The sequence below is a fragment of the Endobacterium panacihumi genome (genome assembly GCF_050847465.1).
Classification (GTDB): domain Bacteria; phylum Pseudomonadota; class Alphaproteobacteria; order Rhizobiales; family Rhizobiaceae; genus Neorhizobium; species Neorhizobium panacihumi.
The window spans coordinates 115344-173014 of record NZ_JBOZRA010000009.1 but is presented as its reverse complement, the minus strand read 5'-3'; the positions used below and the strand labels follow the sequence as shown (position 1 = coordinate 173014).

The 57671-nt window shown below is 55.9% G+C and carries 52 protein-coding genes (2 of these 52 cut by a window edge); 26 read left to right on the top strand and 26 right to left on the bottom strand.

What is annotated here, in order from left to right; genetic code table 11:
• The 10 genes from trpB to ACRQ1B_RS26860 all read right to left on the bottom strand — a co-directional run.
• A protein-coding gene (gene trpB / locus ACRQ1B_RS26905) for a tryptophan synthase subunit beta (RefSeq protein ID WP_432297225.1) crosses the window boundary here: on the bottom strand, window positions 1-931 show its 5' portion. It extends 290 nt beyond the left edge of the window; 931 of the gene's 1221 nt are visible here — the first part of the coding sequence; it begins with the start codon at window positions 929-931; its stop codon lies beyond the left edge, outside the window.
• 3 nt (window positions 932-934) lie between these two features.
• Complete coding sequence (locus tag ACRQ1B_RS26900) at window positions 935-1606, bottom strand: phosphoribosylanthranilate isomerase (protein ID WP_432297223.1); 672 nt, start codon at window positions 1604-1606, stop codon at window positions 935-937.
• Window positions 1607-1672: 66 nt separating this feature from the next.
• A complete protein-coding gene (locus ACRQ1B_RS26895) occupies window positions 1673-2434 on the bottom strand; it encodes a M48 family metallopeptidase (protein ID WP_432297221.1) in 762 nt (253 codons plus the stop codon).
• Between the two features lie 80 nt (window positions 2435-2514).
• Window positions 2515-2937 carry a DUF2852 domain-containing protein gene (locus ACRQ1B_RS26890; RefSeq protein WP_432297220.1) on the bottom strand — a complete coding sequence of 141 codons (423 nt, stop codon included), beginning with the start codon at window positions 2935-2937 and terminating at the stop codon, window positions 2515-2517.
• Between the two features lie 126 nt (window positions 2938-3063).
• A complete protein-coding gene (locus ACRQ1B_RS26885; RefSeq protein ID WP_432297218.1) occupies window positions 3064-4344 on the bottom strand; it encodes a polyhydroxyalkanoate depolymerase in 1281 nt (426 codons plus the stop codon).
• Between the two features lie 227 nt (window positions 4345-4571).
• Window positions 4572-7007 (bottom strand): DNA topoisomerase (ATP-hydrolyzing) subunit B, encoded by a 2436-nt coding sequence (gene gyrB / locus ACRQ1B_RS26880; RefSeq protein WP_432297217.1) that lies wholly within the window; start codon window positions 7005-7007, stop codon window positions 4572-4574.
• Window positions 7008-7143: 136 nt separating this feature from the next.
• Entirely contained in the window at window positions 7144-7509 is a 366-nt protein-coding gene (locus ACRQ1B_RS26875; protein WP_432297215.1) for a helix-turn-helix domain-containing protein, read from the bottom strand.
• Window positions 7506-8078: a Smr/MutS family protein gene (locus ACRQ1B_RS26870; RefSeq protein WP_432297213.1), complete on the bottom strand. Its 573-nt coding sequence runs from the start codon at window positions 8076-8078 to the stop codon at window positions 7506-7508. The genes ACRQ1B_RS26875 and ACRQ1B_RS26870 overlap by 4 nt, the downstream gene beginning before the upstream one ends.
• Entirely contained in the window at window positions 8075-9190 is a 1116-nt protein-coding gene (gene mltA, locus ACRQ1B_RS26865; RefSeq protein WP_432297212.1) for a murein transglycosylase A, read from the bottom strand. The genes ACRQ1B_RS26870 and mltA overlap by 4 nt, the downstream gene beginning before the upstream one ends.
• Window positions 9187-9885, bottom strand: a complete 699-nt coding sequence (locus ACRQ1B_RS26860) for a Tim44/TimA family putative adaptor protein (RefSeq protein ID WP_432297211.1) — start codon at window positions 9883-9885, stop codon at window positions 9187-9189. The genes mltA and ACRQ1B_RS26860 overlap by 4 nt, the downstream gene beginning before the upstream one ends.
• A 119-nt stretch (window positions 9886-10004) precedes the next feature.
• Between ACRQ1B_RS26860 and ACRQ1B_RS26855 the strand changes: the two genes are divergently transcribed.
• Both ACRQ1B_RS26855 and secB read left to right on the top strand, forming a co-directional pair.
• Window positions 10005-10523 carry an FxsA family protein gene (locus ACRQ1B_RS26855; RefSeq protein WP_432297209.1) on the top strand — a complete coding sequence of 173 codons (519 nt, stop codon included), beginning with the start codon at window positions 10005-10007 and terminating at the stop codon, window positions 10521-10523.
• Window positions 10524-10609: 86 nt separating this feature from the next.
• Window positions 10610-11089 carry a protein-export chaperone SecB gene (gene secB, locus ACRQ1B_RS26850; RefSeq protein WP_432297208.1) on the top strand — a complete coding sequence of 160 codons (480 nt, stop codon included), beginning with the start codon at window positions 10610-10612 and terminating at the stop codon, window positions 11087-11089.
• A gap of 47 nt (window positions 11090-11136) precedes the next feature.
• Here the strand turns inward: secB and dnaQ are convergent, their stop codons facing one another.
• From dnaQ to ACRQ1B_RS26825, 5 genes are read right to left on the bottom strand one after another with little or no spacing between them, the layout of a single operon-like run.
• On the bottom strand, window positions 11137-11841 hold the full coding sequence (gene dnaQ, locus ACRQ1B_RS26845) for a DNA polymerase III subunit epsilon (protein WP_432297207.1): 705 nt from the start codon (window positions 11839-11841) through the stop codon (window positions 11137-11139).
• Window positions 11834-12442 carry a dephospho-CoA kinase gene (gene coaE, locus ACRQ1B_RS26840; protein WP_432297205.1) on the bottom strand — a complete coding sequence of 203 codons (609 nt, stop codon included), beginning with the start codon at window positions 12440-12442 and terminating at the stop codon, window positions 11834-11836. Before coaE ends, dnaQ begins: the two co-directional genes overlap by 8 nt.
• Complete coding sequence (locus ACRQ1B_RS26835; RefSeq protein ID WP_432297203.1) at window positions 12442-13293, bottom strand: shikimate dehydrogenase; 852 nt, start codon at window positions 13291-13293, stop codon at window positions 12442-12444. Before ACRQ1B_RS26835 ends, coaE begins: the two co-directional genes overlap by 1 nt.
• Window positions 13286-13879 carry a Maf-like protein gene (locus ACRQ1B_RS26830; RefSeq protein ID WP_432297202.1) on the bottom strand — a complete coding sequence of 198 codons (594 nt, stop codon included), beginning with the start codon at window positions 13877-13879 and terminating at the stop codon, window positions 13286-13288. The genes ACRQ1B_RS26835 and ACRQ1B_RS26830 overlap by 8 nt, the downstream gene beginning before the upstream one ends.
• 34 nt (window positions 13880-13913) lie before the next feature.
• Complete coding sequence (locus ACRQ1B_RS26825; protein WP_432297275.1) at window positions 13914-14735, bottom strand: pyruvate, water dikinase regulatory protein; 822 nt, start codon at window positions 14733-14735, stop codon at window positions 13914-13916.
• Window positions 14736-15136: 401 nt separating this feature from the next.
• Between ACRQ1B_RS26825 and hemE the strand changes: the two genes are divergently transcribed.
• The 8 genes from hemE (at window position 15137) to ACRQ1B_RS26785 (ending at window position 23748) form a co-directional block, all read left to right on the top strand.
• The gene (hemE, locus tag ACRQ1B_RS26820; RefSeq protein WP_432297200.1) at window positions 15137-16171 is read left to right on the top strand and encodes a uroporphyrinogen decarboxylase; all 1035 of its coding nucleotides are present in this window, start codon (window positions 15137-15139) and stop codon (window positions 16169-16171) included.
• Window positions 16168-16710, top strand: a complete 543-nt coding sequence (gene hemJ, locus ACRQ1B_RS26815; RefSeq protein ID WP_432297199.1) for a protoporphyrinogen oxidase HemJ — start codon at window positions 16168-16170, stop codon at window positions 16708-16710. The genes hemE and hemJ overlap by 4 nt, the downstream gene beginning before the upstream one ends.
• Before the next feature lie 177 nt (window positions 16711-16887).
• On the top strand, window positions 16888-18153 hold the full coding sequence (gene rho / locus ACRQ1B_RS26810; protein WP_112730558.1) for a transcription termination factor Rho: 1266 nt from the start codon (window positions 16888-16890) through the stop codon (window positions 18151-18153).
• 38 nt (window positions 18154-18191) lie between these two features.
• Window positions 18192-19496, top strand: a complete 1305-nt coding sequence (gene mnmE, locus ACRQ1B_RS26805; protein WP_432297198.1) for a tRNA uridine-5-carboxymethylaminomethyl(34) synthesis GTPase MnmE — start codon at window positions 18192-18194, stop codon at window positions 19494-19496.
• A gap of 47 nt (window positions 19497-19543) precedes the next feature.
• Window positions 19544-21415, top strand: coding sequence for a tRNA uridine-5-carboxymethylaminomethyl(34) synthesis enzyme MnmG (mnmG, locus tag ACRQ1B_RS26800; protein ID WP_432297196.1), 1872 nt, complete (start codon window positions 19544-19546; stop codon window positions 21413-21415).
• Window positions 21416-22036, top strand: a complete 621-nt coding sequence (gene rsmG / locus ACRQ1B_RS26795) for a 16S rRNA (guanine(527)-N(7))-methyltransferase RsmG (protein WP_432297194.1) — start codon at window positions 21416-21418, stop codon at window positions 22034-22036.
• Between the two features lie 16 nt (window positions 22037-22052).
• Window positions 22053-22844, top strand: a complete 792-nt coding sequence (locus ACRQ1B_RS26790) for a ParA family protein (RefSeq protein WP_432297192.1) — start codon at window positions 22053-22055, stop codon at window positions 22842-22844.
• 22 nt (window positions 22845-22866) lie between these two features.
• Window positions 22867-23748, top strand: coding sequence for a ParB/RepB/Spo0J family partition protein (locus ACRQ1B_RS26785; RefSeq protein ID WP_432297191.1), 882 nt, complete (start codon window positions 22867-22869; stop codon window positions 23746-23748).
• A gap of 31 nt (window positions 23749-23779) precedes the next feature.
• Here ACRQ1B_RS26785 and holA read toward each other — a convergent pair whose 3' ends face one another.
• From holA to leuS, 3 genes are read right to left on the bottom strand one after another with little or no spacing between them, the layout of a single operon-like run.
• Entirely contained in the window at window positions 23780-24817 is a 1038-nt protein-coding gene (holA, locus tag ACRQ1B_RS26780) for a DNA polymerase III subunit delta (RefSeq protein ID WP_432297189.1), read from the bottom strand.
• 11 nt (window positions 24818-24828) lie between these two features.
• Window positions 24829-25359 (bottom strand): hypothetical protein, encoded by a 531-nt coding sequence (locus ACRQ1B_RS26775; RefSeq protein ID WP_432297187.1) that lies wholly within the window; start codon window positions 25357-25359, stop codon window positions 24829-24831.
• A complete protein-coding gene (gene leuS / locus ACRQ1B_RS26770; RefSeq protein ID WP_432297185.1) occupies window positions 25352-27985 on the bottom strand; it encodes a leucine--tRNA ligase in 2634 nt (877 codons plus the stop codon). Before leuS ends, ACRQ1B_RS26775 begins: the two co-directional genes overlap by 8 nt.
• A 164-nt stretch (window positions 27986-28149) precedes the next feature.
• Here leuS and ACRQ1B_RS26765 point away from each other — a divergent pair, with 164 nt between their 5' ends.
• The 5 genes from ACRQ1B_RS26765 (at window position 28150) to minE (ending at window position 32797) form a co-directional block, all read left to right on the top strand.
• Window positions 28150-28809 carry a YggS family pyridoxal phosphate-dependent enzyme gene (locus ACRQ1B_RS26765; RefSeq protein WP_432297184.1) on the top strand — a complete coding sequence of 220 codons (660 nt, stop codon included), beginning with the start codon at window positions 28150-28152 and terminating at the stop codon, window positions 28807-28809.
• A gap of 91 nt (window positions 28810-28900) precedes the next feature.
• Window positions 28901-30820 (top strand): AMP-binding protein, encoded by a 1920-nt coding sequence (locus ACRQ1B_RS26760; RefSeq protein ID WP_432297182.1) that lies wholly within the window; start codon window positions 28901-28903, stop codon window positions 30818-30820.
• Between the two features lie 135 nt (window positions 30821-30955).
• Entirely contained in the window at window positions 30956-31693 is a 738-nt protein-coding gene (gene minC / locus ACRQ1B_RS26755; RefSeq protein ID WP_432297181.1) for a septum site-determining protein MinC, read from the top strand.
• Between the two features lie 31 nt (window positions 31694-31724).
• Complete coding sequence (gene minD, locus ACRQ1B_RS26750) at window positions 31725-32540, top strand: septum site-determining protein MinD (RefSeq protein WP_432297179.1); 816 nt, start codon at window positions 31725-31727, stop codon at window positions 32538-32540.
• The gene (minE, locus tag ACRQ1B_RS26745; protein ID WP_432297177.1) at window positions 32537-32797 is read left to right on the top strand and encodes a cell division topological specificity factor MinE; all 261 of its coding nucleotides are present in this window, start codon (window positions 32537-32539) and stop codon (window positions 32795-32797) included. Before minD ends, minE begins: the two co-directional genes overlap by 4 nt.
• Window positions 32798-32906: 109 nt before the next feature.
• Here the strand turns inward: minE and ACRQ1B_RS26740 are convergent, their stop codons facing one another.
• Window positions 32907-33614: a DUF1013 domain-containing protein gene (locus ACRQ1B_RS26740; protein WP_432297176.1), complete on the bottom strand. Its 708-nt coding sequence runs from the start codon at window positions 33612-33614 to the stop codon at window positions 32907-32909.
• A gap of 251 nt (window positions 33615-33865) precedes the next feature.
• On the opposite strand from ACRQ1B_RS26740, the gene acs reads away from it, so the two are divergent.
• Both acs and ACRQ1B_RS26730 read left to right on the top strand, forming a co-directional pair.
• The gene (gene acs / locus ACRQ1B_RS26735) at window positions 33866-35821 is read left to right on the top strand and encodes an acetate--CoA ligase (protein ID WP_432297175.1); all 1956 of its coding nucleotides are present in this window, start codon (window positions 33866-33868) and stop codon (window positions 35819-35821) included.
• A gap of 138 nt (window positions 35822-35959) precedes the next feature.
• Window positions 35960-36580: a tetratricopeptide repeat protein gene (locus ACRQ1B_RS26730; RefSeq protein ID WP_432297174.1), complete on the top strand. Its 621-nt coding sequence runs from the start codon at window positions 35960-35962 to the stop codon at window positions 36578-36580.
• 20 nt (window positions 36581-36600) lie between these two features.
• On the opposite strand, the gene ACRQ1B_RS26725 is transcribed toward ACRQ1B_RS26730, so the two are convergent.
• Window positions 36601-37044 (bottom strand): thermonuclease family protein, encoded by a 444-nt coding sequence (locus ACRQ1B_RS26725; RefSeq protein ID WP_432297173.1) that lies wholly within the window; start codon window positions 37042-37044, stop codon window positions 36601-36603.
• 48 nt (window positions 37045-37092) lie between these two features.
• The gene (locus ACRQ1B_RS26720; RefSeq protein ID WP_432297171.1) at window positions 37093-37320 is read right to left on the bottom strand and encodes a DUF1674 domain-containing protein; all 228 of its coding nucleotides are present in this window, start codon (window positions 37318-37320) and stop codon (window positions 37093-37095) included.
• 108 nt (window positions 37321-37428) lie between these two features.
• Between ACRQ1B_RS26720 and htpX the strand changes: the two genes are divergently transcribed.
• The 4 genes from htpX (at window position 37429) to purH (ending at window position 43263) form a co-directional block, all read left to right on the top strand.
• A complete protein-coding gene (gene htpX, locus ACRQ1B_RS26715; RefSeq protein WP_432297169.1) occupies window positions 37429-38391 on the top strand; it encodes a zinc metalloprotease HtpX in 963 nt (320 codons plus the stop codon).
• On the top strand, window positions 38382-39773 hold the full coding sequence (locus ACRQ1B_RS26710) for an RsmB/NOP family class I SAM-dependent RNA methyltransferase (protein ID WP_432297274.1): 1392 nt from the start codon (window positions 38382-38384) through the stop codon (window positions 39771-39773). The genes htpX and ACRQ1B_RS26710 overlap by 10 nt, the downstream gene beginning before the upstream one ends.
• Before the next feature lie 191 nt (window positions 39774-39964).
• Window positions 39965-41560 (top strand): heparinase II/III family protein, encoded by a 1596-nt coding sequence (locus ACRQ1B_RS26705; protein WP_432297168.1) that lies wholly within the window; start codon window positions 39965-39967, stop codon window positions 41558-41560.
• Between the two features lie 86 nt (window positions 41561-41646).
• Window positions 41647-43263: a bifunctional phosphoribosylaminoimidazolecarboxamide formyltransferase/IMP cyclohydrolase gene (gene purH / locus ACRQ1B_RS26700; protein WP_432297166.1), complete on the top strand. Its 1617-nt coding sequence runs from the start codon at window positions 41647-41649 to the stop codon at window positions 43261-43263.
• Between the two features lie 9 nt (window positions 43264-43272).
• Here the strand turns inward: purH and ACRQ1B_RS26695 are convergent, their stop codons facing one another.
• Together ACRQ1B_RS26695 and ACRQ1B_RS26690 are read right to left on the bottom strand one after the other, a co-directional pair.
• Window positions 43273-44685: an MFS transporter gene (locus ACRQ1B_RS26695; RefSeq protein ID WP_432297165.1), complete on the bottom strand. Its 1413-nt coding sequence runs from the start codon at window positions 44683-44685 to the stop codon at window positions 43273-43275.
• Window positions 44686-44692: 7 nt separating this feature from the next.
• The gene (locus tag ACRQ1B_RS26690) at window positions 44693-49432 is read right to left on the bottom strand and encodes an NAD-glutamate dehydrogenase (protein WP_432297164.1); all 4740 of its coding nucleotides are present in this window, start codon (window positions 49430-49432) and stop codon (window positions 44693-44695) included.
• Window positions 49433-49606: 174 nt separating this feature from the next.
• On the opposite strand from ACRQ1B_RS26690, the gene pdxY reads away from it, so the two are divergent.
• Window positions 49607-50479, top strand: a complete 873-nt coding sequence (pdxY, locus tag ACRQ1B_RS26685; protein WP_432297162.1) for a pyridoxal kinase PdxY — start codon at window positions 49607-49609, stop codon at window positions 50477-50479.
• Window positions 50480-50531: 52 nt separating this feature from the next.
• Window positions 50532-51170: a carbonic anhydrase gene (locus ACRQ1B_RS26680; RefSeq protein WP_432297160.1), complete on the top strand. Its 639-nt coding sequence runs from the start codon at window positions 50532-50534 to the stop codon at window positions 51168-51170.
• 31 nt (window positions 51171-51201) lie between these two features.
• Here ACRQ1B_RS26680 and ACRQ1B_RS26675 read toward each other — a convergent pair whose 3' ends face one another.
• Window positions 51202-52014, bottom strand: a complete 813-nt coding sequence (locus ACRQ1B_RS26675) for a lytic murein transglycosylase (RefSeq protein WP_432297158.1) — start codon at window positions 52012-52014, stop codon at window positions 51202-51204.
• A 194-nt stretch (window positions 52015-52208) separates the two neighbouring features.
• Window positions 52209-53243 carry an aspartate-semialdehyde dehydrogenase gene (locus tag ACRQ1B_RS26670; RefSeq protein WP_432297157.1) on the bottom strand — a complete coding sequence of 345 codons (1035 nt, stop codon included), beginning with the start codon at window positions 53241-53243 and terminating at the stop codon, window positions 52209-52211.
• A gap of 357 nt (window positions 53244-53600) precedes the next feature.
• On the opposite strand from ACRQ1B_RS26670, the gene ACRQ1B_RS26665 reads away from it, so the two are divergent.
• The 3 genes from ACRQ1B_RS26665 to ACRQ1B_RS26655 are packed head-to-tail and all read left to right on the top strand — an operon-like array spanning window position 53601 to window position 57554.
• Window positions 53601-54638, top strand: coding sequence for an MraY family glycosyltransferase (locus ACRQ1B_RS26665; RefSeq protein ID WP_432297155.1), 1038 nt, complete (start codon window positions 53601-53603; stop codon window positions 54636-54638).
• A gap of 30 nt (window positions 54639-54668) precedes the next feature.
• Window positions 54669-55610 carry an NAD-dependent epimerase/dehydratase family protein gene (locus tag ACRQ1B_RS26660; RefSeq protein WP_432297154.1) on the top strand — a complete coding sequence of 314 codons (942 nt, stop codon included), beginning with the start codon at window positions 54669-54671 and terminating at the stop codon, window positions 55608-55610.
• A 48-nt stretch (window positions 55611-55658) separates the two neighbouring features.
• Entirely contained in the window at window positions 55659-57554 is a 1896-nt protein-coding gene (locus tag ACRQ1B_RS26655) for a polysaccharide biosynthesis protein (RefSeq protein WP_432297153.1), read from the top strand.
• Between the two features lie 16 nt (window positions 57555-57570).
• Here ACRQ1B_RS26655 and ACRQ1B_RS26650 read toward each other — a convergent pair whose 3' ends face one another.
• Window positions 57571-57671: the 3' portion of a phosphatase PAP2 family protein gene (locus tag ACRQ1B_RS26650; RefSeq protein ID WP_432297151.1), read on the bottom strand. Its footprint extends 532 nt past the window's final position; only the last 101 of its 633 coding nucleotides appear in the window; its start codon lies beyond the right edge, outside the window; its stop codon occupies window positions 57571-57573.

Sequence of the window (57671 nt, the reverse complement as noted above, 5' to 3'; positions counted from 1 at the left end):
AATGGCCTTCCTTGATCTGGCCGTCGCCATCCTGCAGCAGGTAGGTGCGGTTGCCGTGCAGAACGCCCGGCGACCCGGCCGTGATCGAAGCGCAATGTTCCTCGCCCTGCAGGCCCTTGCCGCCCGCTTCAACGCCAACGATCTTGACGCTCGGATCGTCGAGGAAAGGATGGAAAATGCCGATCGCGTTCGATCCACCACCAACGGCCGCAATGACGACATCCGGCAGGCGACCTTCCGCTTCCAGAATCTGCTGGCGCGCTTCCGTGCCGATGACGGCCTGAAAATCGCGAACCATTTCCGGATAAGGATGCGGACCGGCTGCCGTGCCGATCAGATAATAGGTATCGTCGACATTGGTGACCCAGTCACGCAGAGCCTCGTTCATCGCATCCTTGAGCGTGCCGTTGCCGGCCGTGACCGGCACAACCTCTGCGCCGAGAAGGCGCATTCGGAAAACGTTCGGGGCCTGACGCTCGACGTCGGTTGCGCCCATATAGACAACACAGGGGAAACCGAAGCGGGCAGCAACAGTTGCAGACGCCACGCCGTGCTGACCTGCACCGGTTTCTGCGATGATGCGGGTCTTGCCCATGCGTTTGGCGAGCAGGATCTGGCCGATGCAGTTGTTGATCTTGTGCGAACCGGTATGGTTCAGCTCTTCACGCTTGAAATAGATTTTTGCGCCGCCGAGTTCTTCCGTCAGGCGCTCAGCGAAATAGAGCGGGCTCGGACGACCGATATAATGGGCACCGAGCGATGCGAGCTCCGCCTGAAATTCCGGATCAGTCTTGGCCTTGGTCCACTCGTCCTGAAGATCGAGGATGAGAGGCATCAGGGTTTCGGCGACAAAGCGCCCGCCATAGATGCCGAAACGTCCGTCTTCGTCCGGGCCGGACCGGAATGAGTTTGGTGTCGCCGCCTGATTCACAGTCTACTCCTTGCGATCCGCTGCATCGACCGATCGCGCTTCGGCAATCGCATCGAAAAACGCATCCATCATTTGCAGGTCCTTCACCCCCGGTGCACTTTCCACGCCGGAGGAAATATCTATGCCGCTGGCTGTCGTATCTGACAGAGCGATACCGACATTATCCTTGTTCAATCCACCGGAAAGCATGTAATCGACGCCATCGTCAAGCGCGGCGAGCAGTTTCCAATCGAAGGACACACCATTGCCACCCGGCAATTCGGAGCCGGCAGGCGCCTTCGCATCGAGCAGGAAGCGATCAGCGAGCCCGTCATAGGCTTCAAGCTTTCTCAGGTCGTCTGCGGTTCGGATCGAAAAAGCCTTCATCACCGGCAGACCAAAAACGGCCTTAATGTTGAGGACACGCTCGGCGCTTTCGTGACCGTGTAGCTGGAGAATGTCTGGCTTGACGAAGGCGATGATCTCTTCAAGCGCCTCATTATCGGCGTCGACGGTCACAGCAACGATCTTGACCTTGCCGCGAACACGGTCGGCCAAAACACCGGCTTCGACCGGCTCGATGTGACGCGGACTCTTTTCGAAAAAGATGAAGCCGATGTGGGTCGCACCACGGTCGATCGCACGATCGACCGCGTCCGGCGTCTTCAGTCCGCAAATCTTGATATCGGGAACCATTGCGGCGAATTGCCATGAAAAGGCGTTTGAGTCGAGCCAAATCGACTTAGTGTCCGTCTTCCTCTTTCAGGAAAAGTCGATGGCATGAAGCTGAGAGCCATGTTGCTTCAGCCATTTCTGGGCGGCTTCGGTGCCGGGGCAAAGGCTGCGGCACAGCGACCAGAATTTGGGGCCGTGGTTCATCTCCTTCAGATGTGCCACTTCATGCGCTGCCAGATAATCGATGACGGCAGGCGGCGCCATGACGATGCGCCAGGAAAAGCTGAGATTGCCCTCCCAGGAACACGAGCCCCAGCGGCTGCGCGTATCCTTCATGGTGATTAATCGAACCGGCTTGCCGATCTTTGCAGCATGACGAGCCACGAGAGGCTCGAGATCATGACGCGCTTCCTTCTTGAGGAAGACCGCAATGCGGCGACCGAGATGGTCTTCTAATCCTCCAACACGGAGAACCGGTTGGCCATCCAAAAGAATTGCTTCGGTCACGCCCCGCAATGTTCCGGTGTGCACGATCCGGTGCGGAATACCGCGAAGAGAGATCATGCCGTCAGGACGCAAATCACCGGAGATGGGGAACTTTGCCAACTTGGTGAGGAGCCATCCCTGATGGCGATCGAGAAAGGCATCGACTTCAGATCGCTTCAAACCTGTGGGCACCGTGAGCTTCAAGGCACGGCCGCCGGGTTCAATACGCAGGGTAATACGGGTGGCCCGACCATTCTCCCGAACCGTCAACGGCAGGATGCGATCACCCACGACAATGGTCCGTTCCGTCGATCGCAATGCTTCGGGCGATTTGGGTATGAGCTTTTTAAGGGCAGGAAACATGGGGTTCTTCTAGCATATTCGATGTGGCACTGCCCTGAGAAAAAACCGGCGCTTGAAGCGCCGGCTTATTGTCGATTGTATCAGTTGGTAGCCGGAAAACCACCTGAGACGTTTCCGGGTCTGCGCTCGCGCATAAAGCGGTCAAACTCCTCCTGATCCTTGGCGCGACGAAGCTCGCGCAGATAGTCATCGAATTCCGTACGCATCTCATCAAGCTTGCGGCGCTGTTGTTCGATCCTTTCGAGTTCCGCCCGGCGCCAATCATCGAAGGCAACATTACCCGTCGAGAAATGGCGATCATAGCGGCCACGTGCCCGGCGGAAACCGGCGCACATGCCATCCGCTTTTTCATTTGCGGAGCGTTTGAAGTGGCCAAGCTTTTCGCCGAACAGGATATAGGCGAGCATGGCGAGGCCCAGAGGCCAGAAGACAATAAAACCGAGAACCATCAACGCGATGGTCGCCGGCGTCCAGTCCGGGCGGATCAGTGCTGACTGCGTCATGTTTCGGTATTCCTTTCAAATACAGCCGACAGGATATCGGCTCGGATTCGATTTGGGAAATGCCATAGCGCCGTTCAAGACAATGACGATGCCAATCGCTGAAGCGTTTGAAAAGTCCCGTGCAATTCATCTTGGTTTGCGGCGGGAACCACTTTTTACATCGGCTTTGGCATCTGTTGCAAAGGAATGTTCGCGTGCAAAGGAGATGATGCGAGGCGCGATTTCCTTGCGAAATCGTGAGCCATTGAAGACACCGTAATGACCGACGTCCGGTTGCACGTAATGCATCCTTTTGTCAGCCGGTATGTTTGGACAGATTGTGTGGCTTGCCTGCGTCTGGCCAAGACCAGAAATATCATCGTTCTCGCCTTCCACTGTCAGAAGGGCGACGTGTCGGATTGCCTTAGTGTCAACCAAGGTGTCTCGGTGCATCATCTCTCCCTTCGGCAGCGCGTGGCGAATGAAGACTGTATCCACCGTCTGCAGATAGAATTCGGCGGTCAGATCCATCACCGCCAGATATTCATCATAAAATTCCCGATGCCTCTCGGCGGATTCGCCGTCGTTCTTCACCAAGTGTTCGAAAAATTCCTTATGCGCGGTGACATGGCGATCAAGGTTCATAGACATGAAGCCGGATAATTGCAGGAAACCCGGATAGACAGGCCGCATACATCCAGGCTGCGGCCACGGGACGCTCATGATGACATTTTCCTTAAACCAGCTGAGCGGCCGGTCTTGGGCCATGGAATTCACTGCTGTGGGATTGATGCGCGTGTCGATCGGCCCACCCATCAACGTCATTGATGCTGGCACGAGCGGATCATTCTCTGCTTCCATGACGGCAATTGCGGCGAGCACTGGAACAGACGGCTGGCAGACCGCGACCACATTCGTCTTCGAACCCAGCGCGCGGATCATCTCGATCAAGTAGTCGATATAATCATCGAGATCAAAAGTACCTTCCGTCGCCGGTACGATGCGGGCATCGATCCAGTCGGTGATGTAGACTTCGGCATAAGGAAGAAGGGCTTCGACCGTTCCACGCAGCAAGGTGGCGTAATGCCCCGACATCGGAGCGACGAGCAGGATTTTCGGATCGGGTGCCCTGCCCGGCTTCAGCCGTCGATTGAAGCGCAGAAGATTGCAGAACGGTTTCGAGCAGATGATTTCTTCGGTCACATCGACCGCCTCACCGTCGATGATCGTCTGCTGCAGATCGAAGGATGGTTTAGCATAACGGCGGGTTAGCCGCTCGAATACTTCTAGGCCGGCCGCCATTGTTCGACCCAATGGCGTATGCGACATCGGATTGAGCGGATCGCTGTAAAGCATCCGCATCGCCTCAGTCGTTGCCCGCAATGGTGCAAGCGCGGCGTGATTTATTTCATACAGTTGGTAAAACATCCGCAGGCCGCCTCTGGCATGTCGCGGAGAATATGTCGGTCTCGCGAAATGGACGATACATGCTAGTCGCTTAGCAGATTTGACAGATGATGCCTATCGCAATGAAGACGAGACAGCGATGCGAGCAAAACACATGACACAAGCGCACGAATATTTTGTCGGTTAACAAAGTGTTTCACGTGAATCACCCACAGGAAAGATTCACGTGAAACACACATTTTTAACTTTTAGATGTCGAGGTTCGCGACACTGAGGGCATTGTCCTGAATGAATTCGCGGCGCGGTTCGACTTCATCACCCATCAGGCGCGAGAACAAGCCGTCGGCGTCCGTGGCGTCCGGAACCTTCACCTGAAGCAACGAGCGGACGTTCGGATCGAGTGTCGTTTCCCACAGCTGTTCCGCATTCATCTCGCCAAGACCCTTGTAACGCTGCATGGATAGGCCGCGCCGGCCAGATGCAAAGATCGCATCCAGAAGTGCGCGAGGGCCGGATACATCCAGCGTGCCGTCCTTGCGGGTCAGGCGTGGCGGCGCAGCGTAAATATCGTGAAGACGCTGCTTCATCTGATCGATATGGCGCGCATCGGCCGAACCGATCAAAGCGTTATCCAGAACGGCAACTTCCTTGACGCCCCGAACCATGCGCTCGAAACGCAGACCGCCTTCGCTGGTCACGTGACCTGTCCAGCCGCGTTCGGTTTCTTCGGCAATCACATCGAGGCGACGAGCTACTTCGTCGGCCGTCTGCTGCGTGCGCTCGCGGTTATCGGTCAGTTCCGGATTGAGCGCACCGGCAATAGCGGCCTGCTCAACAAGCGAACGATTGTAACGCGAGTGAAGGCCATCAACGAGCGAACGCAGGCGCAGCGCGTCCTGAATGACTTCGCGCAGATCAGCACTGGCACGTACTTCGCCGGATTCGAGCGTCAGCGTCGCCTCTTCGAGACCCATGCTGATCAGGTATTCTTCCAGCGCTTTTTCATCCTTCAGGTACTGAACGGATTTACCGCGGCTCACCTTATAGAGCGGCGGCTGGGCGATATAGATATGGCCGCGCTCGATCAGTTCCGGCATCTGGCGGAAGAAAAAAGTCAGAAGCAGGGTACGAATATGAGCGCCGTCAACGTCGGCATCCGTCATGATAATGATCTTGTGGTAACGCAGCTTGTCGGCGTTGAACTCGTCCTTGCCAATCGACGTGCCGAGCGCTGTGATCAGCGTGCCGATTTCCTGACTGGACAACATCTTGTCAAAACGCGCGCGCTCTACGTTGAGGATCTTGCCGCGCAGCGGAAGGATCGCCTGGTTTTCACGCGAACGCCCCTGCTTGGCGGAGCCACCTGCGGAATCACCCTCGACGAGGAACACTTCGGACTTTGACGGATCACGTTCCGAGCAATCTGCGAGCTTACCTGGCAGCGATGCAATATCCAACGCGCCTTTACGGCGGGTAAGTTCGCGCGCCTTGCGAGCGGCTTCACGAGCGACGGCAGCCTCAACAACCTTGCCAACCAGAATTTTTGCGTCGGCCGGATGTTCTTCGAACCAGGTGCTCAGCGCCTCGTTCACGAGGCTTTCGACAACCGGGCGAACTTCGGAGGAAACCAGCTTGTCCTTCGTCTGCGACGAGAACTTGGGATCCGGTACCTTGACCGACAGGACGGCAGTCAAACCTTCGCGGCAGTCTTCACCCTGCAGCGTCACCTTTTCCTTTTTGGTAATGCCGGACGTATCGGCATAGGAGGTGACCTGTCGTGTCAGCGCACCGCGGAAGCCAGCCATATGCGTGCCGCCGTCGCGCTGCGGAATATTGTTTGTGAAGCAGAGGACATTTTCGTGATAGCTGTCATTCCACCACATGGCCACTTCGACAGTGATGCCGTCTTTTTCACCCTTGATGGCAACCGGTTTTTCCACCAGCGGCTTTTTGGCGCGATCGAGATATTGGACGAAGGCTTCAAGTCCGCCGTCGTATACCATCTCTTCTTCGCGGACATCCGACTTCCGCTTGTCGGTTAGCCGGATTCTCACGCCAGAATTCAGGAAGGCAAGCTCACGCAGGCGGTGTTCGAGCGTGTTGTAGTCGAACTCCGTCATTGTGAAGGTTTCAGGGCTGGCAAGGAACGTTACTTCCGTACCGGAGCGACCTTCGTAATCACCGATAACCTTGAGCGGCGCGTCGGCGACACCATGGGTAAAACCAATCTCGTGAACCTTGCCATTGCGGCGGATTTTCAGCTTAAGCCAGACGGATAGCGCGTTCACCACCGAAACGCCAACGCCGTGCAAGCCACCAGAAACTTTGTAGGAATTCTGGTCGAATTTACCACCTGCGTGAAGCTGGGTCATGATGACCTCGGCGGCAGAAACACCTTCTTCCTTATGGATGTCGGTCGGAATGCCGCGGCCGTTATCGGTGACACTGACAGAACCATCAGCATTCAGCGTGACGGTGACGATATCCGCATGGCCCGCAAGCGCCTCATCGATGGCATTATCGACGACCTCGTAGACCATGTGATGAAGGCCGGACCCGTCGTCCGTATCGCCGATATACATGCCGGGGCGCTTACGCACCGCATCGAGGCCCTTGAGAACCTTGATCGAATCCGCGCCGTATTCAGAACTTGCGCCGCTGTCGTTGACGGGTGTTTCGCTCATCAATGATCTTTCCAATTAACGTGGTGCGGCGATCTGGCGAATCACCGTATTTCGTGCCACTGAATATAAGAAATCCGGGCAGATTTCCAAAGCGCCGAGGCATTTTCCGCGCATTTAACCCGGGATTATGTGGCCTTCAGCCAGAAGGGCGGCCACTTTCGAGAACATTCATCAATTGCTGTAGCATGTCCGGCGACAAAGAGCGAATCTCCTTGGCCAAACGATTGGCGAAAGCCGTATATTCCGGAGGCATATCGCTGGTGTCGACGATCACGCGTGGATCTGATGCTTCCGCGAGCATGAACAGCTCTTCCGCCTCATCCCAAATGATGTTGAAATAGCCGGCAACGCGCTGCAGGAAATCGAAACTAGGTTTGCCGCGATGGCCATGTTCCAGTGCCGAGAGATAAGCAGCTGAGACACCTATGGCCGCCGCCATCTCGGCCTGCTTTACGCCTTTGCGTAAGCGCAGCTCGCGCAATGCTTTTCCAAACGGTGTCATGCCCCGGTTCCGGTTCGCCGGCTAAGGCGAACATACAGCGCGCCATCTCCACCATGTTGTCGAGCTGCCGGCTCATAGGATGAAATCAGGAAACGGAATTCCGGTTTGGAGAACCAGAGTGGAACGGCGCGCTTCAACGCACCTTCACTGCCAAACGAACTTCCCTTACCCGTAATTACCAGCACGTGCCTCAGACCACGATCATGCGCCCGCAGCAAGAAATCCAAAAGTATGCCATGTGCCTCGCTCTGAATGAGGCCATGCAGATCGACACGTGCTTCCAACGCCAGATGCCCACGTGCCAGCTTCCGCTTGACCGGCTTTTCCAGAGGATGATGGATTTTCCGATTTGGCTGGAGAGTTTTAAGCGCCGTATCGACTGGGACGATTTTTTTACTGCCGGATACCAAAGAGAAGTCCTTGCCTGGCGCATCTTCTTCTGCTGGATCTTCGAAAAGCATTTCGAATTTCAACAACTCTTCCAGCCGCCCGGGCATCGCTTTGGCTGATCGAGCAACCTTCCCCCAGAGGATACGGTCTTCACTGCTCAGCTTGCGGTCGCCCTTCATGACACCAACCTCGCCGCCGCAGCTTTCGGGACAAGAATGTAAAAATCCGCTGGATGCCTGATCGTTCCAGCCTGTTCTCCGGCATCGTACCCTGAGCCGGTAAAAATATCGCCGCGTGCCGGCCCAACAATTGCCGAACCAGTGTCGAGTGCCAGCATCGTTCTCGCAAAAGACCTGCCGCCATCCAGATGTGTCAAAGTTTGCGAGCGGATGAAAAATGGAAAACCAAAGGTATGGATCAACCGATCCACCGCCAGCGATCGACCGGCCACCAAAGGCACCTTGGCGGCGGCAATCGGCCCTCGGTCAAGGCCCGCGACCGGCGCTTCCCGGAAAAAGATGTAGGAACGGTTATGCCATAAGACATCATCAACCTTAGCCGGATTCTCAATCAGCCAATCACGAATGCTCTGCATGGAGACGGCCGCCGCATCGATATCTCTACGATCGATCAGTACGCGGCCAATCGCTGAAAAAGCGTGCCCGGCCTTGGCAGCATAAGTGATGCGGCCGACGCGGCCATCGCGATAACGCAGTCTGGCGGCGCCCTGCACATGCGTAAAAAACACATCGATTTTGGATTTCGCCCACGCGATTTCCAATCCCTGCCCTTCAAGATATCCGCGGTCGATCTCGCCACGATCCGGATAGGGATCGATTTCGCCATTTCGTGATCTGGCAAAAGCGTAGGATTTGTCGATGTAGAACGGACGGTTACCATCGTTGATATCGATCAGATCCGACGGACGTCGATAAAAGGGATAACGATAAATCTCGTCCGCTGTGTCGGATACATCCACCTCGGGCTCAAAAAAGCCTGTCACGAAACCTGGTTTTTCATCCAACCGACGGATTGCAACTGGTGTGCAATGGTCTTCAAAGAAGCGCCGAGCGGCATCCGGCCCTGATAATGAAAAACCTGCAGCCGAATTTAACAGCGGCAACAGGTCATCAGTAGTCAGCCCCAATAGGCCCGGGCGATACGGTTTCACTGCCTCGATATAATGGAGACAGTCGCGCATGGCCGAAAACAGTGGAGATGGATCATCCTCACCCCAGCCGACGAGATTCGAATAGGTCGTAGGCGTCAGGACGTGGTCGATCGTGCTCATTGTTCGGATTCAGTCGCGATCAGCTTCCAGTTCGGATCACGCGAGCGGATATCACGGGCGAAGGTCCAGATATCCGTAACTTCGGCAACGGTATCAGCTTCGCCATCCACAGCAGCTCCAGCCTTATCGTATGTTGCCGAGATCAGATGGCTGACAATACGGATCGTGATCTGAGCCTCAGAGTCGTTGACGACGGCATTGACGATATCGGCCTTGTCGATGCCAACGAAGCTTGACTTGACCACTTCGTCACGAGCTTCTCGCTCGGAAATGGCGGCATCAAAACCATCGTAGACTTCTTTGGACAGCAGACCTTTCAAGGTTTTGCGATCACCATCGGCAAATGCCATCACGATCATTTCATACGCCATGCCGGCGCCCTTGGTGAATTCCTTCGGATTGAAACTCGGATCGGCCTGGATCAGCCCACGAATAGCCGAATTGAGTTCGGTGCCGGGCTTGGCAACCGCATCGACATCTGCCCAACGCTGTTCTTCGTCAACCTGATCACGGCGTGGAAGAGTAACGACCTTGTCGTCATCGGCCGCAACCGGCTTGGCGGCATCACGAGCCGAAAATGGATCAACAGGAGGCTTCTCATGGCCAGTGCGGCGGCCGAGAACGCTGCGCAGTTGCAGAAAAATCAGCACTGCAGCGACCAGAAAAAACAGTGTAATGAAATCGTTCGCGCCCATCTTCACCCGCAGTGATCATTTAAATTATTGGCTAGCTTTCACATATAGTCTGCAACTGCCGATCATTCAAATGCGGAGCCTGAGATACGGACCGCTCAAAGGACAGGATTTCAGGCGCAATGCCCCTTATTCTTTTGCCGATCATATTTCTCGGCCTGCCACTCATCGAAATTGCCGGCTTCGTAGTCGTTGGCAACGCGATTGGTCTGTGGCCCACACTCGCGCTCGTCATCCTGACATCGCTCATCGGTGCCATTCTTTTGCGCATTCAGGGTATCAGCCTCCTTCAGGAAGCCAATCGCGAAAGCCAGGAAGGCAGGCTTCCAGGAAAATCACTTGTCAGTGGCGCGATGGTGGTGGTTGCAGGCGTGCTTCTCATCCTTCCCGGCTTTTTTACCGATATTGTCGGGCTGCTGCTTTTCGTTCCGCCAGTTCGCCATTTTATCTGGTCGCTGATTGGCAAACGTGTTGTCGTTATGCGCACGTCCCGAGGTACTTCCGCTTCCTACCGCGCTGGCAATCCCGAAAATACGAGGCAACCTGAGAAGCCAAAGGTGCTCGATCTGGATGAAAACGATTTCAGCCGCGGTCCCAATCCGTCATCTCCCTGGTCCGGTCCCGATAATCGCAAGGACTGAGCAAACCATCACCTTATGCCGCAGGGTTGTAAGCATTAAACCGAAATGTTAGACGGCCTCACAGTTCAAAGTCGCGAGGAATTCCAATGGCAAACGAAACAGAGACCCAGGCTTCCAATCCGTCGCTCAGCATCCTTGCGCAATATACGAAGGATCTGTCCTTTGAAAATCCAGGCGCGCCACGTTCGCTGCAGGCTCGTGAGACGGCGCCGGCGATCAACATCAATGTGAACGTCAATGCCAACCCGCTGTCGGATTCCGATTTCGACGTGGTACTGACCCTGAACGCCCAGGCGATGGAAGGCGACAAAGTCGTGTTCGCAGCCGAACTGGTTTATGGCGGCGTCTTCCGCATCACCGGCTTCCCTCAGGAACACATGCTGCCGGTTCTTTTCATCGAGTGCCCGCGTCTGCTCTTTCCGTTTGCCCGCCAGATCATTGCCGACGTAACCCGCAATGGCGGCTTCCCCCCTCTGATGATCGATCCAATCGATTTTGCGCAGATGTTCACGCAGCGTATCGCCGAAGAGCAGACCCGCTCCAAGGTTCAGGCACTAGACAGCTAATCTGATAAGTCAGACCATCCATAAAGCCCGGCTCAGACCGGGCTTTATTATTGCTGGTACTGTTTCCAGATTGCCTTTTCGCCCATCGTTGCGATCAGTTTCTGATGGGCATCCATATCGTTAGCGGACAAACGTATCGGCAATGGCCGCGCCCGCGGAGGAATATCAACAACGATGTCGTCGTCTGCTTCCTCGATCACCTTGATCACTTTCTTTTCTTCTACCAGGCCAAGCGCAGTCTGCCGGCCGCCGATCATCTCAATATAAACTTCGGCCAAAAGCTCGGAGTCGAGCAAGGCTCCGTGTTTTGTTCGGTGCGAATTGTCTATGCCGTAACGACGGCAAAGTGCATCGAGCGAATTCGGACCCATTGGATGTTTGCGTCGTGCCATCGACAGCGTGTCGATAACCTGCTCGCTTTGCACCGGCGGCACGCCAAGTCTTTCAAACTCGGCATTAATGAAACCGATGTCGAAGTTTGCGTTGTGCGCGATCCATTTGGCGTCGTGGAAAAACTCCTGAAGCTCGTCAAGAATCTCCGCGAAAGTTGGCTTGTCTTTCAGAAAGTCATCTGTCAGTCCATGGACCGCCAACGCATCTGGATGCACCTTTCGGTCACCGGGCGAAATGTATTTATGAAAGGTTCTACCGGTCGGAAAATGATCGACAAGCTCGATACCGCCAATTTCGATAACGCGGTCAACCTTGGATTCAAGCCCCGTGGTTTCGGTATCGAATATGATCTCACGCATCGGTTTTCTCGCTCAATTTTCCCGCCCGAAGGCTTTTGATGATCTGCCGAACTCTGGCTCGGGCGGTATCCAACCCGTGACCGGTATCGATCAAAAAATCGGCTTTTTGACGTTTTTCCTGATCAGGCATCTGACGTGCCAGAATGAGCTCAAACTTTTCTTCCGTCATGTCAGGCCGCGCAAGCACCCGCTCACGCTGTATCTGTGGATCGCAAGTGACTACGACAATGGCATCGACCGCATTGTGTCGTTCAGTTTCGAAGAGGAGCGGAATATCAAGGAGCACCATCTCGGCGCCCTTTTGGCTTTCCCTATCCAAAAACTGGCTCTCCCGCTGTCGAACCAGCGGGTGAACGATGGCTTCAAGTCTTTTGAAGCCATCAGCATTCGCAGCCAGCTGTCTGGCCAATGCCTGTCTGTCAACGACCCCATCTCTTATCGCATATGGAAATGCCTCACCAACGGGCTCGACAGCATCTGATCGATAAAGGTCATGCACAACCGCGTCCGAATCGTTGACTGGAACTCCTTCTTCCGCAAAGAACTTTGCGGTTGTTGTTTTGCCCATTCCAATCGAACCGGTGAGACCAATAATGATCATCAATGGCGATCCATATCATCGATAACAAGTTGGCGAAGCGTCTCATCGACAATGGGCCTGCGCCCGAACCATTTTTCAAAACCGGGAACGGCTTGATGCAGAAGCATGCCCAGTCCATCCACCGTTGAAAAACCTTGCGCCTCCGCCTGAGACAAAAAGCTGGTCTTCAGCGGCACGTACACAATATCAGTGATCAAGGCATCCGGTGAAAGCGGACTGAAATCCAAAGTCATAGTTTCTGAGCCGTCCATGCCGAGTGATGTGGTATTCACAAATAGCCCGGCGCCTTTCATCACCTCGGACAGTGCGTCCATCGAATGCGCATAAATGCTTGAGCCAAAATGATCGGCAAGCTGACGGGCGCGATCGACAGTGCGGTTGACGACATGGATTTCCTTGATGCCACGATTGCGCAGTGACTGGATAACCGAGCGGCTGGCACCGCCGGCTCCCATAACAACTGCGCTGCCCACGTGATCCCAACCCGCCCTATGATGATCGAGATTGGCCGTAAAACCATGACCATCAGTATTGGTCGCATGTATCAACCCGTCTTCCAGCCAGAGCGTATTGGCAGCTCCCAATTCCTCTGCAAGCGGGTCGGGCCTATCAGCAAGACGGAAGGCTGCCTCCTTATGAGGAATGGTGACATTACCACCGCGGTGTCTCTCACCCCTTCTTAGCTCGGCGATGAACTGGTAAAAATCTTCGGGCTTTACCTCGAGAGCTTCGTAATGCCCTTCAATACCAAACTGGCCGAGCCAGTGGTTGTGAATAATAGGAGAACGCGAATGGCTAATGGGAAAACCCGTGACGAAGGCACGGAGTTTGGTTTCACGTGAATCAGCCATGGATTGCCCCCAGCTCGCGCAATTTTTCTAGTAGAGCCAGCATCGGCAGTCCGACGATCGTAAAATAGTCACCATCGATCTTGGAAAATAGCTGAATACCTTCGCCTTCCAGCTGGTAGCAGCCGACGCTCTTCAATACGGTCGGTCCAACGCGGCTCACATAATAATCAACGAACGCTGGCGACAGGTCACGCATGGTCAGGTCGGCATGGCCAACATATTCCCAGATAATTTCGCCATCTCGAACGATAACGACGGCGCTGTTCAGCCGATGAGTTTTACCCGACAGAGAAAGAAGATTCGTTTTCGCTTCCGCGAGATCGGCTGCCTTGTGATAAATTCGCGAGCCCAGCGACATTGTCTGATCCGAGCCGATAACAAAGCTGCGTGGGTGTGATGACGCCACATTCATTGCCTTTGCCTCGGCAAGCACCATTGCCACGCGTTTGGGGTCAGCATTGACGAGACCCTCTTCAATTTTCCGCTCATCGATATTCGCCGCCTGATGCTCAAAGGTCAGGCCGGCATTGCTCATCAGCATACGCCGGAAGGGACTGGAAGATGCGAGAACAAGGGGATCGGTCACGGGTCATCCTGGATTTAAAGCCTTTGGAATCGCCTTAACGCAGCCTCGGCCGTAGCGCAACGATAGCGGCCGCTGTCTCCTCTATGGAGCGGCGGGTCACATCGATAATCGGCCAATTATGACGCGTGCAAAGTGCGCGCGCATATTTGAGCTCTTCGTTAATCGCAGCCCGATCTACATAATGTCCACGATCATAAGAAACCGATGTTCCAAGTTCGCGGTTCTCCCGAACTTGGGAAATTCGATCGGTTGTTGCAACCAGTCCAACAATTACCGGACGGGTGGCGTTGAGCAAGGCGGGCGGCAAATCTACGCCGGGCACGATTGGAATATTGGCAGCCTTGATGCCACGATTTGCGAGATAGATGCTCGTTGGTGTTTTAGATGTTCGGCTGATGCCGATTATGACCACGTCCGCATCGTCATAATCCTCCGGTAGTTGCCCATCGTCATGATCCATGGCGAAGTTCAGAGCTTCGATACGTGCAAAATATTCGGCATTGAGAACGTGTTGGGCTCCCACCCGGCGGGGAGAGGGCGCACCCAGAAAATTCTGAAACACGGCCATGACCGGCTCCAGAAGATTGATTGTCGGAACACTCATCTCTCTGCATCGAGTCTCGATCAGCGCTGCCAAGTCGGCGTCCATGATCGTGTAAATGACAATGCCTGGCGTTTCGTCGATTTCTTCGAGAACAGGTAAAAGCTGCTTTCGATTTCTGATCAGAGGATAGACATGTTCAACCGGCACCGCGTTGGTGAACTGAACTGCTGCCGCACGCCCTGCTGAAACGAGAGTGTCGCCGGTTGAGTCAGAAATGAGGTGCAGATGGAAGAAGTTTTTCCTGTTCTCCACGCTAAACATGTTCCCCTGTTGATAGTCCGGGAGAGATTGGCGGCATGATATGAGCCGCCGCCGGCCGCTCGGATAACTGCCGATTTATCCACATATCGAGATCGATCGGAAAGGTTTTCGCCGTAGATATCGAAGCAGTGGACAATTGGTCGCTATCAATCGGCAATTCACAACTTATCCACAGACAGCGACTGATTATCTTTAACTTCAAATAACTGATTATAAATGCATATTTCTGATTCTCCAAGTTCCATCCCAACCCAATTCGATATTGTGCGCGAACGCCCTATTGAATCCGGTACTGGTGGAAAAGTCCGGCAAAGGCTTTAGTCCTTGCTACTCACAGACTCTAAGAAATAGAAGAATCCTTTATATAGGATATTTAATTTTAGGAGACCTGCGTGACCGAAGTGCGCCGAACGATCCTGCAAGTGCTCGACGGGAAGACCGTCTCACCTCCCCCGATCTGGCTGATGAGACAGGCAGGACGTTATCTGCCGGAGTACAGGGCGACCCGCGCGCAGGCCGGAAGCTTTCTGGATCTCTGTTACAATCCGGAACTGGCGGCAGAAGTCACCCTGCAGCCAATCCGGCGTTATGGTTTTGATGCGTCAATTCTGTTTTCCGACATTCTCGTCATTCCCGACGCTCTGAGAAGGAATGTGCGTTTCCTGGAAGGTGTCGGACCGCAAATGGATCCGATCGATGCTGACGGTATCGGCAAGCTCGATGCTTCAGACGTCATGGCGCATCTTGCGCCGGTTTTTGAGACCGTCAGGCGGCTACGCCGTGATCTCCCCGCACAGACAACGCTCTTGGGCTTCTGTGGAGCGCCGTGGACTGTTGCGACCTATATGATTGCCGGAAAGGGCACGCCCGATCAGGCACCCGCCCGCTTGTTCGCCTACAAGTATCCGAACGAGTTTGCATCGCTTCTCGACCAGCTTGCCGATATTTCGATCGATTATCTGGTTGGTCAGCTGGATGCTGGTGCTGATGCGTTGCAGATTTTCGATTCCTGGGCAGGAGTGCTGGGAGAAGGAGAATTTGCTGCCTTTGCCATTGCGCCCGTCGCCCGGATCATCGCAGGCGTTCGTGCACGTCGTCCGGCCGCAAAGATTATTGCCTTCGCCAAGGGGGCTGGTTTCAACTTGAAAACCTACCGGCAGAAGACCGGTGCCGACGCGATTGGCCTCGACTGGTCAATCCCATTGAGCTTTGCCGCCGAACTGCAAAAAGATGGTCCAGTGCAAGGCAACCTCGATCCCATGCGGGTTGTGGCGGGAGGTTCGTCGCTCAACGATGGGATCGATCGCATTCTTCAAGTGCTCGGAAATGGACCGCTGATCTTCAATCTGGGTCACGGCATTACCCCGGAAGCCAATCCGGATCATGTGACAGCGCTTGTCGAGCGCGTCCGGAGTTTTGGACGATGAATGAGGAGAGGCAGACGGATGAGAAACCCGGGCAGCGCGCCAAGCGTCGCGCCGCCGCTGCTATAGCTATTTTCGTGGCCCTGCTTGTGGCGGTTCTGTTTTGGCGACCAGATGATCTTTTTCTCTGGATAAAGGCCCTGCACGTGATCGCCGTCATCTCCTGGATGGCTGGCCTTCTCTATCTACCCCGACTGTTCATCTACCATACGGACGCCCCTGTCGGTTCTCCTCAGTCTGAAACCTTTAAGATGATGGAGCAGCGTCTTTACCGCGTGATCATGAATCCTGCGATGATGCTATCATGGATACTGGGATTGTATCTGGCCTGGACGGTCTACGAATTCCAGGGCGGTTGGCTCCACGCAAAGATCGCCATGGTCGTGCTTTTAACCCTGGTGCATGTGATGTTTGGACGCAGCATGCGGCAGTTCGCCGTCGATGGTGCTCGCAAATCCGCGCGGTACTGGCGTCTGGTCAACGAAATACCAACTGTATTGATGGTCGCTATCGTGATTTTCGTCGTCGTAAAGCCGTTCTGACGTCTCTGTGTAAATATTTGCCGTTATCCCCCCCTTGCGGTAAGGGGGCGGAATCGCTATTTTCCCGGCCATCTCTTCTATCGTGCATGTGTGCAGGTTCACTGTCTGCGGTTTTGTCCGCGGGATTCGAATTCCACCGACACGGCTTCCCCTCAAAATTGAAATGGTCCTTCCTTCATGGCTGAAATGAAGCTTCAAGAACTTAAAAGCAAATCCCCGACCGATTTGCTGGCCTTCGCCGAATCAATGGAGGTCGAGAACGCCAGCACCATGCGTAAGCAGGAGTTGATGTTCGCTATATTGAAGGTTCTTGCCAGCCAGGACGTAGAGATCATTGGTGAAGGTGTCGTGGAAGTTCTGCAGGATGGTTTTGGCTTCCTGCGTTCCGCCAATGCCAACTACCTGCCGGGTCCGGACGATATCTATATCTCCCCCTCGCAGATCCGCCGTTTTTCGCTTAAGACCGGTGATACTGTCGAAGGTCCAATCCGCGGCCCCAAGGAAGGCGAGCGTTATTTTGCTCTTCTGAAGGTCAACACAATCAATTTCGACGATCCGGAAAAGATCCGTCACAAGGTTCATTTCGACAATCTGACACCGCTCTATCCGAATGAACGGTTCAAGATGGAGCTCGATATCCCGACGTCGAAGGATAATTCTGCGCGCGTTATCGATCTCGTCGCGCCACTGGGCAAGGGCCAGCGCGGCCTGATTGTTGCACCGCCACGCACGGGTAAGACCGTCCTGTTGCAGAACATCGCCCATTCCATCACCGCCAATCATCCAGAGTGTTATCTCATCGTTCTTCTGATTGATGAACGTCCGGAAGAAGTGACGGATATGCAGCGTTCCGTTAAGGGCGAGGTCGTTTCGTCGACCTTTGACGAGCCTGCGGTTCGCCACGTTCAGGTTGCCGAAATGGTTATCGAGAAGGCAAAACGTCTGGTCGAGCACGGCCGTGATGTCGTCATTCTTCTCGACTCGATCACCCGCCTTGGTCGAGCCTACAACACAGTCGTACCGTCTTCCGGCAAGGTTTTGACGGGTGGTGTTGACGCCAATGCGCTCCAGCGCCCAAAACGTTTCTTTGGTGCAGCCCGTAACATTGAGGAAGGCGGTTCGCTCACCATCATTGCTACGGCCCTGATCGATACCGGCAGCCGTATGGACGAAGTCATTTTCGAAGAGTTCAAGGGAACCGGTAACTCGGAAATTGTTCTTGATCGCAAGGTTGCCGATAAGCGCATCTTCCCCGCTATGGATATTCTCAAGTCGGGCACGCGTAAGGAAGACCTTCTGGTACCACGGCAGGATCTTCAGAAGATCTTTGTTCTTCGCCGTATTCTTGCACCTATGGGCACAACCGATGCGATCGAGTTCCTCATCGACAAGCTCAAGCAGACGAAAAACAATGGCGACTTCTTTGAATCGATGAATACCTGATCCTTAGCCGGATTCTGCCACGCGTTGAGGTTTGAATAATGCCGGCCGATGATACGATCTTTGCCCTGTCGAGCGGTTCTCTGCCGGCAGGGCTTGCTGTTTTTCGGATTAGTGGATCGAAAGCCATATCGATCGCCGAAAAGTTGGCAGGGCCGCTTCCCCTTCCTCGTCATGCCTATCTGCGAACGGTAAGGAAGCTGGACGGAAGCGTCATTGACCGTGGTCTGGTGATCACCTTTCCTGCTCCCAATTCGTTTACCGGAGAAGATTCTGTTGAGCTCCATCTCCATGGAAGCCAGGCAATTGTATCTGCGCTTTACGCGGAATTGACTGTCGCAGACATGAGATTGGCCGAGGCGGGGGAATTCTCTAAACGCGCCTTAGAGAATGGCAAGCTTGATCTCGTTGAGGCTGAGGGTCTGTCCGACCTTCTGCGTGCGGAAACCGAGATGCAGCGCCGTTTGGCGCTTGAGCAAAGTGATGGCGGTCTTTCGGCCGTTTATGAGGGCTGGGCACGTGAGTTGACAAGGGCGAGAGCTCTTATTGAAGCCGAACTTGATTTCGCTGATGAAGATGATGTGCCGGGCTCAGTTTCTGAGACGGTATGGGCCAATGTCTATCGGTTAAAGCGGGAAATTGATGCTCAACTTGTTGCTACACATTCTGGGGAAATTATCCGAGATGGGTATCAGGTAGCCATCGCTGGTGCCCCAAATGTTGGGAAGTCCAGTCTGTTAAACGCCCTGGCCAATAGAGACGTGGCAATCGTCACAGAAATAGCAGGCACAACGCGAGACGTCTTGCATGTAGACCTGGATCTAGGCGGATTTCTTATCCGATTTTTCGATACGGCAGGTATTCGCGAAACTGAAGACATTGTTGAGAAAGAAGGTATACGCCGCGCTCATCTCGTTCTTGAACGGGCGGATCTTATTTTGTTGCTCAATGACAAGGAAGAACCGAACGACGCCTTTGGTCTGCCGGACGCAATTCCTGTTTGGCGTGTCGGTACGAAATCCGATCTCAGCCCCCGGGCAGTCGGCTCGGACATCGAGATATCGACAAGGACCGGAGATGGTCTTGATGAGCTTAGAGCGGCTATTTTGGCCAATGTTGCCAAACGATGGGAGGCAATCTCATCATTGAAGCCTGGCCGGATCAGGCATGCGCAGTTACTAGAAAGCGCTTCCAATTTTCTCGAAGAAGCATTAGAGGGTTCGCAACTGGATATGCGGGCGGAATGCCTGCGCTTGGCAGCCGAGGAATTGGGCCGGATTACCGGCAAGGTGGATGTCGAGCATCTGCTGGATGTTATTTTCTCGGAATTTTGCATTGGCAAATGATTCACGTGAAACAATCTGATTCGGTTTCGAAATGAATGGAGCGGAATGTGGCGAGTTATGATGTCATCGTTATCGGTGGCGGCCATGCCGGCTGCGAGGCTGCAAGCGCTGCTGCCCGTACGGGCGTGCGAACAGTTCTCATTACCCATCACATTGCGACTATTGGCGCCATGTCCTGCAATCCGGCAATTGGCGGCCTGGGTAAAGGACATCTTGTTCGGGAAGTTGATGCACTTGATGGACTGATGGGCCGGGTGGCCGATGCTGCCGGTATTCAGTTTCGTCTTTTGAACCGAAAAAAGGGCCCGGCGGTTCGTGGTCCACGGACGCAGGCAGATCGCAAGCTTTATCGGATTGCCATGCAAGCCGAGATACTCAACCATCGCAATCTCGATGTTGTCGAGGGTGATGTGTTTGATCTTGTCACCAGCAACGACAAAGTCTCGGGTGTCATACTGAAAGACGGCCGAATTTTTGACACTGGAGCAGTGGTTCTGACAACGGGCACCTTTCTAAGGGGGGTGATCCATATCGGTAACGCAAAGACGCAGGCAGGGCGCATGGGAGAGGCACCGTCTCTGGGCTTGTCGGATACTCTGCTAAAGCTGAGCTTGCGTCTTGGGCGTCTGAAAACAGGTACGCCTGCCAGACTGGATGGCCGAACCATCGACTGGGACAGTCTCGAAAAACAGGAGGCCGACGAGGTTCCTACGCGGTTCTCCTTTATGACGGATGAGATAAAGAATCCCCAGATCGCGTGTGGTGTCACACGCACGACAAATGCCACGCATGCCATCATCTCAGACAACATTCGTCTTTCTGCAATGTATTCGGGTGAGATTAAAGGGGTTGGACCCCGCTATTGCCCATCGATAGAAGATAAAATTACGCGTTTTGGTGAACGGGATGGTCATCAGATTTTCCTGGAGCCAGAGGGCCTAGATGATCCGACCGTCTACCCGAATGGAATTTCCACCTCTCTGCCTGCGGAAGTTCAGGATGCATTCATTCGCACCATTCCCGGTCTGGAAAAGGTTAGAATCGTACAACCGGGCTATGCGATTGAGTATGATCATATCGATCCCCGCGAGTTAAGCCAGAGTCTCGAAGTGAAGAAGCTGCGAGGTCTTTTTCTGGCCGGCCAAATAAACGGCACCACCGGATACGAGGAAGCGGCTGCACAGGGTCTCGTCGCCGGACTGAATGCTGCCTTGCTTGTCGGCGATCGCCCGTCAGCAGTATTCAGTCGCACTGAGGCCTATATTGGAGTGATGATCGACGATCTGACATCGCGGGGAATTACCGAACCTTATCGGATGTTCACGTCGCGTGCAGAATACCGCCTGTCACTTCGCGCTGACAATGCGGATGTCAGGTTGACGCCGATTGCAAATGATTTGGGAATTACCTCGCTTTCGCGACGGGAGCGTTTTGGCCAGTTTGAGAGCGATCTGACGTCCGTTCGTGAGCAGTTGAAGGCGGCAACCCTCACCCCTCAGGAAGCGGCAAGGTTTGGTATCAAGGTGAATCAGGACGGTCAGCGGCGAAGCGCTTATGAATTGCTGTCCCATCAGGATGTCGGCATGGATCTTTTGCATCGCGTATGGCCAGATCTTTTAGGTAAGCCGGCTAGCGTATATGATGCTTTAGAAATTGAGGCTGGTTATGCAGTATATATGGAACGGCAGGAATCTGGAATTACCGCTACGCGGCGTGAAGAACAACGGCTGATACCCGATAATTTCGACTTTAGCGGGCTTAGCGGTCTATCAAACGAACTTAAGTTGAAGTTGGCGCGCACCAAACCTCAGAATATGGCCCAGGCCGCCGCCGTGGATGGAATGACACCTGCGGCTCTGGCATTACTACTTGCGGTTCTCCGAAAAAATGATGTGCAACGCGCCCAACGAGTCTTTTGAATGCAGATAAACGTCAAAGATGTTTCACGTGAAACATGGGAAAGATTGGAGCATTTTTCTGCGCTTTTCCAGAAATGGTCGAAGGCTATAAATCTTGTCGCTCCGTCGACGCTGCCTGACCTTTGGCGCCGGCATGTTGCTGACAGTGCGCAAATATTTCAACTTTCGCCAAAAGCGCAAATTTGGGCTGATCTCGGATCAGGTGGCGGGTTTCCGGGCATAATAACCGCTATTTTCCTGAAAGAACTGGGCGGTGGATGGGTTCATCTGGTTGAAAGCAATCAAAAAAAGGCTGCGTTTTTGCGGCAGGCATTGCTTGAAACGGGTGGTTTGGGTAGCGTACATGTCTTGCGAATCGAAGATGCTCCTGCCGCTATTGGTCAGGTCGATGCAATTTCAGCAAGAGCGCTTGCTGATCTGGACCTTCTGTTCGATTTTTCCGAACCTTGGATGACTCAAAATCTTGAATGTCATGCTTTTTTCCATAAAGGACGGGATTACCGTCAGGAAATAGCGAAAGCGAATGGTCGTTGGCGGTTTGATCTGCTAGAACATCGCAGTGCCGTTGAAACGGATTCCATCGTTTTGGAAATCGAAGGCCTCCGGCGCAAGGTCAACTGATCATCCGGATAGCAGAATGAGCGAGCTCAATCGAATCATCACGATCGCCAACCAAAAAGGTGGCGTCGGTAAGACTACGACAGCAATCAATCTTGCAACCGCCCTCGCCGCTATCGGTGAGCAGGTCTTGATTATTGATCTCGACCCCCAGGGGAACGCTAGTACAGGCCTCGGTATCGACCGCCGCGATCGGAAACTGTCGTCATTTGATTTGATGATGGGTAGTCACACCGTTTCGGAGACGGTTGTAGCTACAGCGGTTCCAAACCTGTTTATCGTTCCATCGACTATGGATCTTTTGGGTCTTGAAATGGAGATCGGGCAAGCCTCTGACCGCGCATTCCGACTCAAAAGAGCGTTGCAGTCGGATGGCTCACAGTCATTCTCCTATATACTATTGGATTGCCCACCCTCGTTTAACTTGTTGACGATCAATGCCATGGCGGCTGCGCATTCCGTACTTGTGCCACTGCAATGTGAGTTTTTCGCTCTTGAAGGTCTTAGTCAGCTTCTTGAAACTGTTAATCAGGTGAAGCAGACTGTAAATCCCGCTCTGGATATCCAAGGTATCGTGTTGACGATGTTCGATATTCGCAACAATTTGGCCCAACAGGTGGTCAATGATGTGCGCACTTATCTGGGCGAAAAAGTCTATCACACGCTCATTCCTCGAAATGTCCGCGTGTCGGAGGCGCCTTCATATGGAAAGCCTGCTATCCTTTATGACTTGAAGTGTGCCGGCAGCCAAGCCTATCTGCAGCTGGCATCGGAAGTGATTCAGCGCGAACGCCGTCGAAAAGCGGCCTGATCGGCTGTTGTGGGACTTTGATATGAGTGATGATATTTCGAAACGTCGTCTGGGTCGTGGCCTTGCTGCACTGATTGGCGAGATGGATCAGACCACGCCGGTTGGTGAGGCCCCCAAAGCAGTTAGCGCTGATCGCCTCGTGCCTATCGAGCATATCAGTCGTAATCCTCGCAATCCTCGTCGTTATTTCGACGAAAATGACCTGCAAGACCTTTCGAGTTCAATTCGACAGCATGGTATCGTTCAGCCGGTTGTTGTTCGCACTGTTGGTGAAAAATTTGAGATTATTGCCGGCGAAAGACGTTGGCGGGCGGCGCAACTGGCCGGTCTGGTTGAAATTCCGGTTATCGTTCGTGACGTGGACGACCGTACGGCCCTTGAGATTGCTATCGTTGAAAACGTCCAGCGTGCTGATCTTAATCCGCTCGAGGAGGCATTGGGTTACGAGTTGCTTGTCGCTGAACATGGCTACACGCAAAACGATCTTGGCGACATTATCGGGAAAAGCCGTAGCCATGTTGCTAACAGCCTGAGATTGCTGAAACTTCCGACGCCGGTTAGAGAGATGCTTGCGGCCGGTGATCTTTCTGCCGGTCATGCCCGGGCATTGGTTTCCACTTCGGATCCTGCAGGTCTTGCGCGCACGATTGTTACAAAAGGCATGTCGGTGCGTGATGCCGAACGTCTCGCACAAAATGATATCAAGGCGCAGACGCAGCCAGCATCAATGCCAAAGATGGATCAGAAAGATTCAGACACTCTGGCTCTGGAGCGTACGCTTTCCGACTCATTAGGGCTGGATGTTACCATCAATCACCGCGGTAGCGGTGGCCAGGTTCGCATTTCTTACAAGACATTGGACCAGCTTGAAGAAATCTGCCGCCTGCTGGAAAAGCGCACTTAACCCGCTCTATTTTAGGATAGAGCGCAGTCGGCTATCTGTGTCGTGCGGATTGAAGCGTGATCGACATCAGAAGATGAAAAGCGATGCTGTCTTCAAGAGACTGCCGCTGGCGTGTCTGCAAGATTGCCGTTTGAATACGAGCCGATTCCCTCGCAATTGCCTGTGGTGTCCAACGTCTCAAGGCCCGTTCGATGATGGGTTTGCGTCGAAAATGGATATGGCGACCCAGTGTCTGCATGATTTGCGCGGGCTGAGCATTTTTCTCATCCATTTCCGATCTCATGACGTCCAGCATCTGGAATTGGCGCAGGCAGGACTGCAGGATGAGGAAGATAGGCGTTTTGGATGCAACAACCTTCGCAAAGGCAAGACTGAGGCTTTCCACGTCTCCGTCCAGAACGGCATCGACCGCATCGTCAGTCGAGACGGCACTGGCATCGCCGATGATATCAACGACGTGTTGTTCATCGATTGTCCCCTGACCTCGCCTAAAGAGCGCAAGCTTTCGAATTTCGCCACGTGACGCAATACGATCACCACCAAGCGCCTCCAGAAGCCTCTCGCGCCCAGCAGGTGTTATATTAAGTCCTTCTGTTTTTAGTTCTTCATCGATGAGACTATTCATCGCGCGCGCATCATCGGCATAACACGGTACGGCGGCCACCGTTCTGGCGGATTCGGCGATCTTGCGGACACCGCTGCCTTTTTTGACGTCGCCAGCCTCGATGAGGAGAATATTATCGGATGGTGCTCCGCTGGACAGCGCCTGCAGCGCATCAACCAGCGGTTTTTCGGTTCCGCCAGCCCTCACCCAGATGAGCTTCTTGCCGCCGAAAAGGCCAAAAGCTCCGACCTCGTCTGCCACTCGAGCCGGATCGCCGCTGAGGTCGCTTGAGTCAAGCTTGACCATCGCAAATGGATCATCGGTGGCAACGCCACTCTTGGCCGCAATTATTGCAGCACGTTCGGATACGAGCCCGCGATCCGGTCCGTAGACCAGAAAAATCCTGTAGCTTTCGATGCTTGATTTGGAAAAGCGATCGAATTCGTGCGACTTGATTTCGACCATGGTCGGCCGCCTTATTGGCGGCCGAGGGTCGTTGCTATATCGCCTCTGATGAACTCCGCGAGCTGCTTAGCAGCGCGATCTTCGGCATCGCGATAAGCGCGCATTTCGGCAAATTCCTGAGCAGATATATCGAGGAGCGACGTAGATCTGCGCTGTGCAGTTCGCAAAATCTTGCCGTCGCTCACCCGCGTGAACGTATAGGTTCCCGTCAACGTGACGCGGCCTGGAATTAGATTGTTCGTAACCTGCTCATCCAAAACGTTCTGACGAAATGATGTGACGGTCAGCGCAAGATTGTATTCCGGTTGCTTGCTTTCTCCCGCTCCACCGGATGTCAGGAAAATCAGTTCATTGCGAACGGTCTGGGTCACACGATCAGCGGCCTGAGAAAAGCCGACTGAAGCGAGTTTTTGTCCTGTTCCGCTGCCGTTCGAATCAACGGCATAAAGCGGTTTAACCTGGCAGCCGGCCAACGCCACCAGAACAGCGGCGATAGACGCCGTGCGGCCGATACGAAGCAAATCTTTGGTGACGTTAGACAACAATGTTCACGATCCTCTGTGGGACAACAATGATCTTTTTCGGGGACCGCCCTTCGAGCGTGACCTGCACCGCATCCAGTTCAAGCACAGCCTTCTCCACTGCACTTTGATCCGCGTCGCGAGCGATTGTCAATTCAGCACGCTTCTTGCCGTTGATCTGAACCGGCAGGAGAATCTCGTTATCGGCAACGAGAGTGGTGTCGAATGACGGCCAAGCCGTTTCCGCCACCATGCCTGTACCGCCGAGAACTTTCCAACATTCTTCTGCAAGGTGTGGTGTCATCGGTGCCACGATCTGCACGAGGATTTCGGCAGCGTTGCGCACGGCGGCGATATAGGTGGCATCCTTGCCGCCAGCGGCGACATTTGTAAGCGGGCCCGCCAGCGTGTTCACGAGTTCGTAAATGCGTGCCACAGCCTTGTTGAACGCCAGCTTGTCGAAGTCAGCCTGAACAGCTTGCAGCGTCTTGTGCGCTGCCTGCGAGATTGGCAGAGCCTCACCTTCTTTAGCCGGATTCGCTTCGATGGCAACGAGTGTGTCTGCCGCTTCCGAGATCAAACGCCAGACGCGCTGGACGAAACGATGGGCACCTTCGACGCCTGCTTCGGACCAGATGACGTCGCGTTCCGGGGGAGAATCCGAGAGAACGAAGAAACGCGCCGTATCGGCACCGTATGAGGCGATGATATCGTCTGGATCCACGACGTTCTTCTTGGACTTCGACATCTTTTCGATGGAGCCGATTGCAATCTCCTCATTTGTTGAGAGGAGATAGGCTTTGCGGGTACCGTCGACTTCCTCGATGCGCAGATCAGCCGGGGCTATCCATTCGCCGTTCTGGCCGGATCCCCTGCGATAGGTTTCGTGCACCACCATGCCCTGTGTGAAGAGACCCTTGAATGGCTCGCTTACGCCGACGTGACCGGTCGCCTGCATGGCTCGGGTAAAGAAGCGCGAATAAAGCAGGTGCAGGATCGCGTGTTCTATGCCGCCGATATACTGGTCCACCGGCAGCCAGTGGTTGGCGACAGCCGGATCGGTCGGGTCGTTTTCCCAAGGCGCCGTGAAGCGGGTGTAATACCAGCTGGAATCGACGAACGTATCCATCGTATCCGTTTCACGACGGGCATCGTGGCCGCATTGCGGGCAGGCAACGTGGCGCCATGTGGCGTGGCGATCGAGCGGATTGCCAGGTTGGTCGAACGTTACATCGTCGGGCAATTGCACCGGCAGGTTCTTCTTCGGAACCGGCACGACGCCACAAACTTCGCAATGGATGACCGGGATGGGGCAGCCCCAGTAACGCTGGCGGGAAATCCCCCAATCGCGCAGGCGGAAATTGACCTTGCGGCTCGCCTGGGGTGCGTTGCCCAGAACCTGTTCGGAAAGTTTTGTCGCAACCGTGTCGAATGCGGCTTCCGTAGTCATGCCGTCGAGGAAGCGCGAATTGATCATTACGCCGTCGCCGTCATAGGCTTCGTCGCCGACCGTGAAGGTTGCGGCATCGCCATCGGCGGGCATGACCACCGGCACGACAGGCAGGGCGTATTTGCGAGCGAAATCCAGGTCTCGCTGGTCGCCGGAAGGGCAGCCGAAAATGGCGCCGGTGCCGTAATCCATCAGCACGAAGTTGGCAATGTAGACCGGCACTTCCCAGTTGGGATCGAGCGGGTGTTTAACGTTGAGGCCGGTATCAAAGCCTTTTTTTTCTGCCGTTTCCAGCGCAGCCAGCGATGTGCCGGCCTGGCGGCATTCTTCGCAAAAAGTCTGCGCATCTGCATTCTTTTCGGCAATCGCGCGGGCGACCGGGTGATCGGCAGCGATCGCCAGGAACGATGCGCCGAACAGCGTGTCAGGGCGGGTTGTATAAACCTCGATGTCTGTAACGCCGCTTTCAGCCTGGCTGTCAGCCGTCAGTTCCCAGCGCAGTGCCAGGCCCTCGGAACGGCCGATCCAGTTCTTTTGCATCAGCCGGACCTTTTCCGGCCACTGATCCAGCGTGTCGAGTGCGTCGAGCAGGTCTTGGCTGAATTCGGTGATCTTGAAGAACCACTGAACCAGTTCGCGCTGTTCCACCAGTGCACCGGAGCGCCAGCCGCGACCATCGATCACCTGTTCGTTGGCCAGCACGGTGTTATCCACCGGGTCCCAGTTGACCTTGGACTGCTTGCGATAAACGAGACCCTTTTCCATCATGTCGAGGAAAAGCATCTGCTGACGGTGATAATAGTCGACGTCGCAGGTTGCGAACTCGCGTGACCAGTCCAGCGAAAGGCCCATCGCCTTCAGCTGCTTCTTCATCGAAGCGATATTCTGGTAGGTCCATTCCTTGGGGTGAACCTTGTTGTCGCGGGCAGCGTTTTCCGCCGGCATGCCAAAGGCATCCCAGCCCATCGGGTGAAGCACGTTGTAACCGCGCGCCCGCTTGTAACGTGCGACAACATCGCCCATCGCATAATTGCGCACGTGGCCCATGTGGATGCGGCCCGACGGATAGGGGAACATCTCGAGGACGTAATATTTTTCGCGAGAATCGCTATTGTCCGTCTGGAAGGTTTTTGCGTCATTCCAGCGCGACTGCCAGCGAGGCTCGGCGTCGCGCGGATTGTAACGTTCACTGGCCATTTTTATTGATTTCCGGAATATGATGCGTTTGGGCTGACCTTCACCACGAAACCACCCGAGCGTCAAGTTTTGCCGGGTCTTTGATCAGGTCGAAAGGCCGGAAAGGCTTGGCATTCTGCCCTCTGCCGGGTAATCGCTGATCTGAATACATGCTGGAGATACCAATGACTGTCGAACAGAGACTCGCCGAGGTTCAAGGCCGTATCAAGGCTGCGGAGAAATTCGGTCGCCGATCGTCCGGCGAGGTTCAGTTGGTCGCCGTCTCAAAAACATTTGAGGTTGAGGACATTCGTCCGGTGGTCGCCGCCGGCCAGCGCATTTTCGGCGAAAATCGGGTGCAGGAAAGCCAAGCGAAGTGGCCGATCCTCAAGCAGGAAACACCCGGTATCGAACTGCATCTCATCGGTCCGCTGCAGTCCAACAAAGCGGCCGAAGCGGTCGCACTGTTCGATGTGATCGAAACGGTCGATCGGGAAAAGATCGCTGCGGCTCTTGCCCAGGAGATGAACATACAGGGCCGAAAGCCGAGGCTCTATGTTCAGGTCAACATCGGCCTCGAGCCGCAGAAGGCCGGCATCACGCCCAAGGATACTGCCGCTTTCCTGCGGCATTGCCGCGAGAATCTTTCGCTCGAGATCGAAGGACTGATGTGCATACCGCCGGCCGATGATCATCCGGGTCCGTATTTCGCATTGCTGCGAAAGCTTGCGGAGGAAAACGGCATCGCAAAACTGTCGATGGGCATGTCCGGCGATTTCGAAACCGCCATTCAGTTCGGCGCCAGCAGTGTGCGCGTCGGTTCGGCCATCTTTGGCGCACGATAAACCGGTCTCCGTCCTTCGTCTGATTTCCGATTTCATGACTTCTCCCTAAAATGTTCACGCGGACCTTCGTTCGCGTGGGAGGAGATGTCTTATGTCCAGCCGTTATGCCGATGTTTACGAGCAATGGAAGCGTGACCCCGAGGCACATTGGGTAAAGGCTGCCAAGGACGTGGGCTGGTTCGAACAGCCACATCACGTCTTCGATCAGGAGCAGGGCGTTTACGGTCGATGGTTTGTCGATGGTGTCACGAATACCTGCCATAACTGCGTCGATCGGCACGTGGCAGCAGGCCGGGGAAAAGATCCGGCCATCATTTTTGACAGTGCCATGACCGGTGCCAGCCGTGTTTTTTCATTTGACGATGTTCTTCGCGAGGTTACGGCTGTCGCCGCGGTTCTGCAAAACCTTGACGTCAAGAAAGGCGACCGCGTCGTCATTTACATGCCGATGGTACCGGAGGCGGTTTTCTCCATGCTCGCCTGCGCACGTATCGGCGCCATTCATTCCGTCGTGTTCGGCGGTTTTGCGGCTCAGGAACTCGCATCACGTCTGGACAGTGCCAGGGCAAAGGTTGTCATCGCCGCCAGTTGCGGGCTCGAACCCGGGCGTGTGGTTGCCTACAAGCCACTCGTGGATGCGGCGATCGATCTTGCCGAAGCAAAACCGTCCCATTGCCTTGTCCTGCAGCGTGAACAGTTGCGCATCGATCTGAGAGCCGAGCAGGGAGAACTGGATTTTGCCGAGCTGGTCGCAGCGGAAAAGGACAAGAAGTCTGAAGTTGCCTGTGTGCCTGTGCTGGCAACGGACCCGCTTTATATCCTCTACACATCCGGCACGACTGGCAAACCGAAAGGCGTGGTGCGCGACAATGGTGGGCACATGGTCGCGCTGCAATGGTCCATTCGAAACATTTACGGGCTGAAACCGGGTGATGTTTCCTGGACTGCATCCGACATCGGCTGGGTGGTCGGTCATTCCTACATCGTTTATGGGCCTCTATTGGCTGGCGTCACGTCGGTTCTGTTTGAAGGTAAGCCGGTGGGCACTCCGGATGCCGGCACGTTCTGGCGCGTGGTTGAGCAATATCGGGTCAATGTGCTTTTCACCGCACCGACTGCCTTTCGGGCGATCCGGCGCGATGATCCTGAAGGGAAATTTGTATCCGGCCGCGATCTCTCCAGCCTGCGAATGCTTTTCCTAGCGGGTGAACGTGCTGACCCGGAGACTTTGCATTGGGCGGAAGCCTTGCTTCGCATTCCGGTGATCGATCACTGGTGGCAGACGGAAACCGGCTGGGCCATCGTTGCCAATCCGATGGGTTTGGAAGTGTTTCCCGTGAAACACGGATCGCCGACCTTGCCCATGCCGGGTTTTGCAGTTGATGTTCTCGATGATGACGGCAAGCCTTTGCAGAGAGGCGCCTTGGGTAATCTGGCGATCCGGTTGCCATTGCCACCGGGTTGCCTGGTCACGTTTTGGGAGGCTGACGACCGCTTTCGTGAAACCTGCCTTGAGGAGTTTCCGGGATACTACAAGACGGCCGATGCCGGACTTATCGACGAAGACGGATATGTTTTTGTCATGGCGCGTACTGACGACATCATCAACTGTGCGGGTCATCGCTTGTCCACGGGCGCGTTGGAGGAAGTCTGCGCGTCTCATCCCGATGTTGCCGAATGTGCCGTGGTCGGTGTGGCTGACGCGATCAAGGGGCAGATGCCTTACGGCTTTCTGGTCTTGAAGAATGGTGTAGCTCGCAGCGAATCAGCCATCATTCAGGAGGTCGTTGATCTGGTTCGAGAACGTATCGGCCCGGTGGCCGCGTTTCGTACCGCTTTCATCCTGCCGAAATTGCCCAAAACCCGCTCGGGAAAAATCCTGCGGGGCACGATGCGCAAGATTGCGGATGGTGAAGTTTGGACGATGCCGACAACGATCGAGGATCCCGCCACGCTTGAGATGGTGTCGCTTGCCCTGCAAAAGGCCGTTTACATTTCTGCCGGCCGATAAAAGCATTTTTCCGTAATGGCTTAGCAGGCCTGAAGTGGTGCCTTCAAGTCTGCCGTCTGTTGCTCGAAATGGCGCTCGTTAACGATTCGTTAACCATGTGCACATTAATGAATTCGCAACGATTTCTTTACGTAGATGACCAAAGTGTTAACTGACGCACGCTCGATCCGCATCAAGGGCCGCTCCTTCCTGGCGCTCGTTCTTTCACCCGACCTGCCGCTTGATGACTGGCTCGTCAGGCTGGACGATCTTGCTTCCCGCTCTGCAGGCTTCTTTCTTGATCGCCCTGTTGTGCTGGATGTCACCGGCCTTGCCATAGATAAGGTCCAGCTGAAGGAGCTTTTCGAGCAGCTGGCCGAACGTAACGTTCGTATCATGGGCATTGAAGGCGCTCGTCCTTCGATGCTTGGACCGGGCATGCCGCCAGCGATGAAGGGCGGAAAACCTGCCGCCGACGTCGAAGTGAAGGAACGCGAAGCTGCCTCCGAGGAGCCTGAGACGGTTGGCTCCGCGTCGGTCGAACTTCCTCAGGTTCGCGCCATCACGCAGTCTCTGGTCATCAATGAGCCGGTTCGCTCCGGGCAGTCGATCATTTTTCCGGAAGGCGATGTGACGATCGTCGGCTCCGTTGCTTCCGGAGCAGAGGTCATCGCCGGTGGTTCCATTCATGTTTATGGCGCGCTTCGTGGCCGTGCTATGGCGGGCACAACCGGAAATTCTGCATCCAGAATCTTCTGCCGCAAGCTTGAGGCAGAGTTGGTGGCTATAGATGGCATTTACAAAATGATCGAGGACATGTCGCCATCGCTGGTGGGGCAGCCTGTCCAGCTTTGGCTGGATGGTGATTCGATCATGGCCTCGACAATAATCTAAGCCGGAAGACGGCAGGAAACAGGAGATTAAGATGGGCAAAGTCATCGTGGTGACATCCGGCAAGGGCGGGGTCGGCAAGACAACGTCGACCGCCGCCCTCGGCGCAGCGCTGGCGCAGAATGGCGAACGGGTTGTTGTGGTGGACTTCGATGTCGGCCTTCGCAATCTCGACCTCGTCATGGGTGCAGAGCGCCGGGTCGTCTACGATCTCGTCAATGTCATCCAGGGCGAAGCCAAGCTCACGCAGGCACTGATTCGCGACAAGCGTCTCGAAAGCCTGTTCCTGCTTCCGGCCTCTCAGACCCGCGACAAGGACAATCTGACGACCGAAGGCGTGGATCGCGTCATCACCGAGCTGAAGCGTGTGTTCGACTGGGTCATCTGCGACAGCCCCGCCGGTATCGAGCGCGGCGCGACGCTGGCCATGCGCCATGCCGATATGGCAGTCGTTGTTACAAATCCGGAAGTGTCGTCGGTGCGTGACTCGGATCGCATCATCGGCCTTCTCGATTCCAAAACGCTGAAGGCCGAGCGCGGCGAGCGTATGGAAAAGCACCTGATGCTGACCCGTTACGATTCCGTCCGTGCGGAGCGTGGCGACATGTTGAAGGTCGATGACGTTCTGGAAATTCTGTCTATCCCGCTCGTCGGCATCATTCCGGAAAGCAGCGATGTGTTGCGCGCGTCCAACATGGGCGCACCGGTGACTTTGGCGGATGCGCGTTGCGCGCCGGCCATGGCTTATTTCGAAGCCGCACGCCGCCTTCGTGGCGAACAGCTGCCGATCACGATTCCCGGTGATAAGCGGGGTATCTTCGGCAAGATTTTCGGAAGGAAGGCCGCATGAGCATTTTTGGTCTTTTCCGCAAAAACAAGTCGGCGCCGATGGCGCGCGAACGCCTGCAGGTTCTGCTGGCACATGAGCGCGCCTCTGCCGGCTCCGATCTGGTCACGATCCTGCGTGAGGAAATTCTCGCGGTTATCGCCAAACATGTCGAACTGGATGCTGATCGCGTTCACGTGAAGATGGACCGCGACGAGAACATGTCGATCCTTGAGATCGACGTCGAAATTCCGCTGAAGGCAACCCTTCAGGCTGCGTGATGAAAGGGAGCCGGCTTCGGCCGGCTTCTCCAATCTGGATAAAACAAAACCCCGCCGATATGCTCGGCGGGGTTTTGTTTTCGGACTTTTTCTTGAAGAAGCGAGCAACTTAGAAGTTGTCTTCGTCTTCCTCTTCCGTGCGGGTCGATTTCAGCGAGCTGAGCTTCGCGAAAACGGCATCCGCATCGATTTCCTTCTCCTCTTCGCGCTCGCTGCGATAACCGAAATCGAGGTTTTCGGTCTCGTTGGCCGGGCGCAGTGAAGCGCCAAGCTCGGCGGCGGTCGGCAGCGGACGGTTCTTGGCGGCGCGTTCGACTTCGAGGTCGAGGTCGATCTGGCTGCAGAGGCCGAGCGTCACCGGATCCATCGGGGTCAGGTTGGTGGCGTTCCAGTGCGTGCGGTCACGGATCTGTTCGATGGTCGACTTGGTGGTGCCGACGAGACGCGAGATCTGCGTGTCCTTGAGTTCTGGATGGTTGCGCACCAGCCAGAGAATGGCGTTCGGGCGATCCTGGCGCTTGGAGACCGGCGTGTAACGCGGGCCACGACGCTTGGATTCGGGAACGCGAACCTTTGGTTCGGAAAGCTTCAGCTTGTAATTGATGTCGCCCTCGCCGCGGGCGATTTCGTCGCGCGAAAGCTGGCCGGTGGAGATCGGGTCGAGGCCCTTGATACCCTGAGCGGCTTCACCATCGGCAATCGCCTTCACCTCGAGCGGGTGAAGTTTGCAGAAGGTGGCAATCTGATCAAAGGAAAGCGCTGTGTTGTCGACCAGCCATACTGCGGTCGCCTTCGGCATGAGCAATTGTTGAGCCATGGATATAGTTCCTCTGTCCGTCCGCGCCGGTGTCGCGGGCCGTGGGTATCAACCACCATTTCCGGGAATTAGAGGCCGTATAATCGATTTGGGACAGAATTGCAATTCTTTGAAACGCAATCCCGAAGATCACATTCTCTCTTCTCATCTCCATTTGTCTAATTGCCGCTCCTGCCCCAATTTGTATGAATGCCAGAATGTTGCGCCTTGATGGATGCAAGGTGCCGGCGCGCAAATGAGGGAGGAGTTTCATGTCCGAAAAAATTTATCCGGTTCTCAAGTCGACGAGGGCGAAGGCTCTGATCGACAAGGAGAAATACGAAAAATGGTATGAAGAGAGCATTGAGGATCCAGACAAGTTCTGGGGCAAGCACGGCCGGCGGATTGACTGGTTCAAGCCCTATACCAAGGTCAAGAACACATCCTTCAAAGGCAAGGTTTCGATCAAGTGGTTCGAGGACGGCCTGACCAACGTTTCCTATAACTGCATCGACAGGCATCTGAAGACGCATGGGGAACGCACAGCCATCATCTGGGAAGGCGACAATCCCTATATCGACAAGAAGATCACCTATAACCAGCTTTACGATCAGGTCTGCCGCATGGCGAACGTGCTGAAGAAGCACGGCGTCAAGAAGGGAGACCGGGTCACGATCTACATGCCGATGATCCCGGAGGCGGCCTATGCGATGCTGGCCTGCGCGCGTATCGGTGCGGTTCACTCGGTCGTCTTCGGTGGGTTTTCGCCGGAAGCCCTCGCCGGCCGTATCATCGATTGCGAATCCACGTTCGTCATTACCTGTGACGAGGGCGTTCGTGGCGGCAAGCCGGTACCGCTCAAGGAAAATACCGATAAGGCCATTCACATTGCCGCCCGGCAATATGTGACCGTCAACAAAGTTCTCGTCGTGCGCCGTACCGGCGGCAAGACCAATTGGGCACCGGGTCGCGACCTCTGGTACCATCAGGAAATCGCCACCGTGAAGGGCCATTGCGAACCGGTGAAGATGAAGGCGGAAGATCCGCTGTTCATCCTCTACACGTCAGGCTCGACCGGGAAACCGAAGGGCGTGTTGCATACGACGGGCGGTTATCTCGTCTATGCGGCGATGACGCATGAATATACGTTCGATTATCAGGACGGCGATATCTACTGGTGCACCGCCGATGTCGGCTGGGTGACCGGGCATTCCTACCTCGTTTACGGCCCGCTGGCGAACTGCGCGACGACGCTGATGTTCGAAGGCGTGCCGAATTTTCCGGACAACGGCCGCTTCTGGGAGGTCGTTGACAAGCACAAGGTCAACATTTTCTACACGGCACCCACGGCCATCCGTTCTCTGATGAGCGTGGGCAATGATTTCGTCACCCGGTCCTCGCGCTCAAGCCTGCGCCTGCTGGGCACGGTCGGGGAGCCGATTAACCCGGAAGCCTGGGAATGGTATTACAACGTGGTCGGCGACAAACGCTGCCCGATCGTCGACACATGGTGGCAGACGGAGACTGGCGGGCACATGATCACCCCCCTGCCCGGCGCTACTGACCTTAAGCCAGGATCGGCAACCAAACCGTTCTTCGGTGTGCAGCCGCAGCTCGTGGATGCTGAAGGCAATGTGCTGGAAGGGGCTGCCGACGGCAATCTGTGCATCACCGACAGTTGGCCCGGCCAAATGCGCACCGTCTACGGCGACCATGAACGTTTCGTGCAGACCTATTTTTCCACCTACAAGGGCAAATATTTCACCGGCGACGGCTGCCGAAGAGACGAGGATGGTTATTACTGGATCACCGGCCGCGTTGACGACGTCCTGAACGTATCCGGTCATCGTCTTGGTACGGCCGAGGTGGAATCGGCTCTGGTCTCACACAATCTCGTGTCGGAAGCGGCAGTCGTCGGTTATCCGCACGGTCTCAAGGGGCAGGGCATCTATTGTTATGTGACCCTGATGGCCGGCAATGAGGGGACGGACACGTTGCGCCAGGAACTGGTCAAACATGTCCGCAACGAGATCGGCCCGATCGCCACACCGGACAAGATCCAGTTTGCGCCGGGCCTGCCAAAAACCCGTTCGGGCAAGATCATGCGGCGCATTCTCCGCAAGATCGCAGAGGATGATTTTGGCGCTCTTGGCGATACATCGACTCTTGCTGATCCGGCTGTGGTCGACGATCTGATCGAAAATCGCCAGAACAAGGTCGATGCGTGATCCACAAGGGGCCGTTTTTCGGCCCCTTCCCCCTCGCGCCATTTTGTGCGTGGGTTTGGTCTGTGCGCTTCCATCACCAGCCCTATAAATGCCGATAGGATCAATCAGGAAGGCTGCAAGATGAGAGGATTGTTGCAAATGGGTATCTTGTCCGCTCTGCTGTCGGCGTTTGCCGGCCCTGCCCTTTCAGATACCGCAAAGGGTATTGCCGCCTATCAGAAGAGTAACTATCCGGTTGCCATGCAGGAACTGGAAAAGGCGGCTGCCGATGGCGATGAACAGGCCTATTTCAATCTCGGTGTCGCTTATGCCGAGGGTAAGGCGGTGCCGCAGGATCTCGGAAAGGCTGCTGAGCTTTATCGCATGGGCGCCGAAGGCGGCAGCGTGCTGGCTGCTTTCAATCTCGCGCAATCCTACCGCAAAGGGCAAGGTACGGAACTGGACTATGCCGCGGCCGCTAAATGGTATGAATTTGCCGCCAAGCGCGGAGATTTTCGTGCTTCCAACGAACTCGGCCTGCTCTATGTCGAAGGGAAGGGTGTCGAGCGTGATTTGGTCGAGGGTTTTGCCTGGATCTATCCTGCCACGCACCAATTGATCATGGATGAATCCGCTATGGCCAATGCGATGCAGCTCGCTTCAATACTGGATAAGCAGCAGATTGATGAAGCGCAGGCCAGAGGCCGGGACTATTTCGAGAAATATTTTGAACCGAATACCGGCCTTGTCGAAGCTTTGCTCGAAAACAAGGGCAGGTGACGTTTGGTCAAGCCTGCCTGTCAGCTTCCGCAGGTTTTTCCCGGTTTTCGACCACCATTATAATCGCGAACCACACCTGCCGATCGCAGGTTCTCGGCTACATTGCTTCCATCTGGAAGCGCCACGTCGGCAACGATGCGGCCAAAATATTTATCACCCGAAATTTGAGTGAGCTGGATTTTAGCTGACGGCTGGGCCATGCCTTCCAGCATCCGCCGAGCCTCTGCTCCCGCTTCACGGATGCGCTGGCATTTCGATCTGATTTCAGGCGCATCGATACCGCGTATACGCACATACACTTCCACGCGCTGCTGTGGCCAGGGTCGCGCTTCCACGAGCAATGTGTCGCCGTCGACAATACGCAGGATTTCGGCCTCGACTGGACCGGCAACCTCATCTCGCGCCAAAACCTTTGTGGCAAGGACGGGGAGAAAAACAAATATGGCCATCAAAAATCTTGACATGAAAGGAATAAATTCCAGTTCGCGTCAAAAATCAATAGGAATATTTACTTAGAAATCGATGGCGCGACCGTTGATTTCCCAATCGCCAAATCTCGCAGGATCGGCGCCGCCACGACCGCCGAATTCTTCTGGCATCTCCGCCGCCTGAGCGGCTGCCTGGCGACGCTCCTCAGCTTCCTGCAGCGCACGCTGTGCGGCAGGTGAAAGCGGCTTGCGGTCAGCAATAGGTTCGCTCACAGTTTCGGCATTGTCATTGTCATTGTCGGCAGTTTGCATTCCGCTCACCGGATGGTTCATTGAAAAATCAGGCTGAATTCACCACATCATAGGCGGTTCAGCGAGAATGGAAAACCCTTCGGTTTACTGGCAACGGGAGTGATGACGATGAATATGATACGCACCGCCATGCTTCTGGCCTTCATGACGGCCCTGTTCATGGGGATTGGCCTCCTGATCGGCGGCAAGGGCGGCATGATGATCGCACTGGTGATCGCCGCCGGCATGAACCTATTTTCCTACTGGAATTCCGACAGGATGGTTCTGTCTGCCTATCATGCGCAGGAAGTGGACGAGCGCAATGCGCCCGAACTGTTTCACATGATCCGTGATTTGTCGGCCAATGCCGGCCTGCCAATGCCGCGTGTCTATGTTTACGACAATCCGCAGCCGAATGCGTTTGCCACCGGTCGCAACCCCGACAATTCCGCCGTTGCCGCCTCTACAGGTCTATTGGAGCGCCTGACGCCGGAAGAAGTGGCAGGTGTGATGGCGCATGAGCTTGCGCATATTCAGAACCGCGACACGCTGATCATGACGATCACAGCAACATTTGCCGGTGCGATTTCCATGCTCGCCAATTTTGGCATGTTCTTCAGCGGAAATCGTTCCAACAATCCGCTTGGTATTATCGGCACGATCGTGGCTATGGTGGTTGCGCCATTTGCTGCGATGATCGTGCAGATGGCCGTCAGCCGCACACGCGAATATTCCGCTGACCGTCGCGGCGCGGAAATCTGCGGCAATCCCATCTGGTTGGCTTCGGCGCTTGCCAAAATCTCCGGCGCCGCGCATGCCATCCCGAATTACGACGCAGAGCGCAACCCGGCCACGGCGCATATGTTCATCATCAATCCGCTGTCGGGTGAGCGTATGGACAACCTGTTCTCCACACACCCGAATACGGAGAACCGCATCGCTGCCCTGCAGGAAATGGCCTCCTCCTTTAGCCCTCCCGCCTCGACGGGTGGCTTTCAGGCTGCTAGATCGCAGCGCGCCGCGCGTTCCGTTCCAAATACTGGTTGGGGAGGACGCGGCTCTGACGAACCGCGCAAAGGTCCCTGGTCTTGAACGAGAACAAAAACAAGAAATCTGCGAAATCGACGAACGGTCAGCGGGCGCAAAGGCCGGTATATTCCGACAAACCGGGCCTTGAAGTGCGCATGACTGCCGCCAAGTTTCTCGGCGCGGTAATTGATCGCAAGATTTCTCTCGATGGCATGCTTGACCTTAACCAGGGCAATGCGGCCTATAAGGCGTTGAGCGATGCCGACCGAGCTTTGACTCGTGCCATCCTGACCACATCCCTTCGCCATCTTCTGCGACTGGAGGCGGCGATCGCCTCCCTGCTCGAAACACCACTTCCCGAAGGTGCGCGTGCTCTTCAGCATGTCCTGATCGTGGCTGCCGCTCAGATCCTGCATCTCGACGTTCCATCCCATGCGGTAGTAGATCTTGCCGTCGAGCAAGCCAATCGCGATCCGCGCAATCGCCGCTTTGCCAAGCTGGTGAACGCGGTACTGCGGCGCATGGTGCGGGAAAAAGAAGAAATTCTCGCGAAAACATCCGAAATTTCGCCTGTGCCGGCATGGTTTCACGCCCGACTTTCCAAAGCTTATGGCAGTGATAATGCCATGCGGATCGCCGAAGCGCAGCTTTGGCCGCCGGCCATCGACCTTACGATAAAATCCGATCTCGAGACGTGGGCGGAGCAGCTGCATGGTCGGATTCTGCCGACGGGCAGTGTACGTCTTCCGGCTTTTGAAGGTTCGGTGACCGGGCTGGAGGGGTACGAGGATGGTGTCTGGTGGGTGCAAGACGCCGCAGCTGCCATTCCCGCCAGGCTTTTTGGCGATCTCAAGGGCAAACGTATTGCTGATCTTTGCGCCGCACCCGGTGGCAAGACAGCACAGTTGGCTGCAGCGGGTGCGGACGTGATCGCGATCGAGCAATCCGCCAATCGTGCCCGCAGGCTGCGGGAAAACCTTGACCGTCTGAAACTGTTGGTCGATGTGCGCCAGGCAGACCTTTTCGATTTCGAGCCGGAGGAGCTGCTCGACGGTGTCCTGCTTGACGCACCTTGCTCGTCTACTGGTACAACCCGCCGACACCCAGACGTACTCTGGACCAAGGGGCCGGACGATATCGGCAAGCTGGCGGTATTGCAGGAACGTATGCTTCGTCATGCCATTAGGCTTGTGAAGCCGGGCGGCTTGATTGTCTTTTCCAATTGCTCGCTCGATCCTCTCGAGGGTGAAACGGTCGTTGCCAAAGTCCTAGCGGATACCCCTAACCTTGTCCGCGTGCCCGTTGATCCGGCAGCATGGCCGGGATTGGAAACCGCAATAACACCGCTGGGGGAATTCCGTACCACTCCGGCACTTTTGCCGCCAGTGGAAGGTTTTGCTGGCGGAATGGATGGTTTCTTCGCGGCCGTGCTATCTCCGCGCTAACGGTTTCTTCATCATAAAAGACAATACTTTTTTAGGTTTGGAGGATGATTCCGCCGCCGCATTGCGGCTGGCGCGTCATGCTCGTGGGAGTTTTTGTATTGCCGACTCGCGTGGCAGATCGCCGGGGATCGTTTTCCGCTGGCCTGCAACAGGCTCGTTACAGGTTTTGCCTGGCGTGGCTCGCTTTGCGCATGCCGTTGACGCGGCCAACATTGCGCGTTCCGGATCGCCTTATCGTGGCCCCGACAGATCTTAGAGCGACTGATCCCTACATCGCCGAGGAGATTTTTGAAGGACGTTTTCCGTTGGCAGGTCGTGTTCTGGCCACTGACGGGGAGTCGCCGTTTACTCTGCAATTGCCGTCGCGTGGCTTTGCCGAACGTCTGCATTCCTTCTCATGGCTGCGTCACATTCGAACAGCGAAAACGGATGAAGCCTGCGCCAATGCACGATCCATCACTGCCAGTTGGATCGCCCTGCATGGCAAGAGAATTTCGGGCATTGCCTGGGAACCGCATGTCACAGCTGAACGGCTGATCGCCTGGTTGTCCCATTCCACTGTCGTGCTGCAGGGAAGCGATAGCGTTTTTTACAGGCGCTTCATGAAGAGCCTAGCTTATCAGGCGAAATATCTCCGCAAGATTGCCGACTACCTGCCTGAGACGGAAACCCGACTGCGTCTGCAGATCGCGCTTGCCATGGCGGCAATTGCGATGCCGAATTCTCCTGCATTGGTGCGTCGTCAGGGAATGAAGCTTGATCGTGAACTGGAACGGCAAATCCTGGGCGATGGTGGCCACGCTTCTCGCAATCCGCGGTTGGTGCTGGATCTGCTGCTGGATCTGCTGCCCCTGCGCCAAACCTATATCAATCTCGGACACGACGTCCCTCAGAAGCTGATCCCAACGATAGACCGCATGTATCCTGCACTGCGCTTCTTCCGGCATCAGGATGGCGATCTCGCCTTGTTTAACGGTGCAAGCGCTACGCCGGCGACAGAGCTTCTGTCGGTACTTCGCTATGACGAGACATCCGGCAAGCCCTTCAAGGCTTTGCCACATATCCACTACCATCGACTGGCGGCAGGCGAGACCACAGTTATCATCGATACGGGCGCACCGCAGTCCGCTCAGGCGGCCCATTCAGCGCATGCGGGTTGCCTAGCTTTCGAAATGTCGGCGGGGCGGCATCGCTACATCATCAATGCCGGTATGCCAAAATTTGCGGGTCGCAGTTATCGCACATTGGCCCGGGCGACAGCAGCGCATTCCACAGTGACATTGCATGAAACATCATCGTCAAGACTGATGAAATCGCCGTCAGGTCTGGCGGTCATGGAGTCGTTCAACGTTGTTCACTGTAACCGCACCGAGGATGCGCAGGGCAATGACTGGCTGAGTGCCACGCACGACGGTTATCTCGCACCGTTCGGCTACCTTCACGCGCGCGAGATCGGCATGAATGTCAAAGGTACAAAGATCAAGGGGCACGATAAGTTCCATGTGCCGGAGGGCATAGCCAGCAGTGGTGCCAAGGAGCTTGTCGCCGTTGCTCGCTTTCACATTCACCCCGCCATTTCCCTGTCGCGTATCGATGGTGAAACGATCTTGATGGATGCACCGGATGGCGATGCATGGCTGTTTACGGCACCGGGTCTGGCCGTCGAAATCGAGGAAGATATCTTCTTTGCCGATGTCTCGGGTGTGCGAGAAACGGAGCAGTTGACCATTACCTTTACACTGCCGATGGTGAATGAAATTCGCTGGATGCTGAAACGATCGGAATAGCGCGGTTTCCTCAGCTGAGAACCTGTGCTAACGCGACGCCTTAGGGCGCCCGATCGTCTGCGGGCGCGACCAGATGGAGAAGCCCGATGGCCGTCATGTCCAAAAAAATTCCCGCTCCCGACAAGGTGAAAATTCGTACCGCGCTTTTGTCGGTGTCGGACAAGACTGGTATCATCGAGCTTGCCAAGGCGCTGGCGGAGCAGGGGGTGCGCCTTCTGTCGACCGGCGGCACCCACAAGGCACTTGCCGCTGCCGGCCTTGAGGTCACCGATGTTTCGGAAGTGACCGGTTTTCCGGAAATCATGGATGGTCGCGTCAAGACGCTGCATCCGGGCGTCCATGGCGGTCTTCTGGCCATTCGTGACGACGAAGATCACGTCGCCGCCATGAAGGAGCACGGCATAGGCGGTATCGATCTCAGTGTCATTAACCTCTATCCGTTCGAGGAAGTTCGTGCGGCGGGTGGTGACTATCCGACGACGGTTGAAAACATCGATATCGGCGGCCCAGCCATGATCCGTGCTTCGGCCAAGAACCATGCCTATGTTACGATCGTCACCGATCCCTCCGACTATCCGGCTCTTATCGAGGCGCTCAGCAGCAATGACTGCCATACGGCCTATGTTTTCCGTCAGAAACTGGCGGCAAAGGCCTATGCCCGTACCGCTGCCTATGACACTGCCATCTCCAACTGGTTCGCCGAAGCGCTCGATATCGAAATCCCACGTTACCGCACCATCGGTGGCGTGTTGAAGGAAGAGATGCGTTACGGCGAAAACCCGCATCAGAGCGCTGGCTTCTACGTTACCGGCGAGAACCGTCCAGGCGTTGCCACGGCGACGCTGCTGCAGGGCAAGCAGCTTTCCTATAACAACATCAACGATACCGACGGTGCTTTCGAGCTGATTGGCGAGTTTACGGCCGACAAGGGTCCGGCCTGTGCGATCATCAAGCACGCAAACCCCTGCGGCGTTGCCACTGGCTCAACACTGAAGGATGCCTATCTGCGAGCGCTGGCCTGCGACAGCACCTCCGCATTCGGAGGCATCATCGCGCTCAACCAGCTTTTGGATGGCGAGACGGCCGAAGAGATCGTGAAACTGTTCACCGAAGTGATCATCGCGCCTGAAGTGTCGGAAGAGGCGAAGGCTATCATTGCCAAGAAGCCGAACCTGCGTCTTCTGGTGACCGGCGGCCTGCCGGACCCGCGCTCGCGCGGCATTACTGCAAAGACCGTTGCCGGTGGCCTGCTGGTCCAGACACGCGATAACGGCATGATCGAAGATCTCGATCTGCGTGTCGTCACCAAGCGCGCACCGACGCCGGCCGAGCTGGAAGACCTGAAGTTCGCCTACAAGGTTGCCAAGCACGTCAAGTCGAACGCCATCGTCTACGCCAAGGAAGGCCAGACAGCCGGTATCGGCGCCGGACAGATGAGCCGCATCGATTCCGCGCGTATCGCTGGGCTGAAGGCCGAGGAAGCGGCGAGGGCCATGGGCTGGGCTGAACCAATGACCAAGGGCTCGGCTGTTGCCTCCGAAGCCTTCTTCCCGTTTGCGGATGGTCTGCTTTCAGCTATTTCTGCAGGCGCAACCGCCGTGATCCAGCCGGGCGGATCCATGCGTGATGCCGAGGTGATTGCTGCTGCGGACGAGCATGGCGTTGCCATGGTCTTCACCGGCATGCGCCACTTCCGCCATTAAGGTCAGGATTTACGAGGCCGGGACTTCTTCCGGCCTCGTTGTCGGCTCGGGTATCGTGATCAAAAGCACGAGGCCTGCCAGAAGGAAGATGGTCAGCGTCGCCATGCCGATATGCGCCGAGCCGGTGGCATAGGTGGCGACGGAAAAGGCCAGGGTGGCGAGAAAACTCGTCGCCCTGCCTGACAGCGCATAAATGCCGAAATATCGGCCCGATTCCGCCAGGCTGACACTGCGCGCCATATAGGAACGTGATGAGGCCTGCACCGGGCCGAAGGCGATGCCTATCAGCAGGCCGAAAAGGATATAGGCCTTTTCCGCGGCCGTGCCGAACAGACCACCACTATCTTCCGTCGATAATGACAGCAGGCCGAAAAACACATTGCCGGGGCTCGTCGAGATGATGCCGACCGTTGCCGTCAGCAGCAGCGTAAGGCTGATGATGACGACTGTTTTCGAGCCGATCGAGCGATCTATCCATCCCGCTGCTATGCAACTGAACACTGCTACCACGTTCAGGATAATGCCATAGATGCCGATCTCTATGGTCGCCCAACCGAACATGCCGGCAGCGAAGGCGCCACCAAGGATCAGAAGACCGTTGACGCCGTCCTGATAGAGCATGCGGGCCAGCAGAAAGCGCAGGAGATGCGGGCGATGTTTCAGTTCGCCGATCGTGCCGCGCAACTGACCAAGGCCCGAGGCGATGGCCTGCCGCAGCGGCAGACCTTTTGCCGCGTCCGGGGTGAACAGGAACATAGGCAGTATGAAAACCAGATACCAGGCGGCCGATAGCGGGCCGGCCACGCGGGCGTCTTCACCGGTTGCCGGATCTAGACCGAACAGCGGTGTCATTCCGATGATCGTGCGGCCGGATTGCGGATCGCCCGCGAGCAGCGCAACCACGAGGATCAGCACCAACATGCCACCGAGATAACCTAGTCCCCAAGCGATGTTGGAAATGCGCCCGACTTCCTTTTCGCTCACCAGCCGCGGCATCATCGAGTCGTTGAAGACGATCGAAAATTCCGCCGCAAGCGACGCCAGAACCATGAAAAGCAGCGGCCAGATGATCGGCGAACCGGGGGCCGCGAACCAGAGCATCGCGAGGCTTGCGATTTTGATGACGGCAAAAAACGCGATCCATGGCTTTCGTGAGCCGGATTCATCGGCGATCGATCCTAGAACCGGCGATAGAATGGCGATCAGCAGCGATGAGACCGTCGCCATATTGCTCCAGGCTGCCTGTGCCGCAACCGGATCTTCCGTCATTCGGGCCACGAAATAGGGCCCGAAGATAAAGGTCGTGACGACCGTGAAAAAGGGTTGCGCTGCCCAGTCGAACATCATCCAGCTCCAGATGCCGCGACGTGATGTTCGCGGCTCCGGGGCAGGGTGGTTGATCAATGCAGGTTCGCTCCCCATCAGCGGACTACTGAGCGCTGCGGTGGGCGAGATCGCCCAGCAGACCGGCTGCCACTGCTACCTTCGCCAATGTCACATCGGCTCCGTCGCTGAGCGCAATCAGTTCGCCGCTGATGCGGTTTACGCGCTGGCGGTCGCCCGCATACCAGGCCTCGACCGGTTTCTTGTCTTTTGCATGTGCGGACAGGGCGGCGATCACGATGTCACGACGGGCAACGGTGATCTGCTGCAGGCTGCGGGTCAGCGCCAGGCTTTCATAATGATCACTTGTCGCAACCCGTTCGCCGGCATCCAGCAGGCGGCCGATACGGAAGATCTCGCTGACGGCGAAATAGGCTTCCGTTGCCCGTGCCAGCGGTTCGCCGGTCCGTTCGGCAACGACCATGATTTCCGGGGCCAGTACCAGCGTCGGCAGGGCACGCAGTTTCTGTGAAAGATCGTCCGAGATGCCGGCAGCCTCCAGTTCGGCATCTGTTGGCAGATCCTTCAGCGATGCCCGCATGCCCTTGATCGCCGTTGCCAGGCGGCGGCTGGCTGCTTCCAGCGGACCATCGGCTGTTTTGGTCTGCAGGATCAACCGGGTTGCGTCGGCAAAAATATCCTCGATACGTGCATAAAGCATGTTCTGGGTGCCGCCCGGAAGGACATTGTCGAGCGCGTCGATTTCCTTCCAGATCTGCGTCAGGTCAAAGCTTTCGCGGGCGAGGAACGCTGCCTTGACGACATCTGCCGGCGCGCAGCCGGTAATGTCGACCATCTGCTGAACGAAGCCCGGGCCACCCCGATTGATCGTTTCGTTGGCAAGCAATGTCGCAACGATTTCACGATGCAGGCGGTGCCCAGCGATGTCTGCCGCATAGGCCTTCTTCATGCCGGCCGGGAAATAGCCGGCCAAAGTGTCTGCCATATAAGGATCATCCGGAAGCACGCTTTCGAGAATATCGTCAAATAGAACGATCTTCGCGTAGGACAGAAGCACGCCGATTTCCGGCCGGGTCAATGGTTTGCCGGCAATGTACCGGTCCGCCATGGTCGTATCATCCGGCAAGGTTTCGACCTTGCGGTTCAACTGGCCACGGGATTCCAGAACCGACATCAGGCGGGACAGCACTTCACGATCCCGGATGCCCTTGCGCTCGGAGAGTGAGATTGCCAGCGATTGCAGGTAGTTGTTGCGCAGGACAAGCGCCGCGACCTCTTCCGTCATCGAAGTCAGGAGGCGGTTGCGCTTTTCACGCGGCAGGCGGCCTTCCTTCATGGCCGGGCTCAGCGCAATCTTGATATTGACCTCGACGTCGGAGGAATTGACGCCTGCCGAGTTGTCGATCGCATCCGAATTGCATCGGCCACCGTTCAGAGCATAGGCGATACGGCCCTTCTGGGTGACACCCAGATTGGCGCCTTCGCCGATGACCTTGGCGCGTAGTTCGCCAGCCGTTACGCGGATCGGATCATTGGCGCGGTCGCCGACTTCGGCATCGGTTTCGGAAGCCGCCTTGATATAGGTGCCGATACCACCGAACCACAAAAGATCGACGGGGCTTTTCAGTATGGCCGTGAGGATTTCGAACGGTGTCGCAGTCGTCTTGCCAATGTCGATCGCGGCAGCGGCTTCCGGTGTCAGCTTTACCGATTTTTCCGACCGCGAAATGATCATTGCGCCCTTGGATAGAACGGAACGGTCGTAATCCTGCCAGCTTGAGCGCGGCAGGGCAAACATGCGCTCACGCTCGGCAAAACTCTTTTCCGTATCCGGGTTCGGGTCGATGAAGATGTCGCGATGGTCGAAAGCGGCGATCAGGCGGATTTCGCGCGACAGCAGCATGCCGTTGCCAAAAACGTCGCCCGACATATCGCCGACACCGGCCACGGTGAAGGGCGTTGTCTGGATGTCGATGTCCTGTTCACGGAAATGCCGTTTGACGGTTTCCCATGCGCCGCGGGCCGTGATGCCCATCTTCTTGTGGTCGTAACCGGCCGAGCCACCCGAGGCAAAAGCGTCATCCAGCCAGAAACCGGCCTCTTGGGCAAGGCCGTTGGCCGTGTCGGAGAAGGTGGCCGTTCCCTTGTCGGCGGCAACAACGAAATAGGGGTCGTCGTCATCAACGCGCACCGTGTCCTTGGGTGCCACGACCTCGCCGTCGATGATGTTGTCGGTGATCGACAGCAACGTGCGGATATAGGTCATGTAGGCCGCGCGGCCCGCATTGAAGATTTCGTCGCGCGTGCCGCCGACCGGCAGTTTTTTCGGGAAAAAGCCGCCCTTTGCGCCGACCGGCACGATGACGGCGTTCTTGACCTGCTGTGCCTTCACCAGACCCAGAACTTCGGTGCGGTAATCCTCGCCGCGATCCGACCAGCGCAGACCGCCGCGGGCGACCTTGCCGAAGCGCAGGTGCACGCCTTCCACCTCGGTGCCGTAAACGAACATTTCTCGGAAGGGACGAGGTTCCGGCAGGTTGTCGAGCTGTTTCGGGTCAAGCTTGAAGGCCAGCATGGCATGCGGCTTTCCGTCTTCGGCGCGCTGGAAATAATTGGTACGCAGGGTCGAATCGATGACGTTGACGAAACGGCGAAGCGTGCGGTCGTCGTCGAGGTTGGGCACATCGGCCAATGCCGCTTCAATCTCGGCGTGGCGTTCGGAAAGCTTTTTATCCCGCTTTTTGTCGCTCAGTTTCGGGTCAAAGCCGTCATGGAACAGTTTCAGCAGATCGGCGGCGATCGCCGGATAACGTGTCAACGTGTCGGCGATGTGGTTCTGCGAGTAGACGATGCCGGTCTGGCGCAGATAACGGGCATAGGCACGCAGCACCGTCACTTCACGCGCGGAAACGCCGCAAAGCAGAACAAGCCTGTTGAAACTGTCATTGTCGATCAGGCCGAAATAGGCATCGAGAAATGCCTCTTCGAGCTGCTGCGACTGGCGTGCGAAGTCGATGCTATGGCTACCATCGATCCGCAATTCCATATCATGCAGGACGACCAGCGTGCGGCCACCTTCAGCATCCACCTCCAGTTCGAACGTCTGCTCGCTCAGGACCTGAAAACCGAGATTTTCCAGAAGCGGCACGCGGCGTGACAGTGAAAGCTGGCCGGCCTGATGGAAGATTTTCAGAGAAAGCGTGGTCTCGTCATCGGCACTGCTGCGGTAGAATTCGATGCGGATGGGCTCGCCGCCGACGCAGGCATTGATATCTGCCAGATCACCGAACACCTCCTCCGGCGTAAAGGTCTCCTGATAGGCCTGGGTCGCATGGAGTGTGGGCTGATGCGGGCCGGCGAGGGCTGCAAATCGTTCGCTCCATGGGGTCGCGATATCGCGAATGGTGGCTTCCAGCTTCTGTTGCGGAATGCGGGGCGTCTTGCCGCCGGTTCGGCCGATGATGAAGTGGACGCGGGCGATCCCGCCCTCTGGAAAGGCGGGGTAATAGGCGGAGACATGCCCTTCGTAGATGGCGGAAAGGTAGTCTCCTACTTTTTCACGAACGGAAGAGTTGTAGTTTTCACGTGGAACATAAACGATTACGGACACGAACCGATCGAATTGGTCGATACGTGGCAGAATGCGTACGCGTGGGCGCTCGGCCAGTTCCATGATTTGTTCGCAGAATTTGATCAGGACATCCGGATGGATCTGAAACATGTCGTCACGCGGATAGGATTCTAGCGTGTTTTTCAGCATGCGGCCGGAATGGCTCAGGCGGTCGAAGCCGAAATGTTCCTTGATACGTTTGGCCTTGGCGCGGATAAGCGGAATTTCGCCCACAGAGTGCGTGTAGGCCGTTGCCGTGAACAGGCCGACGACGCGCAGTTCCCCGATGACTTTGCCGGATTCGTCGAAACGTTTGATGCCAACATAGTCCATGTAAGCACGCCGATGCACGACGGACTTGACGTTCGCCTTGGTGACAATGAGAAAATCCGGACCCTCAAGGAATTCAAGGATTTCCGGCGTGGTCATCACCGCGCTCTTGCCTTGGCGCAGAACGAGCACATCGGGATCGGAAAGAATGCCAAGCCCACGTTCTGTAGCACGCTCGAAGCGGGCGTCATCACCGCTGCCCGAATAGGTGTATTCGCGCATGCCAAGGAAAGTGAAATTGTCATCTCGTAGCCATTCGAGGAAAGCCAGGGCCTCGTCGCGATCGCTTTTCTTTCGCGAAACTGCGGAGAGCTCGGCAATTGCGGTATTGAGGCGGCCAAGCATGGCCTGCCAGTCCGTGATCGCCAGATGAACTTGTTCGAGAACTTTGCCGATGCGCTGTTGAAGGTCTGCGGTCTGCTCAGCGGTCAATAGCGGGATATGGATCTGAATAAGGCTGACAGTGTGCTCGGCATCAACCGGCGCGTCATGCAAATGGAAAACCGGCTCCTTGCCGTTTTCGACATGCAGGATCGGGTGAACGGCAAGCATCAGATCGCGGACGCTGCTGGTGACTTCACCCATCACCGAGTCGTAGAGGAAAGGCTGATTGTGATCGACAATCGTCAGCACCGACACCGCCTCACCCGCCGGTTGAATACCGGGAATGGCCTCGATAAGCACGTGAGCGTTCTTGTGATTCCAGCCTGCCAGCGCCTTGCGGGCCTGCTCGGCGGCAAGAGCCAGCATTTCGGGCGTATAGAGGGCAAGGTCGTCCTTGCTTGCCCGGCTGAACAACAGGTGTGGATCAAGCGCATTCTTGGTGGCGATGCGGCGTGCCGCGTCGATCTGCTTGTCTTTTTTCGGATTGCGCTTCGCGTCCATGGGGCAAGTCCTCTCCCAAATCATATTATGGCGTCCATCGTGGTTCGAACCGAAACGGACGATTATCTTATGTTAGCCGATTGCTGCCCGGTTATTCCACCGATCAACGAAGACTTGTTGACATAAAGCTCTGAAAAACTGATCAACAACACCTTCGTTCGAAAGTCTTTTGCCATGTCCGAAAACCCAAGCGCCGTTATCGTCATTTCTAGCCACGTCGTGCGTGGATCGGTCGGCAACCGAGCGGCTGTTTTTGCGCTGGAAACGCTTGGTTTTCCAGTATGGGCTTTGCCAACCGTGGTTCTCCCCTGGCATCCGGGGCATGGACGTTCCACGCGGATGATTTTTCCTGAAGAAGAGTTTGAGAAGGTCATTGACGATCTGATCGCGGCACCATGGATCGGTGAGGTGAAGGCCGTGCTGACGGGTTATTTCGGCCATCCGGCTCAACCGAAGGCCGTCGCTCGACTGATACAGGCGGTGCGCCAAAAAAATCCCGACGTCCTTTATGTCTGCGATCCGGTGATGGGAGACGTGGGCGGCCTTTACATCCCGCAGGCAACGGCCGAGTCGATCCGAGACGATCTCATTCCGCTTGCATCGCTGGCGACGCCGAATCGATATGAACTGGCGTGGCTGTCCGGCGCAGCACTCGAAACCAATGCGGCGATCATGGATGCCGCCGTGGCTCTTGGGCCGCCACGTATGATGGTGACATCAGCGGTGCCGATGATGGCCGGCGGAACCGGTAATCTATATCTGACGGGCAAGCTTGCGCTTTTGGCCGAGCATCGCTTGATCGAAAATCCTCCGAATGGTCTGGGCGATCTGCTCGCAGCCGTTTTTCTGGCACGTCTTTTGTCTGGTCTGGACGAAGAAAAGGCTCTGCAACTGGCGACGGCGAGCGTTTATGAAGTGCTTGCGCGTACAGCCAAACGTGGCGGAGACGAGCTGGCGCTCGAAACCGACGCTTCAAGTCTTTCGTCCCCGATGGCAATGGTGCAATTGCGCAGATTGATTCACCCTTTGCAGAATGTTCGCCGATAAGGCGATATCCTGCCCGTTGATTCCCGTCGGCGCGCGCTATAAGCGTCTCCTCATGGACGCTTTTCCCGAACCCCTGCTTGCGGGCTACCGCAACTTCATGAACGGCCGGTATGCCGATGCCCGCGAACGTTATCGCGTGCTTGCCGAGCACGGCCAGACCCCTCATACGCTGCTGATTGCCTGTTGTGATTCACGCGCAGCACCTGAAGCCATTTTCGATTGTGGCCCCGGCGAATTGTTCGTGGTGCGCAATGTTGCCAACATGGTGCCGCCCTACGAGCCGGACAGCCAGTACCATGCAACATCCGCAGCTGTTGAATATGCGGTGCAGGTGTTGAAGATCAGCAATATCGTCGTCATGGGGCATGGCCGCTGCGGCGGCATCCAGGCGGCTCTCGATCCGGCCATGGAGCCTTTGTCGCCGGGCGACTTCATCGGCCGATGGATGCAGTTGCTGAAGCCTGCTGCCGAGCAGATCCAGAACAATGATCTAATGACGATGGGGGAGCGGCAGACTGCGCTCGAGCGTGTCTCGATCCGCAATTCGATCAACAATCTGATGAGTTTTCCATTCGTGAGGACGCTTCACGAGGAAGGCGAACTCAATGTCCACGGCGCGTGGTTCGATATTTCGAGCGGCGAACTCTGGATCATGAACGAGGCGGGCGATTTCATTCGCCCTGACCTCTAAGCAATCTATTTGCTGAACTGGGATCGATGGCTTATTGGCCGTCGATCTGCGCGCCGATATAGGCGATTGCCTTTTGATAGACAGAGGCAGCATTCCATCCCTGGATAGCAACGAAGTTCGGTTCACCCTGCTGGTAACCAGCGCCTGCACGCCAGCCGTGGCCACGCAGGAAGTTTGCCGTCGATGCCAGGGCATCCGCGCGCGAACGAACCATGTCGATATGACCGTCACCGTCGCCATCGGCGCCGTAGCGGATGACGTTGAGCGGTAGGAACTGGGTCTGGCCGATTTCACCATGCGCCGCGCCCTTGGCGGTTACGCTCAGGTCACCACGGGCAACAAGCTGCAGCGCGGCGTAAAGCTGTTCGGTGAAAAATGCCGAGCGGCGGCAGTCATAGGAAAGCGTTGCGACAGCGGACAGCGTGTGCTGGTTGCCGAGGTAGCTGCCGAAACCGGTTTCCATGCCCCAGATGGCAAGGAGCGGGCCGGCTGGAACGCCGTAACGCCGCTCGATCGAGGCGAACAGCGAGGCATTGTTCTTCTTCATGGTCTTGCCACGCGAAATGATCGCCTGGCCGCCACGCTTCTTCATGAATTCCTCGAAGGAAAGCTTGAAGCTGCGCTGACCGCGGTCCGCGCGGATCGTATCGCGGTTATAGCTGACATTGGCGAAAGCGCGGTCGAGAACCGACGGCGAAATGCCCTTTGACGGTGCCGTCTGCTTGAAATCCTGGACCCAGTTGGCAAAGCCGCTGCTGTCGTTTCCGCATGCCGCTGCCAAGGCAGGTGCCGCAGAAAAGCCGAAGCCTATTGCAAGTATCCCGGAAAGGAAAAGCTTTTTCATGCGTGTCAGGTCCATCGTTCCGTTAGAGCAGCGGGCGATTTAGCCGCCGCAGGGCCATCGATATTCAGCTTATGGCAGAGTTTTCGACGCTCGCAACGCTCGGAAACATGAACAGTTCGTGATCCTGTTGCGATTCGTATTTAAAAACCCCGCCTCTCAGCAGGGTTTTTAGTATGACATGCTTACCAAATGGTTCAGGCGACCTGCTTGCGCGGCTTGATCAGTCCCCGATTGACGAGAAGTTCGGCAATCTGGATGGCGTTGAGAGCGGCACCCTTACGCAGGTTGTCGGAAACGACCCAAATGTTAAGGCCGTTTTCCACGGTCGCGTCTTCGCGGATACGCGAGATGTAAGTCGCGTCTTCACCGGCGGATTCCAAGGGCGTGATGTAGCCACCGTTCTCGTGCTTGTCGATGACGAGGCATCCCGGCGCTTCACGCAGGATGTCACGAGCCTGGTCGGCGGTGATCTCGTTTTCGAACTCGATATTGACCGATTCCGAATGGCCGATGAAGACCGGTACGCGCACGGCGGTGCAGGTGACCTTAATCTTCGGGTCGAGCATCTTCTTGGTTTCGGCCAGAACCTTCCATTCTTCCTTGGTGTAACCGTCTTCCATAAAGACGTCGATATGCGGGATGACGTTGAAGGCAATGCGCTTGGTGAACTTCTTGGCTTCGACCGGATCAGCAACAAATACGGCGCGGGTCTGGGTGAACAGTTCGTCCATGCCTTCCTTGCCGGCGCCGGACACCGACTGGTAGGTCGATACGACGACGCGCTTGATCTTGGCGGCATCGTGCAACGGCTTCAGGGCCACGACGAGCTGTGCGGTCGAGCAATTCGGATTGGCGATGATGTTCTTCTTGGTAAAGCCCGCGACTGCGTCGGCGTTCACTTCCGGCACGATCAGCGGGACTTCTGAGTCGTAGCGCCAAGCGGATGAGTTATCGATGACGACGCAGCCCTGTGCGCCGATTTTTGGCGACCACTTCTTGGAAATGTCGCCGCCGGCGGACATCAGGCAGATGTCGGTGTCGGAAAAATCGTAGTTTTCGAGATTGGAAACCTTCAGCGTCTTGTCGCCGTAAGACACCTCTGTGCCCTGGCTGCGTGCAGAAGCGAGTGCGACGACTTCGTCTGCCGGAAAGCCACGCTCGGAAAGAATGTTCAGCATTTCCCGGCCGACATTGCCGGTAGCGCCTGCGACTGCGATCTTGAAACCCATGATATGCTCTCTTTCTCTTCTCTCCTCGGCGGTGAGGGGAACCCGACGTATCGCCGGATCCTGATCCCCGGCCTTACCGGGGAGAGAGCGGTGGGCCAGAGACGTCAGACGATTTTCGTCGTGGTTTTGGCCTTGGTTTTGGAAACAAAAAAGCATCCTCCGGCACGTTGTGCCAGCTGAACATGGGCAGCGATGTTGAACCGCATATGGGCCATGGTGCTTCCTTTTCGTGCGAATTCATTAAAAGATTCGTGGGGAGAGTCAAGCGGTGCGGGCCAATGGGTTAAGCTGGACAAGGCTGTAGCCTTGGCCTTACACCGGAACCATGCTTACTAAGACAGGGTGCTGATATCCGTCATGATGACGAACGTGCTTCTTTGCATTGCCGCCGCTGCCGCGAGTTGGCTGGTCATTTGGCTGATGATTGCGAATGCAGAACGATTTGGGCTGGTGCAGGCACCGGTCGCCCGTTCGTCTCATAAGATGCCGACACCCACTGGCGGTGGCATTGGAATTGTTGTCGGCGCTCTGCCAGCCTGTGTCGTTTTGGCTGGAAGTGATCTCGTGGCCTTCGCCTTGTGTGGGCTTGGCGTTGTCATCGCTCTCCTCGGGTTGATCGATGATCGAACTCCGCTGCCCGCCCGGCTGCGTTTTCTCGTTCAGGCGAGTATCGTTGCGGCAGCCATTGGTCTTTCGGGGGCCGCGGTTGATTTCTTCGGGCCAGACTTCTCGACTTTTTGGCCGTTGGCTTTTGCGCTGCTTCTGTTGGCGGGTATCTGGTGGATTAATCTGTTCAATTTCATGGATGGCATTGACGGCATTGCCGGCCAGCAGGCTGTGATGATGCTGTCTTCAGCGATGCTGGTCATCTGGATCAATGGCGAAGCTTCCTCGCCAGTTTGGTGGATGATGGCGGCAGTCGCAATTTCGACTGTATCCTTCCTGGCGTTCAACTGGCCACCGGCACGCATCTTCATGGGAGATGCCGGCAGCATGTTTCTTGCCTTCATGCTGTTCGCCTTCGCGCTTCTCAGCATCACCTCTGACTGGCTGACAGCGCCTCAATGGCTTCTTCTCGGTTCGTTGTTTGCAGTTGATGCAACGGTCACTTTGCTGGTGCGATTTTTCCGTGGAGAGAACGTCACGCAGGCACATCGTTCTCATGCATATCAGCGTTTGTCACGAAAACTTGGAGGTGCTCGCTCGGTTAGCAGTGGCGCCGCCGTTTTCAATCTGGTGTTTGTTTTGCCGGCAACGGTATTTTTCCCCATGTCGCCATTTGTCGGCTATAGCTTCGTTGCGCTCGTTTATGGGGGGCTTGCCGTTGGTTGTCTTTGGGTTGGGGCTGGGCTTAAAGATGAAGAAGCGGGTGGGCATTTTGGGCGTTCAAGGTAACGAATTGGACGCCTGCAAAAGGAGATCCCCTTGATCCTGATCACTGGCGGGAATGGCTTTATCGGTCGATCTCTGGCTGCATTTTTGGAAAAACATGGAACAGCTTTCCGCGCGGTAAGCCGCAATCCAGCACCCGGGTGCGTTGCCGTCGGAGACATGGCAAAAGAAATGGACTGGTCCGTTCCTTTGCGCGGCATTGATGTCGTGATCCACCTTGCCGGTCGTGCACATGTTCTGAAGCAAGGGACCGATCCCGCTCAAGCCTTCAGATCCGTCAATGTGGATGCGACATTGTCGCTTGCCCGTCAGGCCGCTGCCAGTGATGTGAGACGTTTCATTTTTGTCAGCTCGATCAAGGCCAGCGGAGGGCAAAGTGGTACGAGACAGCCGTTCTTCGCAGATGACCCGCCGAGACCAGTCGATGAATACGGCCGATCGAAACTGGAAGCAGAACGGCAACTGTTTCAGCTGGGTCGTGAGACTGGAATGGAGATCACGGTCATCCGACCACCGCTCGTGTATGGCCCCGATGTGCCTGCCAATTTCGCGTTGATGTTGAAATGGGCGGGCAGCGGAGTGCCTTCGGTTTTCGGCGCTGTCAATAACCGTCGGTCGCTGGTCTATGTCGAAAACCTCTGCGACCTGTTGGCGCGGGCTGCAGATCATCCACAAGCGGCGGGGCAGGTTTTTCTCGTCAGTGACGGTGTCGATTTGTCGACTGCAGATCTCTTTTCCAGACTGGCAAAACTGCAGGGAAAGAAGCCCGTCAATCTACCTCTTCCCGTCGCGCTTCTTTCAGCGGCTCTGCAACTTGCGGGAAAGTCGGCTTATCGAGAACGCTTGCTCGCCAACCTTCAGGTCGATATAGGCAAGACATGTCGCCTCCTGCAGTGGATGCCGCCGATTTCCCCGGAAGAAGGCATGCGCGTGACGGTTGAAAGTTTCAAAGGCCGAAAAGACGCGCGGAACTGACCTGATGGAAAAAGATTATGCCCGGAATATCGGTTGAGTTTGGGTGAAATGAGCGTGATCGAATTCCTGCGTCAGATCATTATGGTCACTCCGAGGTTGTGGAAACGCGTTCTGCTCATAGGGTTCGATTTCTGTGCCCTGATGTTTGCTCTTTGGGCAAGCTACGCGTTGCGTTATGCCGATTGGACGCCACAGATCACCGACGAGCGCCTGCTGCTCGGTTTGCTGGCGCCCGTGATCGCCATACCGATATTCATCCGAATGGGGTTGTATCGTGCGGTCTTGCGTTACCTTCCCGATACGGCGATCTGGACAATCCTGCATGCCATCGCAATATCCACCACGGTTTGGGTCATTGTCGTTTTCCTGACCGCAATGGCAGGACGCGACATCGTTCCTCGTTCGGTTCCTTTTTTCTATTTCGCTATTGGCGTCCTACTGATCGGTGGCAGCCGATTTGCTGCCAAGTTCATCCTGAGTACCGGCACGGGCATTCGCCGCGATGAACATCCCATGCTGATCTACGGTGCGGGCCCTTCGAGTGTGCAACTGGCGACCGTCCTGCGCGGCCATGGTAAGCGTTATGTCGTCGGTTTGGTCGATGACGATCCCCAGCATCACGGCCGCGATGTTGGTGGCTATAGGGTTTTTCCGCCCAATCAATTGCCACGGCTGATCGAAAAATATGGCATCCAGGAAATTATCCTGTCGATGTCTTCCATTCCGACGAACAGGCGCCAGGCGGTTATCAGCCTGGTCAGCGGGCTCGGCGTAAAAATCCGAACCCTGCCCGACATTACCGACCTCGTTGATGGTCGATATCTGGTCAACCAAATCCGTGAAATCGAAATCGACGAGTTGCTCGGCCGCTCTTTCGTTCCTCCGGATCAAAACCTTTTGCGGAGCGTTCTGTACAACAGAGTTGTCATGGTTACGGGCGCCGGCGGCTCCATCGGATCGGAACTGTGCCGGTTGATTGTGCAGTGGAAGCCGAAATCTCTCGTACTCTTCGAGGCAAATGAATTTGCGCTCTATAAGATTGATCGAGAACTGCGCAGCGCCGGTCATTGTGATGTCGTGCCTGTCCTGGCATCGGTTCGGGACGCCGCACAGGTACGTAATGCGATCGTGCGCAATGGTGTAGAGGCGGTCTATCACGCCGCCGCCCACAAGCATGTGCCGCTGGTTGAGGCAAATGCGCTTGAGGGCATCAGCAACAATGTGTTCGGTACATTGACCGTTGCAGATGTTGCCCTTTCTGCCGGCGTTGAAAAGTTCGTGCTTATCTCATCGGACAAGGCTGTACGGCCGACCAATGTCATGGGAGCGACAAAGCGTTGGGCTGAACTGATCATTCGCGACAAAGCAATGGAAGCCGCAAGGCGCGGTGGCCAGCAGTTTTGCGCCGTGCGGTTCGGCAACGTCCTCGGCTCCAACGGATCGGTCGTGCCGCTTTTTCGCGAACAAATCGCCAATGGCGGACCCGTTACCGTGACGGATCCGGACATGACCCGTTATTTTATGTCCATCCAGGAAGCATCCGAGCTGATCGTTCAGGCAAGTGCCATGTCCATGGGGGGCGATACGTTTCTGCTCGATATGGGAGAGCCGGTGCGGATTGGCGATCTGGCAGAAAACATGATTCGTCTTGCCGGCTTCACGGTTCGAAACAACCAGAACCTGCCTGGTAGTATCGAGATCAAGGTGACCGGCATCAGGCCCGGAGAAAAGCTTTTCGAGGAGCTTTTTTATGATGTTGCCAATGCCTTAAAAACAGATCACCCGAAAATCATGCGGGCGCCGTCCAGCCACACAGGCAGGGATGTTACGGAAGCGCTGAGAGAACTGCAGGCCAGCGTCGCCGAGGGAGATGAGGCACGCGCCCGCGACATTCTTTTTGATTTTATCCAAGTTGCGCAGAAGGCCGGCGGCGAACCACTTTGAATGTCTGAGAAGTCCATCATCGCGTTGGCGTCGAGACCTTTGACGGGCGCAATCGAAGCGGCCGGCGCAGGCGCGGCAAACCTCCCGGTGTAAATCTGAACAATAGTCCGTAGCGGG

What these genes read in the sequence shown, in the direction of transcription:
- ACRQ1B_RS26900 (WP_432297223.1), bottom strand. Translation starts at nt 1,606, where the DNA reads ATGGTTCCCGATATCAAGATTTGCGGACTGAAGACGCCGGACGCGGTC.
- ACRQ1B_RS26895 (WP_432297221.1), bottom strand. Translation starts at nt 2,434, where the DNA reads ATGTTTCCTGCCCTTAAAAAGCTCATACCCAAATCGCCCGAAGCATTG.
- ACRQ1B_RS26890 (WP_432297220.1), bottom strand. Translation starts at nt 2,937, where the DNA reads ATGACGCAGTCAGCACTGATCCGCCCGGACTGGACGCCGGCGACCATC.
- ACRQ1B_RS26885 (WP_432297218.1), bottom strand. Translation starts at nt 4,344, where the DNA reads ATGTTTTACCAACTGTATGAAATAAATCACGCCGCGCTTGCACCATTG.
- gyrB (WP_432297217.1), bottom strand. Translation starts at nt 7,007, where the DNA reads ATGAGCGAAACACCCGTCAACGACAGCGGCGCAAGTTCTGAATACGGC.
- ACRQ1B_RS26875 (WP_432297215.1), bottom strand. Translation starts at nt 7,509, where the DNA reads ATGACACCGTTTGGAAAAGCATTGCGCGAGCTGCGCTTACGCAAAGGC.
- ACRQ1B_RS26870 (WP_432297213.1), bottom strand. Translation starts at nt 8,078, where the DNA reads ATGAAGGGCGACCGCAAGCTGAGCAGTGAAGACCGTATCCTCTGGGGG.
- mltA (WP_432297212.1), bottom strand. Translation starts at nt 9,190, where the DNA reads ATGAGCACGATCGACCACGTCCTGACGCCTACGACCTATTCGAATCTC.
- ACRQ1B_RS26860 (WP_432297211.1), bottom strand. Translation starts at nt 9,885, where the DNA reads ATGGGCGCGAACGATTTCATTACACTGTTTTTTCTGGTCGCTGCAGTG.
- ACRQ1B_RS26855 (WP_432297209.1), top strand. Translation starts at nt 10,005, where the DNA reads ATGCCCCTTATTCTTTTGCCGATCATATTTCTCGGCCTGCCACTCATC.
- secB (WP_432297208.1), top strand. Translation starts at nt 10,610, where the DNA reads ATGGCAAACGAAACAGAGACCCAGGCTTCCAATCCGTCGCTCAGCATC.
- dnaQ (WP_432297207.1), bottom strand. Translation starts at nt 11,841, where the DNA reads ATGCGTGAGATCATATTCGATACCGAAACCACGGGGCTTGAATCCAAG.
- coaE (WP_432297205.1), bottom strand. Translation starts at nt 12,442, where the DNA reads ATGATCATTATTGGTCTCACCGGTTCGATTGGAATGGGCAAAACAACA.
- ACRQ1B_RS26835 (WP_432297203.1), bottom strand. Translation starts at nt 13,293, where the DNA reads ATGGCTGATTCACGTGAAACCAAACTCCGTGCCTTCGTCACGGGTTTT.
- hemJ (WP_432297199.1), top strand. Translation starts at nt 16,168, where the DNA reads ATGAATGAGGAGAGGCAGACGGATGAGAAACCCGGGCAGCGCGCCAAG.
- rho (WP_112730558.1), top strand. Translation starts at nt 16,888, where the DNA reads ATGGCTGAAATGAAGCTTCAAGAACTTAAAAGCAAATCCCCGACCGAT.
- mnmE (WP_432297198.1), top strand. Translation starts at nt 18,192, where the DNA reads ATGCCGGCCGATGATACGATCTTTGCCCTGTCGAGCGGTTCTCTGCCG.
- rsmG (WP_432297194.1), top strand. Translation starts at nt 21,416, where the DNA reads ATGCAGATAAACGTCAAAGATGTTTCACGTGAAACATGGGAAAGATTG.
- ACRQ1B_RS26790 (WP_432297192.1), top strand. Translation starts at nt 22,053, where the DNA reads ATGAGCGAGCTCAATCGAATCATCACGATCGCCAACCAAAAAGGTGGC.
- ACRQ1B_RS26785 (WP_432297191.1), top strand. Translation starts at nt 22,867, where the DNA reads ATGAGTGATGATATTTCGAAACGTCGTCTGGGTCGTGGCCTTGCTGCA.
- holA (WP_432297189.1), bottom strand. Translation starts at nt 24,817, where the DNA reads ATGGTCGAAATCAAGTCGCACGAATTCGATCGCTTTTCCAAATCAAGC.
- leuS (WP_432297185.1), bottom strand. Translation starts at nt 27,985, where the DNA reads ATGGCCAGTGAACGTTACAATCCGCGCGACGCCGAGCCTCGCTGGCAG.
- ACRQ1B_RS26765 (WP_432297184.1), top strand. Translation starts at nt 28,150, where the DNA reads ATGACTGTCGAACAGAGACTCGCCGAGGTTCAAGGCCGTATCAAGGCT.
- ACRQ1B_RS26760 (WP_432297182.1), top strand. Translation starts at nt 28,901, where the DNA reads ATGTCCAGCCGTTATGCCGATGTTTACGAGCAATGGAAGCGTGACCCC.
- minC (WP_432297181.1), top strand. Translation starts at nt 30,956, where the DNA reads ATGACCAAAGTGTTAACTGACGCACGCTCGATCCGCATCAAGGGCCGC.
- minD (WP_432297179.1), top strand. Translation starts at nt 31,725, where the DNA reads ATGGGCAAAGTCATCGTGGTGACATCCGGCAAGGGCGGGGTCGGCAAG.
- minE (WP_432297177.1), top strand. Translation starts at nt 32,537, where the DNA reads ATGAGCATTTTTGGTCTTTTCCGCAAAAACAAGTCGGCGCCGATGGCG.
- ACRQ1B_RS26740 (WP_432297176.1), bottom strand. Translation starts at nt 33,614, where the DNA reads ATGGCTCAACAATTGCTCATGCCGAAGGCGACCGCAGTATGGCTGGTC.
- acs (WP_432297175.1), top strand. Translation starts at nt 33,866, where the DNA reads ATGTCCGAAAAAATTTATCCGGTTCTCAAGTCGACGAGGGCGAAGGCT.
- ACRQ1B_RS26730 (WP_432297174.1), top strand. Translation starts at nt 35,960, where the DNA reads ATGGGTATCTTGTCCGCTCTGCTGTCGGCGTTTGCCGGCCCTGCCCTT.
- ACRQ1B_RS26725 (WP_432297173.1), bottom strand. Translation starts at nt 37,044, where the DNA reads ATGTCAAGATTTTTGATGGCCATATTTGTTTTTCTCCCCGTCCTTGCC.
- ACRQ1B_RS26720 (WP_432297171.1), bottom strand. Translation starts at nt 37,320, where the DNA reads ATGCAAACTGCCGACAATGACAATGACAATGCCGAAACTGTGAGCGAA.
- htpX (WP_432297169.1), top strand. Translation starts at nt 37,429, where the DNA reads ATGAATATGATACGCACCGCCATGCTTCTGGCCTTCATGACGGCCCTG.
- ACRQ1B_RS26705 (WP_432297168.1), top strand. Translation starts at nt 39,965, where the DNA reads ATGCCGTTGACGCGGCCAACATTGCGCGTTCCGGATCGCCTTATCGTG.
- purH (WP_432297166.1), top strand. Translation starts at nt 41,647, where the DNA reads ATGGCCGTCATGTCCAAAAAAATTCCCGCTCCCGACAAGGTGAAAATT.
- ACRQ1B_RS26695 (WP_432297165.1), bottom strand. Translation starts at nt 44,685, where the DNA reads ATGGGGAGCGAACCTGCATTGATCAACCACCCTGCCCCGGAGCCGCGA.
- ACRQ1B_RS26690 (WP_432297164.1), bottom strand. Translation starts at nt 49,432, where the DNA reads ATGGACGCGAAGCGCAATCCGAAAAAAGACAAGCAGATCGACGCGGCA.
- pdxY (WP_432297162.1), top strand. Translation starts at nt 49,607, where the DNA reads ATGTCCGAAAACCCAAGCGCCGTTATCGTCATTTCTAGCCACGTCGTG.
- ACRQ1B_RS26680 (WP_432297160.1), top strand. Translation starts at nt 50,532, where the DNA reads ATGGACGCTTTTCCCGAACCCCTGCTTGCGGGCTACCGCAACTTCATG.
- ACRQ1B_RS26675 (WP_432297158.1), bottom strand. Translation starts at nt 52,014, where the DNA reads ATGAAAAAGCTTTTCCTTTCCGGGATACTTGCAATAGGCTTCGGCTTT.
- ACRQ1B_RS26670 (WP_432297157.1), bottom strand. Translation starts at nt 53,243, where the DNA reads ATGGGTTTCAAGATCGCAGTCGCAGGCGCTACCGGCAATGTCGGCCGG.
- ACRQ1B_RS26665 (WP_432297155.1), top strand. Translation starts at nt 53,601, where the DNA reads ATGATGACGAACGTGCTTCTTTGCATTGCCGCCGCTGCCGCGAGTTGG.
- ACRQ1B_RS26655 (WP_432297153.1), top strand. Translation starts at nt 55,659, where the DNA reads ATGAGCGTGATCGAATTCCTGCGTCAGATCATTATGGTCACTCCGAGG.